This is a genomic window from Caballeronia telluris (assembly GCF_001544495.1).
GTDB lineage: Bacteria > Pseudomonadota > Gammaproteobacteria > Burkholderiales > Burkholderiaceae > Caballeronia > Caballeronia telluris.
On record NZ_FCNZ02000032.1, the window covers coordinates 1 to 47,840 of the forward strand.

A 47,840-nucleotide genomic window follows, 5' to 3' on the forward strand; every position below is an offset into this window, starting at 1 on the left:
CGTTCGCGAACCATTACGCTAAGCGAGATTCGTGGACGCATTGTGCGTGCTGTCGGCGTAGTCGAGCGACTGAACTTAGCTGACATGACCGCACCAGGCGTGATGGCGCGGGAGTTCGGCCTCAATCTCGGTCAACTGGCAAGCCGACGTTACATCCACACGCAGCGTATCTCTCGGCAGATTTACGAGGCGCTATAACGGCGGCTTCCCAGCCTTCGACGGTCTGCTCTATCCCTCGCGGAATAATTTTCCCGCGACATGCATCGCTCTTTTTTATCGGGCACGAGCGAAAGTCGTGGTGGTCGACGATCTCCCGCTCGTGCAACATGTCGACTGGCCCGCTTTCGTAAATCAGTATCGCATTGGGGTGGCCAAAGCTTGAGGCCGTTGACGGCCCACGGGGTCCGAAGAGCTTCCCCTTACGCTTGAATCAATCCTTCCAAGTGAGGATAGCCGTTCTATACGCCGTGCAGGTCGAACCGCCTCTGAACGGCCGCACGTTGACGGTCAACGGCGTATCGAAGGTGTATTCGATGAGGGGCTGGCGCATCGGCTATGCGGGCGGTCCCGCGTGGGGGCGATGCAGACGCTGCAATCGCAGAGCCAGTCGAATCCAACACGATCTCGCAAGCGGCGACGCTCGCGGCGTTGGAAGGCGGCACGGATTTCCCGCTCGAATGGTTCGATGAGTTGCGCACCTGCGGCGATCTCGTGGTCGATACCATGGCACGCTGCCCCGGCCTGCGTTGCGATGCACTCGATGGCGCGTTCTACGCCTTCGTGGACTGCTCGGGCGCGATAGGTGCTACTACGCCTTCGGGCGATGTCGTCGCTACCGATCTCGACTTCGCCAACTATTTGCTGGAGGCGGCGCATGTCGGCGTGGTGCACGGTAGCGCGTTGGGCGTGGAGAACCATGTGCGCATCGCGTATGCTGTTCCGATGCCCACGCTGCGACGCGTGCCGGCGCATCGAGACCGCGTGTGCGGCGTTGACACCCGCTGTCGCCGCGGTCCGAAGCGCCTAAGCACCAGACGCCATGCCCGCGACACGTGTGCCGTGCGCGGGTTTTTCTTTTTATCGGATGGCCTTCCATGCTCTATCTCATCGAAGACGCTACCCCCGAGCCGGCGCAATTCGGCGCCCTTCCCGCGCTGTTCGCCCGGACTTTGAATGCCGAACTCCGATGCGTAGGCGTGCATTTCGACGAACAGCGGTTTCCCAATGCGCATCACCAGGGCGAGCGCACCCGCGATATAGAACGCGTTGTTGTAGGTGTGCGTGATCGCGACGGTGACGCCCCGTATCCAGCAACCACGAGTGCATGCTGAGCATGCATGCGGCCCGTCGCGGGATCGTAATGACCGGGCGCGATCCACGAGAGATTGTCCTGAACGTCTTCGGGCGTCGCGAGCGGAAAGAACCTGAGAAACTCGAAGGACCTGGTCGACGGTCTCCTGAACGAGCGTCGCCGTGACGTTACCAATCCTGAATCGAATCACGATGCCTGTTCTCCCGACAAACCTGTTGCGATGGGCTGACGTCCGCGTGCGTCGCGCGCTCCGTGCCGTGCTCCAGCGCGGACAGTTCGAGCCCGGCGGCTTCGCGCAACGGCATGATGCCGAGCACGGAGATCACAGCGGCGAGCACGATACGCGGCCAGCAGCCAGTACCCGCCCGCCCACATCACGAACAGCGCGGCGAGGATCGGCGTGGGGCCGCTCCAGATCACGGTTGCGAGCTGATAGGCCACCGACACACCGCTATAGCGTATCGCAGCCGGATACTGCTCGCTGATGAGCGCGGGCTGCGCCGAGAGCGTGCTGCCGAGACCGAAGACCATCGCGAGCGAGATCGCCGTGACGATCACCGGGTAGGTGCCCGTATCGAGCATCTCGAAGAACGGTAAGATGAACGCGCCGAGAAAGATCATGCCGCCCATATAGACCTTCTTGCGGCCGATGCGATCCGACAGCGCGCCGAAGAACGGCTGAGAGAGCAGCGTGAAGAACGAGCCGATCATCAGTGCGCGAATCGCGAGCGGTTTCTCGATGTGCAGGTTCTGCGTCAGATAGACGAGCGCATAGACCGAGATCACGAAGAAGCTCGTGTTTTCGGCGGCCTGCGCCGCGACTACTTGCAGTCGTGCGCTTCCTCTGCGTGGCGATGACCGTCGCGATCGGCATCTTCTCGGCGGTGTGCGAGCGCTGCAGCTTCTGGAAACTCGGCGACTCGGACACGCGCCGGCGGATGATGAAGCCCACCACGACGAGCAAGCCGGAGAGCAGGAACGGCACGCGCCAGCCCCACGCCGCGAACTGTTCGGGCGTCGTGATCGCCGTGGTCATGGCCATCACGCCGGTCGAGAGGATCAGCGCGGGGGAGATGCCCATTTGCGGCCACGCGCCGTAGAAACCGCGTTTCTTCGCGGGGGAGTGCTCGATCACCATCAGCGTCGCGCCGCCCCATTCGCCGCCGACCGCGAAGCCTTGCAGGAAGCGCAGCGTCGTGAGAAGGATCGGCGCGCCGAGGCCGATGCTTTCATACGTCGGCAGAAGGCCGATCAGGAAGGTCCCGCCGCCCATCATCAGCAGGCTCAGCACGAGCATCGCCTTGCGGCCGATCTTGTCGCCGTAGTATCCGAACACGATGCCGCCCACCGGCCGCGCGATGAAGCCGATCGCAAAGGTCGCGAGCGACGCGATCGTGCCCGCGACCGGATCGATCGCGGGAAAGAACAACTTGTTGAAGACCAGCGCGGCCGCCGATCCGAAGATGAAAAAGTCGTACCGCTCGAGGGTCGCGCCTATCGCGCTGGCGAACGAACCCGCCGGATGTCCGAATCGTTGAACATCTTGTCTCCTGAATTGATTTCTTGTCTCGTGAAATTATCGGGAGCGGGCCAGCGGAACGCTATTCGCTTTAGATATGGATTTATAAGATGCGACGATAAATAGGGGAACGGAGGAGTGAGCGGCATGTCCCGTGATGACCATTCCGTATCGGGCAATGGCATCGACGCGATCAGCCTGCCTTTCGATCTGGTCGAGCTCGAAACCTTTCTCGCGGTGGCGGAGCTGGGCAGCTTCAGCGCGGCGGCCAAAAAGATGCACGTCTCCCAGCCTTCCGTGACCAATCGCGTCCAGCGGCTCGAAGCGATGCCGAAGACGACCTCGTCGAGCGCACGACGCGCCGCGTGTCGGTCACGCCCGACGGCGCGGAGCTCGCGAATCGCGCGAGGCTCGCGCTTCAGGATTTGCGCGAACTGCTGCTGGATTTTCAGTCGCGGGCGGCATCGTCGAGACTGCGCGCCGTGATCGCGACCACGCCGATGCTCGCCGCCGTCGTCCTGCCGCAACTCATCCAGTCGTTTCGTCAGGCGTATCCCGCGATGCAAATCCAGGTCCGCGACCTTCAATATGAGGACGTGCTCGCGGCGGTCGAATCGGGTCAGGCCGATCTCACCGTCAGCGCGTTCGACGACGATTCGGACAAGCTCCGCTTCGAGCCGCTCGCGCGCGAGCCGATGCTGGTCGTGCTGCCGAAGGCGCATCCGCTCGCGGGACAGAAGCACATTTCACTCGAACAGCTCGCACGCCTGCCGCTGATGCTGCTCGAACGCTATACGCTCCTGCAGTCACGGCTGTCGAAGGCGCTCGCGAAGCGCGGCTTGTCGCTGAGCACGATCCAGCATTCGACCAATGTCGGCACGGTGCTCGGGCTGGTAGATGCGGGACTCGGCGCGACGTTTCTGCCGCGCTACATGGCGCAGCGCTATTCGCTCGAATCGCGCGCAACGCTCGACGTGCCCGAGATCGATCTCTCGCGCAACTTCGGCGTTCTGGTCCGCACGAAAGCGGATCTCAACCTGGCGTCGACATCGTCTCTGGATCATCTGCGCGCGAACGTCGCTTCGATGCTGCACGCGGAACAGGACTGACGATTTTCCGACGGCCTTCGCTTTGGGGCAAACGCGCTACGCTCGAAGCCGGCGAAGCGCCCCGCGAGTCGCTGAAAGCCTTGCTGCGCAAACCTATCGCGCTTTTTATCCGCACGCTCTTATGCAGCGCTTGCATAAAAGGTATTCGTGCGTCCGCTGTGCGCAATCAATACGCTTCTCGAACACCAGCCCGCCCAGACTAATGCAGACTGGAAGGACGACCCCTTCGCCGGAAGCCCGCTCGCTCGGTCGAGCCACCGCTAGGCCATAGTCATAGTCTGCGCTCTTCTGGTTCGCCCCAGAATCGTCGAGGATCACTAATCGAACGTTGCCGTCGAATGAGCGAACGGGTTCCCATCCGATTAACTGCGGCGCAATCGAAAACGCGCATTCAGAACGTTGTCAAGTCATGGACCACACTGCGGTCCCCTGCCTTCGCGTCCTCACATATACAAACCGGATAACGGACGGGAGATTGGCGAATCTGGAATGGTAAGGCTTGACGCCTTCCCCGCCGGACCTAACAGCGAATAGCCTATCGGGCATCGGGGCCGCGTAGTTTTTCGCCCCGTATGAGCGACGCAATCAGCGGACATGACACCCTTTGACCTGACCTACGTGCGCGGGGCGCGCCGCAGCAGCTACGCGCAACCAAGCGTAGCTGCGCGCGCGTCTGAACGGCACCAGCGGCGCATCACGGTACACAAAAAAATCTGCAGAATATCTCTTGAAAAATTTCTGCCGCTTTCCTATTTGCGATTTCGTAAAAGGCGCTGCGATATTCGCGCTGCGTGTTTCGAGTGGCTTGTCGGCGGGTTTGACAGACGACCGGAGCGCGTAGGGACATTGAAACAATATGAGCGCACGAGCGAGGCTCGGGGAAGTGATTTGCCGGATGGCTGTCGCTCGCGTCAGGTCGGTTCCGGCGCCTGGTCGACGAATTGGCGATCATCAGCCTAAACGTAATACATATTTCACGTTTCATCTATGGACAACGGCAACGCTATCGGGCAACTGGGCGCGCACGCTGTGCCAGTTCTCACCACATTCGCCGCGGTAATCCTCGCTCTCCTTGGCATTACGCGCTGGCGGCGCAGGCTCCGGGTCAATGCCGAATATGCTGCAGCACTGGCGTTGATACGCGCTCCCTATACGGTTCGCGAAGCGCTCTCCAGTTGCCGTTCACACCTCATCGAATCCGGCGAAACTCCGCCCGGCTGGTGTACTGCACCCCAAAAGTTGGACAACCGTCCAACGACTTGGGGTGTTTTTTATGAGCAAGCACAGCGCGCAATTTAAGCGAGCCGTCGTCGAAGACTATCTGTCAGGCAAATATGGTGGTAGTGGAGCAGTGGCGCATCGGCATGGTGTAGACCACGGTACAGTGCGTATTTGGGTGGCGGCATGGCGCGCGCACGGCGAGGCGGCGTTGCAGAAGAAGTACAGTCGCTACGACGGCCAATTTAAGCTGAAGGTGCTGCAGTTCATGCACACGAAGGCACTGTCGTGTCCAGAGACGGCTGCAATCTTCGATATCCGCAATCCGAGCGTGATCAGTGTCTGGAAGCGCCGGTATGATTCGGGAGGTATGCAGGCCCTTGAGCCGCGCCCCCGAGGACGCTCCGTGGAGCAACCCAAGTCATCTGCGCCGCCTGTGTCGTCGAAATCCGACGAGGCGCGCACGAAGGAAGAGCTCCTGAAGGAGCTGAACTATCTGCGCATGGAGAATGCGTACCTAAAAAAACTCGATGCCTTGATCCGCTCGGAAAGCCCCACAGCGCAGCGCAAAAAACGCAAATAGTGGCCGGGATAACGCATGAGTTTCCGCTCGACGGCTTGCTGAAAGTGGCGGGCCTTGCGCGCAGCACGTTCTATTACCAATGCAAGGTCTCGCAGAACGCGGACAAACACGCGCAGCTCAAGGCGCGTATCCGTTCTGTCTTCGAGCAGCACAAAGGGCGTTATGGCTATCGGCGCATCACCAGCGCGATCCGGCATCTGGGCACGCGCGTGAATCAGAAAACTGTCCAGCGGTTGATGCAGCTTATGAAACTGAAGTCGCTGGTGCGACCGAAGAAGTTTCGGGCATTCCGGGGGACGGTGGGACGTATGGCGCCGAACGTACTGCAAAGACAGTTCGATGCCGACGCGCCAAATCAGAAGCGGGTCACCCATATCACCGAATTCCGGGTGGGCGAGCGAAAGCTCTATTTGTCGCCGGTGCTAGATCTGTATAACGGTGAGATTGTCGCTTACGAAACGGCCACTCGTCCGGGCCTTCGCGATGTTCGCACGCATGATCAAAAAGGCGTTCAGGAGGCTGGGCGTTGACGAGAGTTAAGGTCGAAAGTGGTGTTCGGGGTGAGGCAGGGATTTGAAGGCGGTGGCGGTTTAGCTGAGAATGTTGCTTGTCTAGAGTAACAACCAGCCAAACCGGAATCCACCACCAATGAAGAAGGTTACAGAAGAAACGAGCGCGGGTAAATCGGAAGCACCGCCCAGCGGCCTTGACGATTTGATTCAGCGAGGCGCGCGGCAGATCATCCATCAAGCGATTGAGGCGGATTTGACGACATTGCTCGAACGCTACGATAACGTGAAGACACTCGACGGGAGGCGCGCCGTGATTCGCAATGGCTACCCTGCCGGAGCGCGAGGTCGTCACGGCAATCGGTCCGGTCACCGTACAGGTGCCGAAGGTTCGCGATCGCTCAGGCTCGGGCGTGAAGTTCAATTCGAACATCGTGCTGCCCTATATTCGGAAGTCCCCCCGCGTGTCAGCGGCGTTGCCTTGGCTGTATCTACGTGGCGTCTCGACCGGCGACATGAGCGAGGCGCTTAGCGTGCTGCTGGGTGAAGAAGCCAAGGGTCTTTCGCCGAACGTAGTCAGCCGTCTGAAGGCTCAGTGGGCCGAAGAACACGCCCTTTGGAATCAGCGCGATCTGTCGAACTCCCGCTGGGTCTACTGGTGGGCCGACGGCATCCACACGGGGCTGCGCAGTGACGATTCGGATGGCCAGTGCCTGTTAGTCATCATCGGGGTGAAGCCGGACGGAACGAAAGAGCGTGCGGCAATTGGCGACGGCTTTCGCGAGTCGAAGGACGCCTGGTGCGAGCTCTTGCTGGATTGAAAGCGCGGGGCCTACAAAGTGGTCCGCTGCTCGCGGCCGGCGACGGGGCGATGGGTCTGTGGGCCGCATCGGCCGAAGTGTTTCCGAAGACCCGGTACCAGCGCTGCTGGTTCCATTACGCCGATGTCCGGATTATGCCGAAGTCCGGCTGCGATACCAGACTGCTGGCGGCGAACGCACTTCAGGTATCGGCATAATCCCGCTCAGTTGAGCGATGCTTCCTTCTCCGCATCTGCGAGAAGGAGGCACATCATGTGACATCCATCCCGGGTCCGTATTACCGGACCGCTTGTCTCATTTAGAGACGGCTTCGCTGCCGAGCTGAGCAAACAAGGATACCGGCCCAACGCCGCAGCGAATCAACTTCAACTCTTTGGGCATCTGAGCCGCTGGCTTGCTTCCCGGCGACTAGATGCAACGATGCTCACCGACCCGGTTCTCGGGGAGTTCTTGGACGCACGAGGCACACAAGGCTACAGGTTGTAACTCTCAACCAAGGCACTGGTGCCGCTGATCAGCTACCTTAAAAGCATTGGGATTGAGGTCGTAAGTGCTCCAGCGGCCTTGAGTCTCAGCGAAGTGCTACTCTCGCGCTACCACCGATATCTGCTCGATGTACGCGGGCTTGTCGCTACTAGCGCTCGCGGGTATGTCGACATGGTGCGTCCGTTTGTCGAGGCGAGAGTCGTCGATAGCGAACTCGATTGGAAGACCCTGCAGCCGAAGCACGTGATCGACTTCGTGCTCGCTGCCCGCGACGGACGACCTATTGGTTCAGCGAAACTTTACGGTAACGGCGCTGCGCTCGTTATTGACCTACCTGCACATCGAAGGTTTCATCGCGCAGCCGCTTGAGATGGTAGTCCTCTCAGTTGCTGGCTGGCGTCGCGCAGGATTGCCACGCGCACTGGAGGCCGGCGATGTGCAACGTTTGCTGGCAGCCTGTGATCGGCGCACCCGCAGCGGCCGTCGCGACTTCGCGATGCTGATGTTGCTCGCGCGTCTGGGCTTGCGTGCCGGCGAGGTGGCCAGGCTTGATCTGGCCGACATTGACTGGCGCGCAGGCGAACTTGTGGTAAGAGGCAAAGGGCCGCGCATCGATCGCCTGCCTTTGCCGGCGGACGTCGGTGACGCATCGGCGGCATACTTGCAACGTGGCCGCGCCGATACCGCACAATGCCGCACCGTGTTCTTGCGCATACGAGCTCCGCACCGAGCGCTCTCATCCGCTGGTGTCACAGACGCGGTGACGGCAGCAGCTTCACGCGCGGGCCTTGATCATGTGCGCGCTCATCGTCTGCGCCACACACTTGCAAGTCAGATGGTGTGCTCCGGCGTTGCACTTCCTGCAGTCTCTTAAGTACTGCGCCATCGTCGCCTGATGACCACGGCAATCTACGCAAAGGTCGACAGTGAGGGATTGCGCCTGCTTGCCCGTGCGTGGCCGGGGAGCGCAACATGAGCGAATTACGTCATGCTTTGACTGAGTATCTAAGCCTGCGACGCTCGCTGGGCTACAAGTTGCGGCGGCAGGAGAAGCTGCTGCATCAATTCTTTGATTTTTTCGCGTCCACAGGAGCACCGACAATCACCGCGCAACACGCCTTGACCTGGGCATGCCAGCCGACGAACGGCGGCGACAATTGGTGGTCCTATCGTCTGTCTGCGGTTCGGGGTTTCACCAACTATCTGCACGCCATCGATCACACCGTCGAGGTGCCACCGTCGGATTTGCTGCCATGGCGACCACATCGGGCAAGTCCATATCTGTATAGCGACGAAGAGATCATCGCGCTGATTAAGGCAGCCGACACGCTCAGTTCTCCGCTGCGAGTGACGACTTACCAGACCTTGATTGGTTTGCTCGCTGTCACCGGAATGCGAGTCGGCGAGGCAATCAATCTGAATCGGCAGGACTTCGATGCGCGTAACGGAACCTTGATTATCCGGATGCGAAGTTTAAGAAAACGGGAGAACTTCCATTGGATCCGACGACGGCGACGGCATTAAAACGATATCTCGCCCGCCGCAACCGAGAGCCCTACGCCGGACGAACCGCAGCGCTATTCATCTCCCCCACTGGCAGCCGGCTCCTGTACTGCAATATTCACTGGACCTTCCACCGATTGGTCCGTCAAGCAGGCATCGTACCGCATACCAGCCATTGTCGCCCCCGAATCCATGACCTTCGACATGCCTTCGCCGTGAGGACGCTGCTTGATGCCTATCGAGACGGTTCCGACACGCAGCAGCGTCTCACGCTGCTTTCAACCTATCTTGGCCATGTCAATCCGGCGACGAGTTACTGGTATCTGTCAGCAGCTCCAGAACTGCTCATTAAGGCGGCCGAGCGTCTGGAGCGTCCGCCGGGAGAACAAGCATGAGCGCACTGGCTATCACCCTGCAAGCATTCTTCTCAGACCGACTCCTGCGGGAGCGTCACGCGAGCCCGTGTACGATTTCGGCATATCGCGATACATGGCGATTGTTGCTTCGCTTCGCCGCGACGCGAACCAGCAAATCGCCATCAGCACTCGACTTTGCTGACTTTGACGTCCCGCTGGTCTGTGCCTTCCTGGACCATCTAGAACAGGATCGGAATAACAGCGTGCGTACTCGTAACGCCCGGCTCGCCGCCATCCATTCGCTGTTCCGCTACGCGGCATTACGACACCCTGAATCCGCAGCCACCATTGCTCGCGTGCTGGCGATACTACCGAAGCGTTTCGAGCGCACGATCGTTACCTTCCTCACCGAGCCAGAAGTGCAAGCGCTCCTTGCTGCGCCAGATCGAACGTCGTGGTCAGGGCGACGCGACTATGCGTTGCTACTGGTCGCGGTGCAAACCGGATTGCGGATCTCCGAGTTGATCGGTCTGCGGCAAAGTGACGTTCACCTCGGCGCTGGTGCGCATCTCGCCTGTCACGGCAAGGGTCGAAAGGATCGCATCACGCCATTGACAGTCCCTGTCGTCAACGTGCTGCGCACGTGGCTCGCCGAGTGTAACGTCAACCCGCCCGCGCAGTTGTTTCCAACACGCACCGGCAAACTACTCAGCCGAGACGCGATCGAGCGCCGCATTGCACTCCATGCATCTACAGCATCTGTCGCCTGTCCGACTTTGACAACGAAGAAAGTAACTGCGCATGTGTTGAGGCATACCTCTGCAATGAGGCTTCTGGAAGCGGGCGTCGATCCCACAGTGATCGCTCTATGGCTCGGCCATGAGCATGTCGGCACCACCACGATCTATCTACACGCGCATCTGGGAATCAAGGAGCAAGCTCTCGCCCGGGTTCGCATGCCTAACACCCAGTCCGGCCGGTATCGCCCCTCCGATACGCTTCTCGCCTTTCTGGAGTCGCTTTGATTATGCCGATACCTGAAGTGCGTTCGCCGCCAGCAGTCTGGTATCGCAGCCGGACTTCGGCATAATCCGGACATCGGCGTAATGGAACTTATCCCGATGTCGGAATAAGTTCCACAAGACTGGAAACGTTCTAAACGCCTTGCCCAAATCACACCGCGGTCGGGCCAAAGCCGGCCTGCAGGAGATTTGGCAAGCCGCCACACGCGAAGAAGCGCTCGCGGCTTTCGACCGCTTCGTTGGCGCCTATTCGGCCAAGTATCCGAAGGCGGCCGAAAAGCTCACGAAAGACCGCGATGAACTGCTTGCCTTCTATGACTTTCCTGCCGAACACTGGCAGCACTTGCGAACAACCAATCCGATTGAGTCAACCTTTGCCACCGTTCGGCATCGAACAACCCGCACGCGCAATTGCGTATCGCGTCCGACCTTTCTTGGCCTTGCATTCAAGCTAATCGAGTCGGCGGAACAATCATGGCGGCGCATTCGTGCGCCAGAAAAAATCGCCTCGCTGCTCGAAGGCGTCCCATTCAAAAGATGGACTACCGGTGACCGACAGCACACCGGCTCAGCAACCGCTTGCCGCCTGATCGGGCCGCGCCTTGCAAACACCACAATTGACATTAATTCCTGCGACTGTGTCGGCGATATCGCAAGTTCGCAGCGCGCGGCAAGAATGTGAACATCGGTGTGGTTGCCGTGGCGCGAGAGCTCGCGGGGTTCATCTGGGACATCAGCAGACTGGCGATGTCCCTCGCCATACCGAAGGATGCCAGACCTTGACACCACGATACCTTATCGAGAACACGGAGAGTTTCCTGAAGGCGGGGTAGCCCGGGCACCCGAGTAACCCGCGATTGGACTATGCAACACATCTCATGCGACTTGCGACTTTAGGTAGCGGCAGGCTCAAAGGGCGGATCACAGTAATGCGGTAACCAACCCGTGGATATCAGTGTGACCAACCGTCGAGACATACTGCTACGTCGCTTTCAGGAAATTCAGATGAACCAAAAACCGAGAGCCGATCGCGATTGACAGGGAAAGTCATATCAGTACAACGTCCGTTATGCGGCGGCTCCAGGCTCCTTTCCTGTCCTTCGGGAGACGCTGCGCGCCGGCCTGCGACGGACTTCACACCTCCATCACTATGTGATCCGTCGAGACCTTCCGATACTGTCTCGCCGCCGGCGAATAATCGGCGGCACGTATTGGGCTTCTGATTTCGTCGGCCGCCAGCCGGCTTCGCCGGTTGCGCTGCCCCGGATCGGCGACCGGCACCGCGGCGAGCAGACGCTTGGTGTAAGGATGCTGCGGATCGCCGAACACGGCCTCACGAGGCCCGATCTCGACGATCTCGCCGAGGTACATCACGGCGACGCGATGACTGATGCGTTCGACCACCGCCATGTCGTGCGAAATGAACAGATACGCGAGCCCCATGCGCGCCTGAAGATCGAGCATCAGATTGACCACCTGCGCCTTCACGGACACGTCCAGCGCCGACACCGCTTCGTCCGCGATGATCAACTTCGGCTCTAGTGCGAGTGCGCGCGCGATGCAGATGCGTTGCCGCTGACCGCCAGAAAACTCGTGCGGATAGCGATCGGCCATATCGGGCGACAAACCGACCTGACGTAGCAGCTGCAGGGCGAGCGCGTGCGCGTCCTGCCGGTTCGCCAGTCCGTTCGCCAGCAACGGTTCGGCGATGATCGCGCCGACCGTGGCGCGCGGATTGAGCGACGCAAACGGATCCTGAAAGATCATCTGGACTCCGCGCCGCTTCTCGCGCCGGCGCTCGCCCTTCAGCTTGAGCAGATCGATGCCGTCGAGCTCGACGGAACCTGCGAGCGGCTCATTCAGACACATCAGCGAGCGGCCCGTCGTCGATTTGCCGCATCCCGACTCGCCCACCAGCGCGAGCGTCTCGCCCGGCTGCACGGCGAACGAAACGTTCTCCACCGCGTGCACGCGCCCCTTGACCTTGCCGAGCAGTCCGGAGCGGATATCGAAACGCGTCGTCAGACCGCTCACCTTGAGCACCGGCTGCGTGCCCGCGCGCACCGTATCGGGCGATTCGGCCGGCACGTCCGAGCAGCCCGTCTCGCGATTGACTACCGGAAAGCGCAGCGGAGCCTTGCGTCCCGCCATCGAGCCGAGCCGCGGCACGGCGGATAGCAGCGCGCGCGTGTACGGCTTGGACGGCTCGCGAAAAATCATCTCGGTCGTGTTCGATTCGACCTGGCTGCCGTCGTACATCACCACCACCCGATCGGCGATCTCCGCAACCACGCCCATGTCGTGCGTGATGAACAGCACCGACATGCCGTCGTCCACCTGGAGGCTCTTGATCAGATCGAGCACCTGCGCCTGTATCGTCACGTCGAGCGCGGTCGTCGGTTCATCGGCGATCAGCAGTTTCGGCTTGCATGCGAGCGCCAGCGCGATCATCACGCGCTGGCGCATGCCACCCGAGAATGCGTGCGGATAATCGCGCGCGCGTGAGGCGGCGGCCGGAATACGCACCTTGTCGAGCAGGCGGACGGCCTCTGCGTTGGCGGCGCTCTTCGACAGACCGCAATGCAGCATCAGAGATTCGGCGATTTGGAACCCGACCGGTAGCACCGGATTGAGCGACGTCATCGGCTCCTGGAAGATCATGCCGATCTGGTTTCCCCGGATCTCGCGCATCGTTTCGAACCCGAGCAGTTCGCGTTCGTTAAGCCTGACGCTGCCCTGGATGCGGCTAGTTGTGCGGCTCGTCAGCTGCATGATCGAGAGCGCCGTGACGCTCTTGCCAGAGCCGGATTCGCCGACGATCGCGAGCGTTTCGCCCGGCGCGATGTCGAACGAAATGCCTCGCACGACGGAGCGCCAAACGCCGCCCACACGAAATGAAGTTGACAGATCCGAGACCGACAAAACCGGTACAGTCATGAGCGTTCGTTCCTGTGTGCAGCGATCAGACGCTGCTTTTCGTGTTGCATGGGCATCGCCGCGCCAACGTCAACGTGTGCCGATTCGCAGCCCGAACGTCTTTGGGATCGCCGCGGCAACGCGCGGAAAAAAGCCCGCGCTTTTGCCGAACTCCTCGGCTTCCTCGCAACCCAGAATGCCCCAGCGCACGAAGCGACCGCCGACATAGCGAAACGGCTCGGGCGGCAGCGACTTCAGCTCGCGCGTGCAAAGCGGCAGGCTGCTCCACTCGTCTTTCGTACCGAGCACGAGCGACGCCAGGCACTGGCCGCCGATGTACGTCGGATTGACGCCGTGTCCCGAATAACCGCAGCCGTAGTGAACCCGCGTACCCGGCACCGTGCGGAAGAAAGGCAGACGATCGAACGACACGTCGATTCCGCCGCCCCACACGCGATCGATCGCGACATCGGCAAACGCGGGCAGCAGGCGCCGCAAGCCGCGCTCGGCGCGGGCGGCCGACGCGCCGTCGGTGGTCAACTGCGGATTTGCCGTATTGCCGCCGAAGCTGATTGGCCCGGAACCGGAGCCCATCAGAACGCGGCCGTCGATCGTCTTGCGGAAGTAATGCACGAACATCCGCAGATCTGCGATGCCTTCGTCGCGATTCCAGTTCATCGCAGCAAGCTTGTCGGGCGCGGGCTGCGTCATCAGCGCATACGACGAGAACACCGTCATCAGCGGCGCGATCTCCTTGCGCTTGACCAGTTCGATGTTGGTCGCGAGCACCACTTCCTTCGCGACGATCTCACCGTTCGGACACACTACGCGGTTCGGCGTGCCCGCGTCGATCCGCGTCATCGGCGTCTTCTCGAACACCTTCACGCCCGCCGCAATCGCCGCGCGGCGCAGTTCACGCGCGAGCCGCGCGGGCTGAACGTTCGCGCCTTCGGGAAAGAAGAGGCCACCGCGAAACACCGGCGAGCGGCAATGCTCGGCGACCTCCTCGGGAGTCAGCGGCTGCACGCTTTTCGGCACGCCGAGATGGCGCGCCGTCTCGACGTACATTCTGAGCTTCGCGTCCTGCGCCGCAGCGGCGGACACGCGCACATTGCCGCTCTCGCGCCACCACACGTCGCGCCCGGGCGCGGTGGCGAATGCTCTGATGCCGTCCTGCGCGCGCGTGCCTGCGCGGGCGACGGCCAGCGCGCCGTCCGGTCCGATGTTGGCGGCCATGCCGGCGAGCGACGCCCAGTAACCGTGAACCTTGCCGCCGTTCTTGCCGCTCGCGCCCGAGCCGCACAGCGAAGCCTCGATCAGCGCGACCGACAGATGCGGCGCGCGCTCACGCAGCGCGAGCGCGGTCCACAGGCCCGTGAACCCGCCGCCGACGATCGCGACATCGACCGTGAGCGGTCCGGAAAGCGGCGGCGCCTCGGGCTGGCCGCGCTCGTTGCGCAGCGCTTCGTCGAACCACCAGGAAGGATCGCGGGGCGTAGCACTCGATGGAAGCATGTTGTCCGCCAGGATACGTTGAGCGAGAGGAACGGAAAGCGACGCGGCTCAGACTACCGCCTGCACCTGGATTTCCACGAGGATCTTGTCGTGCGCGAGCCGCGATTCGACGGTGGCGCGAGCCGGCGGCTGATCGCGGTCGACCCACGCTTCCCACGCCTCGTTCATCTCGGCGAATTGCGCGATGTCTTTCAGCCAGATGTTGGCGACCGCGATGCGCGTCTTGTCGGTGCCGACTTCACGCAGATACTCGTCGATCTGCGCGAGGATGTCGGCGGTCTGCGCCTTGACGTCACCGTCGCGATTCTGGGCGGTGAGACCCGACAGAAATGCAAAACCATTCGCGACCAGTACCTTGCTGAGACGTCCAGTCACTTCGTGACGCTTGATCATCGGAGGGCCTTTCATGTTTGGTTGAGTCGTGGAGATCCGCAGCGCGCGCCGAATCGGGTCGAGTCGTGCGCCGAGGGCTTAGACGTGCGAATCGCGGATGTTGATGATCCAGAGTACCTTCGCTTCTTCCTGCCACGGATTGCTGATCTGATGCGCGATGCTGCTCTTGAACTGAAAGCTGTCGCCGTCGCGCACTTCGAGCGTTTCGTTGCCGATCGTCAGCGTCACCTTGCCCGACAGCACGTAGCCGCCCTTGTCGCCGGGACCGGTTAGTACGTCGTCGCTTTGCGCGCCGGACGGTAGCGTCAGGATCATGAATCGCAGCTCGTCGTTGTCGGTCGGCGACAGCAGCTCCTTGGTGAACTGGTTTGTGCCGGACACGATGCGCGGCCGGTTTTCGCGCCGGCGCACGTGCGGCGATTCGCCTGTAGCCGCCGCGCCATTGTCTTCAAGAAATGCCCACAGCGTTACGCCCAGCACCGTGCGCAGCTTCTGCAGAGTGTTGATGGACGGATTGGACTGTCCGCGCTCGATCTGGCTGATCCGGCCAGCGGACACGCCGGAGCGACCCGCCAGTTCTGTAATCGTGAGACCGCGCACCGATCGCAGATGCTTGAGGCGCCGGCCAATCTCGATCGATTGCGCGCGCTCGTCCTGATCTTCGGTGTCAGCGTCGCCGAGTCTTGCTGTCGTCATTTTCGGGCTAGAGTTTCATTTTATTGAATCCGGAAGTGGCGCAAAATCGCCTGCCGGATGATCATTACGCATCGCCCGGAGTGCTACGAGCCTTTGCTGATCGTACCTCAGCAAGAAACGTCCGCCATTCAGGGTTTTCCATATCGCAACGTCTCTTGACACTAATCTTTAATTTATTGAAACTGACTTTGGTCGCCTGAACCCAATCAGCGCGGGGCCGAGCGTCGATCGCCGCGTCAAACTGGAGAGACTTGATGGAAAGAGTGCCGAACACTTCAGCAACGATCGAAACGGATGCGATCTCGCTTGATCGACGTAAATTTCTCGGCCAAAGCGTGGGCGCGCTGGCCGGGCTGTCCGCCCTTTCGCTGCCGGCGTTCGCCACCGACGCGAACGCTCCGGCAGCGGCGCAGGGCAAGCGCTCGGGCGTCGTGGTGGTCGGCATGTCGCAGGAACCGACTGCGTTCAATCCGCTGATGCCGGGCGTCGAGTGCGATGAGGTAATCTGGACGAACGTGTTCAGCACGCTCTGGACGGCCGAGCCGGACGGCTCGCTGCGGCCCGATCTCGCTATCGAGATCCCGACCGAAGCAAACGGTGGTATCGCCGACAGCGGCAAGACATGGACCGTCAAGCTGCGCAGCGACGTGCTCTGGCACGACGGCACGAAATTCACCGCCGACGACGTCAAATACTCGATCGAACTGATCAGCGCGCCAGGCTTCCGGTCGCGCGCGCGCATCGGTCACAGCCTCGTCAAAGAAATCGTCGTCAAGGGCCCGTACGAGATTACATGGCACATGGAACGCGCCTACTCGCCGTATTTCGCGCTCCTCGCCAACACACAAATGGTGCCGAAGCACATCCTCGGCAAAGCCTCCGATCCGAACACTGCGCCCTTCAACAACGCGCCGGTCGGCACAGGTCCGTTCAAATGGGGCACGCGCACGCCCGGCGACAACATCACGCTGGTCGCGAACGAGCGCTATCACGGCAAGGGGCCGTTTCTCGAGAAGGTTGTGCTGAAGTACATCCCGGATCTGACCGCCCTCTATACGCAGTTCCGCACCGGCCAGGTGGACTTCGTGCCCGTGCCTGGCATTCCGGCGAACTACTATCAGGAAGCGTCGAAGCTGCCGGGCCGCAAGATCGCGCTGTCGACCAACGGCAATCTCGAAGTCGTGATGCCCAATCTCGACAACAAGGCGTTCGCCGACAGGGCTGTGCGTCAGGCGCTGTACACGGCGCTCGACAAGCAGGCGATCATCGACGCGATCTACTACGGCGTCATGAAGCCGACCGAGTCGTTCATGCCGATGGAATCGTGGTCCTACTTCTCCGGCCTTCCGAAGCAGACCAAAAACGTCGCGGCAGCCAACAAGATGCTCGATGCGGCCGGCTGGATGAAAGGCTCGAATGGTATGCGCAGCAAGAACGGCGTGCCGCTCGAATTCAACATGTCGACGACCACCGGCAATGTGCTGCGCGAGCAGTGCCAGCAACTGATCATGCAGGACTGGCAGGAGATCGGCGTGTCGATGAAGATCAAGAACATGCCGGCCGCGATCATCTGGGGCGAGTTCTACTCGCGCTCGCAGTTCCAGTCGCTGCTGGTCGGCACGTCGTTCCGCACCGGCGCCGATCCCGATCCTGCCAACCGCTTCAGTTCCGGCGCGATCCCACTGAAAGGCGGCAGCGGCGGCAACTACATGCAATGGTCGAACCCCGCCGCCGACAAGCTGATGGCCGAAGGCGAGGCAACCTTCGATCAAGCCAAGCGCAAGGAGATCTACCGCCAGTTGCAGATCATCGTGCGCGAGGAGTTGCCGATCCTGCCGCTCTTCCAGTACTCGGTCATCGAAGGCATGAAAGACAACCTGCTCGGCTATCGCCCGAATGTGAACCAGCGGCAGAACTGCTGGAACATGAACGAGTGGTCATGGAAAAAGAAAGTCTGAACATCGATTCCTGAAAGACCACAGAGAACCGCACTTATGCTGCCCTTCCTTGCACGCCGCGCGATCCACTCGGTGGTGCTGCTGCTGATCGTTTCGGTCATCGGGTTCGTCATCCTGCATCTCGCGCCGGGCGGCCCGCTTTCGCAGTTCGCGGCCTCCGGCGACATGAGTCAGGCCGATCTCGACCGTCTGTCGGCGCAGCTCGGCCTGGACCGGCCGCTGCCAATCCAGTATGTCGAGTGGCTGTTCCGCATGGTCAAGGGCGACTGGGGCGTGTCCTATCGCGATCAGCAAGCGGTCACGTCGATCATCGCGTCGCATATCGGCGCGACGCTCGAACTGATGTTCTGCTCCACCTTGCTGGCGATGTTGATCGGCGCCTGCATCGGCATTCTCGGCGCGGTGCGGCGTTATTCGCTGTTCGATTCGATCGCCACGGTCGGCACGATGATCGCGCTGTCGATTCCGACGTTCTGGTTCGGAATCGTCGTCATCTATGTGTTCGCCGTGCATCTGAACTGGCTTCCCGCCGGCAACCGGATGACCGAAGGAGATGGCTCGTTCTTCGATTACGTGCATCATCTGATCGGGCCGTGCGTGGTGCTCGCGCTGGTGACGACCGCGGTCTGGAGCCGCTACATGCGCTCTTCGATGCTCGAAGTGATCAACCAGGATTACATCCGTACCGCGCGCGCCAAGGGCGTGCCCGAATCACAGATCGTGCTGCGTCACGCGCTGCGCAACGCGCTGTTGCCGATGATCACCATCACCGGGCTGCACGTGCCGACGCTCTTGTCCGGCGCGCTCGTGACCGAGACGGTGTTCACATGGCCCGGCATCGGCCGCCTCTTCTTCGATTCCATCAGCTACCGCGACTATCCGACCGTGATGGGCATCCTGATGTTCAGCGCCGTGCTCGTGCTGCTTGGCAACCTGATCGCCGATCTGCTGTATGGTTTCGCGGATCCCCGCATCGCCGGCGACCGACGATGAGAAAGACATCCACCGTGGCCACCGAACCGTCCGTCGCAAACCCGAGTAAAGCCGTGGGCATGAGCCCGGCGCTGCGCCGCTTCTGCCGTCACAAACTGGCGATTTTCGGCGCGCTCTCTATCGTGCTGATGGTGCTAGCGTGCGTGGCCGGCCCGTCGCTGCTCGCCTATACCGACACCTACATCGACATCCGGCATCGGCTGATGCCGCCGCTGTCGGGCGCGCACATTCTCGGCACTGATCCGCTCGGCCGCGACGTGCTCGCGCGTCTGCTGATGGCCGGCCGCATTTCGCTATCGATCGGCTTCTTCGCGATGTCGATCAGCATGGTGATAGGCGTGGGCGTGGGGCTGATCGCCGGATACTTCGGCGGCTTCGTCGGCAATGCGCTGATGCGTCTGGTCGACGGCGTGCTGTGCTTTCCGTCGATCTTCCTGCTGCTGGCGATCTCCGCGATCATCTCCCCCTCCGTTCCGTCGATCGTCTTTCTCATCGCGATCACGACGTGGATGGAAGTCGCACGCGTCGTCGAAGCGCAGATCCGCTCGCTGAAAACGCGTGACTTCGCGCTCGCCGCGCTGTCGATGGGCTCGTCGCACTCGCGCATCATGTTCCGCGAGCTGTTGCCGAACGCGGCCGCGCCGATCGTCGTCGCCGCGACGCTGAACGTTGCCTACGCGATGCTCGCGGAAAGCTACATCTCGTTTCTCGGCTTCGGCATCCAGCCGCCCACGCCGAGCTGGGGAAACATGCTGGACAACGCGCAGACGTATCTGACGAGCGCGCCGTGGCTCGCCATCGTTCCCGGCCTCGCGATCACGCTGGCCGTGACGAGCTTCAACTTCGTCGGCGACGGCCTGAGAGACGCGCTTGATCCTCGAAATGAGACGTAGGGCCGCAAGGTTCGATCTGTGCGGAGCTGCGATCGACGCGCTTGCCATGCTCGACGGGATTATGTCCCGGTACCCGTCGCTGCAGACTTCTTGGTCGGCCAGCCTTGCCTGTTGAAGATTCTGCAGGCAGTGGAGCAAGGCCCGGTGGCCACACGTGGGTGCTGGACTGGATGCCCACCGCGTATCGCAGTCCGAGTTCACCAACGCAATCACGAAACGCCGTGTCGTTTCCGTAACCCGCATCGGCCAGCACCACTCCGTTCGGGGCACCGCTTTGCCTTGCCTCGCGCAGTTTGCGCGATAGCAATCTGCGGCTTGGTTGCAAACTCAATTTCCTCGGGCACCCCGGCCAACTGCCGTCTTTCCGGATCGTCCGCCCGTTCCTGCGGCAAGTAAAGCTGATGAGCGACGGGCAGGCTCGCCTCCGTGGTGGCTACCGACAGACATCGGTGACCGTGAACGAGAAACGCCAGGCCGAGCTCAGCACCAGGTCGCTCACCGGAATCAGCAGATCGCGTAGCAGGTCGCACCGGCTCACGCGCACGGCGAACGCGGGCAGATGGAACGCGCCGGGTTTACAGGAAAGTTGCGCCAGTTCCATGATTCGGGTCTCAAGCTTCAAATCGCTTGGAGTGATCAACGCCTGACTTCGCTAGAGTGTGATCTCCGCTCGCGCGCTTGGCTCGACGCTTTTCGGAAGGAAAGCGCGCGGCGGCTTCATCATCGACGGACCAGCCGATCACACGCATGACCGCGTGTGCGTCGGTGCATCGCTTCTCGCGCCGGCTGAGCGACCGTACGGTTCAAATATACCGAAGGAGCGGTTCGGACATGCATCGCGCAATCCTGACGTCTGCATAAATCCTATTCCGGACGGCCCCTGAATCCGCCGAAAGTCCGCTTCTATACTGGCACTCCATACCTTCACGAGGAGATACATCAATGTTGATGGACGCCAAGGACTCGATCTACAGCCCGACACAGGACGATCTGATCTTTCCGCAAGAACCGACGTTCTCGAGCTCGGCCGAGGAGCGCCGCTATCGCAAGGAGCATCTCGCGGCCGCATGCCGGATCTTCGCCCGACACGGCTTCAGCTTTGGCTTCGGAGGCCATCTGACCGTGCGCGATCCCGAGAATCCGGAGCTCTTCTGGACCAATCCGATGTGCGTGCCCTGGTCGCGCACGAAGACATCGCAATTGGTGCTCGTCGATCATTCCGGCACGGTGATCGAAGGCAAATACGCAGTGAATCGCGCGGGTTATGTGCTGCATTCGGCGATTCACGCGGAAAATCCCGACATCATCGGCTCGTGCCATGCTCATACCGTCAACGGGGACGCCTGGGCCGCGATGGGCAAGCCGCTCGATTACGTGACGCAGGACGCGTGCATGTTCTACGGCAGCCATACGGTCGTGCGCGATGGCGCGGGCAAGGTTCCGGTCGCGGATGAATCGGGCAATCCGATCGCGCGCGCCTTCAACGATCACAAGGCCATCATTCACCAGAATCACGGGCTGCTGACCGCGAGCCGTCATAGTATCGACGATGCCGTGTGGACGTTTATCGCGCTCGATCATTGCTGCAAGATGCAGTTGCTGATGGACGCGACCGAATCGCGCCCGATCGAGATCGATTCGGAGTTCGCGGAGTACTCGCATCGGCATCTGGGCAATTCGTTCATCAGTTGGCTGCACTTCCAGACCATGCTCTACGAAATCAACGAGCAGGAACCCGATTACCTGGACTGACACATCGGTGTTTCGAGGTACGGCGGCGGCATGCGCGATGTCGCAACTTTCCCGCGCATGCCGCACGAGAGCGCTCAAGAAAATCTATATTGGAGACACGCATGGACGCGCTATATGGCGAAGAAGCCGTCAGACAGACGGACATGAGCCGCACTTATTACCGGACCTACTGGCGGCTGTTGCCGCTTTTGCTGATCTGTTATCTCGTCGCCTATCTCGACCGCGTCAACGTAGGCTTCGCGAAACTGCAGATGCTCGACGCACTGCGTTTCGACGACGCGATCTACGGCCTCGGCTCCGGCATATTCTTCGCGGGCTATTTCTTCTTCGAGGTGCCCAGCAATCTCATCATGCGCCGGGTCGGCGCGCGTAAGTGGATTGCCCGCATCATGCTGACGTGGGGCGTCATCTCGGCGGCGATGATCTTCGTGCAGACGCCGATGCAGTTCTACGTCGCGCGCTTCCTCCTCGGCGCGGCCGAAGCCGGTTTCGCGCCCGCGATCATGTATCTGCTCACGCTCTGGTTTCCGGCCCGCTATCGCGGCAGGGCGATGTCCATCTACGTGATGGGCGCGCCGCTCGCGTTCGTCGTCGGCGGTCCGATCTCCGGCTACATCCTGCATGCGTTCTCCGGCAACGCGCATATGGCGGGGTGGCAATGGCTTTTTCTGATCGAAGCGATTCCGGCCGTCGTGCTCGCGTTCGTCGTGCTTGCCTTTCTCGATGACGATCCGGCGCACTCGCGATGGATCAGCGAAGACGAGCGCTCGAACGTGCTGGCGGAGATCCGCGCGGAGAACGCGGGCAAGATCGATCATCCGAGCGTGCGCGCGTTCCTCGCCAACCGGAAGCTGTGGTGGTTCTGCGCAATCTTCTTCTGCCTGATCATGGGGCTCTACGCGCTCGGTTTCTGGATGCCCTCGCTCATCAAGCGCAGCGGCGTGACCGATCCGTTGTCCATCGGCCTGTATTCGGCGGTGCCGAACGCCGTGGCGGCGATCGCGCTGTATGTGTCGAATCGCAGCGCCGACCGCACCGGAGGACGCCGCGCGCACTTCGCCCTCTTCATGCTGATCGGCGCGGCGGGACTTGCCACGAGCATGTGGCTTTCGGCAGGCCCGATCACGACGACGCTATGTCTCTCGATCGCGGCGGCGGGCGTCTATTCGTGCGTCGCGCTCTTCTGGGCGCTGCCGACGAGCCTCTTCGTCGGCGCATCGGTCGCGGCGGCGCTCGCGTTCATCAATTCCGTCGGGAACATCGCCGGCTTCATTTCGCCCTATCTCGTCGGCATGCTCAATGTGATGGTCGGTCACGCCGAAGTGGGCATGTACATGATCTCCGCGTTTCTTGTGCTCGGTGCGGCGATGACCATGCTTCTGCCGAAGACGCTGGACGATAGGTGAAGAGACTGCTCAGGCGGCCCACGGCGGCCGCCTGAGCTTTTCCGTCACGTGATCGATGAACGCCCGCACGCGCGGATGCAGCGACGAGTCGCGCGGATACAGCGCGTAGATTGCGGTTTCGTCCTTCGGCTGGAAGTCGGTGAGGAGCGGCACGAGCATGTTGCTGCGAATCGACGGGAGCACCATATGCTCGGCCATGCGCGTAATGCCGACGCCGGCCAGGCACATGTACACCGAACTCACGCCGCTGCTCGTCTGAAAGTTGCCGTTGATGAGCATGGACGTTCGCTCGCCATTGACCACGAAGGGCCAATGGTTCAGATGATCCATCGGCGGCTCCCACATCAGGCAATTGTGGTTGACGAGATCCGCCGGAATCGAGGGCACGCCGTGCCGCGCAATATATGAAGGCGACGCGGTCACGACGCGTTGCAGATGACACAGCTTGCGGCTGACCAGATTCGAGTCCTGCAGGCTTCCCATGCGGATCGCAACATCGAATCCTTCGCCGATCACGTCCGCGAGCGTGTCCGACAGCGACAGGCGCACACGCAGGCCGGGATAGCGCTCCAGAAAGCCCGGAATGAGCGGCACGATCTGATCCATGCCGAACGAAGTCGCCACAGTCACGCGGATACTGCCGGTCATGTGCTGACCCGCGCGCGCGAGCTGCGCTTCGCCGGTGTCGATGTCGTCGAGAATGCGCTTGCACAGCGCGAGATATTCATTGCCTTCCTGCGTGACCCGCAGACTGCGCGTCGAGCGCCTGAGCAGTGCGAGGCCGAGGCGCTTTTCGAGCGCCGAGACCGCGCGACTGACATACGGCTGCTGAAGGTTGAGCATGAGCGCCGCAGCCGTGAAACCGCCGGTTTCCGCGACGGCCTTGAAAATCCTCATTTCGACGAGGCGTTCGTCCTTCATGTATGCGGTGCTGTGTAAGCGATGATTAACCAGGCATGTTAGCCAGCGGCTGCGCGCTTTTATATCGGGAGTTCCACGGGTATGGGTTTCCGGTCATGGACGGGCTCGCGACGATGGGAACCGCACGAAGGCCTTGCTGTTTCAACTGGACATGACGTTCATTCACGCATAGCGTCACTCGAAGCCTTCCGCGGTCCGCGTGACGGTTGCCGCCGACGTCCCGGCGAAATGCGTGGCGAATACCGTCGCGCCCGCATCCGCGGCATGCGCGAGCAGACGCTCTCGCGATGCACGCGCCTGCTCGATGAGCTCGGCTCGCGTCGATCCTCGACGAACGCCTAAGCGACAAGCGATTCGGCCCGTGCGATGCGCAGTTGAAACGATGCGCACATGCCGGCAGCCGCACGCCTGCGGTCTGAAGTTCTCTCGGTTCTGGCATGGCCCCTCGTATAGCCAGAACTTTCAGCCGGCTCTCCGAGCCGGCTTTAATGAGATGATCAGCCTGACCAAAATGGCCCCGATCGGCTTACGCTAATCGGGCCATTTCCTTCTCTGGGAGCCGATCATGGCGAACGCTACGCTTATCGGCATCGACCGCACCGATGCAAGTTTCGTTCAGTCTGGTCGCCGCCATCGTCGCGGATGTCGCGCTCGGCGCGCCGATCAGGGAAGACTCGCTCGTGCCGACCGGCGAAGCGCGTCGCGGCGGCATCGGTCTGGAGCATTGGCTGCAACGCGGGCACGCGTGATGTGACGAAGGGCGCTCTCGCGCCCTTCTTGTCCGAAATAAAGCGAACAACCGCTTACTTCGCGCCCAGCAAATGCGGCAGAAACTGCGGGATATGTGGGAAAAAGATGATCAGCAGCAGATCGATCACGAGCGCGAAGATGAACGGAAGAATCGCGCGTGTCGCCTTCTCCACCGACACTCCGCCGATCGACGCCGCCGTGAAGAGACAAAAACCTATCGGCGGCAGATTGATACCGATGGCCGAGTTGATCAGCACGATCACGCCGAACACGACCGGATCGATGTGCATCTGCACGACGAGCGGCAGGAACACCGGAATCACCACCGCGATGCTCGAGATCGTTTCGAGCACGGTATGCGCCGCGATGAGGAACAGGTTGATCAGGATCAGCAGCACGATCGCGCTCGTGGTGATCGCGAGAAAACTGTTCGCTACATGCAGCGGAATCTGCGCTTCGATCAGATAGCGCCCGAGCACGAACGCGAGCCCGAGCAGGAACGAGACACGCGTGGTGTTCACCGAAGTTCTCACCAGAATGTCCTTGAAATGCGAGAGCTTGAGCGTGCGGAAGATGAACGCGCTCACCAGCGTCACATAGACCGCTGCGACCACGCCCGCCTCGACCGGCGTGAAGATGCCGCCGAGGATGCCGCCCAGAATGATGACCGGCGTGAGCAGCGCCCAAAACGCCTCGCGGAAGGTCGTCCACAGCTTGCGCCCATCGAACGGCTCGACCGCGCTGTAACCCTTCTTGACCGCGGTCACGTAATTGACGATCATGAACGACACGACCACCAGCAGCATCGGAACGATGCCGGCGATGAACATCGTGCCGACCGATACGTTCGCCGTATACGCATAGACGAGCATGCTCATCGACACGGGAGAGAGCAGCCCGAGCGAACCCGCCGCCGATTGCAGCGCCACCGCGAACGCGCGGTTATAGCCCTTCTTCACCATGCCGGGAATCATCACCGAGCCGATCGCGGCAGTGTCGGCCGTCGCCGAGCCGGAAAGGTCCGCGAAGAACATGCTCGCGACGATCGTCACCTGGCCGATGCCACCGCGCATGAATCCCACTAGCGCCTGCGAAAATTCGATGATGCGCTTCGACACGCCGCCCGAATCCATGATCGCGCCCGTCAGCATGAAGAACGGAATGGCGAGCAGGCCGACGTTGTTGAGGTTCGAAAACAGTTGCTGCGGAATCACGAGCAGCGACGTGCCGTTGATCGACAGCGCGAGCGTCGCCGCAATGCCGATGCAGATGGCCACCGGCACGCCGAGCCCGAGCAGCCCCGCTCCAAAAGCGATTGCCCACATGATTTTCTTCCTAGAGATGTTCGGACACGCCCTCGACGAGCGTGGCGTCGGTCTGCGTCTGCGGCGCGAGATGCGAGACGGCGATCCGCACCAGCGAATGAAACGCGAGCAGCGCGCCACACACCGGAATCGAGAGATACGGATAGACCATCGAGATCGGAATCGACGCGGCGGTTTCGGTGCCCATCAGCGCGAGCATGTCGGTGCCGTACAGGACGAACACCGCGCCGAGCGCAAGGATCGCGCAGTCCGTGAAGTCCTTGAGCAGCAGCGCGAACGCAGCCGGCGCGCGATCGGCCACGACGCGCACTTCCGGATGCGCGCGCAGCTTCACGCCGGCCGCGGCGCCGAGGCACGTGAGCCACACGAACAGATACGCCGAAACCTCGTCGGACCACGATAGCGAATCGTGCAGCACGAAGCGGAAGATCACCCCGAGCCCCGCGACGATCACCGCCCCGAGCAAGAGGCAGCTACAGACGAACAGATTGATCTTCAGCACGATGCCGTCAACGAACATCAAGCCGCGCGCGAGCTTTTCCATGCGTGTCGCCTCCCGTGGTGCCTGGGTTGTGCGGTGGCCGTCGTTCGATTCCGTCATTTCGATGCGACCGCCGGCGCCTGCTTGGCCGAGTTGATCTCCTGATACAGCGCCGGGCCGTCCGGAATCTTGCCGATGAGTTCGTCGCGCGCGGTCTTGGTGGCTTGCGCCCACGGCGCGGTTTCGACCGTCGTGACCTGGATGCCCTTCGCTTTCATCGAAGCGATCGCAGCGTCGTATTCGCGCTTGTATTCCTTTAGATCGAAGTCCGCAGCGATCTTCGCCGAGTCCTGGAACGCTTTCTGATCGGCGGGCGAGAGCTTGTCCCACGAGCTCTTGCTCATCGCCAGCACGACCGGAAGATAGTTCACGCGCGTCACGTAGAAGTGCTTGGCGACGTCGGAGAACTTGTCCTGCACGAACTGCTCGGGCGAGGTATCGGCGCCATCGACGAGACCTTGCGACAGCGCGAGAAACAACTGGTTGTAGGCGAGCGGCGTCGGATTCGCGCCGAGCGCCTTGTAGCCCGCGATATAGCCCGGACTCTGCATCACGCGTACCTTGAGATCCTTCATGTCCGCGAGCGACGTGACCGGACGTTTGGTCGTGAACAGGTTGCGTTCACCGACCGCGAGCCACGTGAGGCCGATCATGTTCACCGGCTTCATCATGTCGAGATACTTGCGGCCGACCGGGCCTTGCAGCACGCCGTTCGCCTCGTCCATGCTGGAGAAGAGATACGGCATGTCGAAGATCTGCCATTGCTTGATCGTGTTGTCGATCGGCGCCTGCGCGGAGATCATCAGATCCTGCGTGCCCGTGCGCAACGCCTGCGTCATCTGCACTTCGCCGCCGAGCTGCGATTGCGGGAACAGTTGAATCTCGACGTCGCCGTGCGTGCGCGCGGCGACTTCCTTCGCGAACACCTGCGCGGTCAACTGATAGTGATTGTCGGGCGCCAGCGTGTGTCCGAGCTTCATCACGACCTTGTCCTGCGCGCTCGCGCCAGACGATGCCGCCACGCACATCGCGGCGAGCGCCGCGCTCATCGCTACGCGCAGCATGCTCTGCGCTCTGAAAAGCGAACTCATGTTGTCTCCTTGCTCGATAGGGATACCGCCCGGCGAGCGCGCCGCATCGTTCGGTGCGAGTGCCCGGTGCGAATGCGGAGCCGGCGGGTTGACGCAAGTATTTGTGATCGCGGCGATGGTGCGTTAGGACCAGTCGTCGAATTTCTTGGACTTTTTTACGCGGCCCTTTCGCATCGCCGGGTCCGATGCAAAAAAGTCCAAAAGATCGCGCGAACCGTCCTACCGGTTGAATGAGGCCCCTCTTTAAAGTGACTTCATGCCGACCGTACGACGTCAGAACGCATCGTTTAGCGATAACCCCAACTCATCACGAAGAAACATCGACATGGCCAAACGCCCTCATATGGATTGCTATGCGATCGGCGACACCGCCGATTTCGCCAAGACCGTCTCCGAATACGATATCTATGGCTTTGCCGGCATCGTCGGCGATTTCTACGCCGTGCATCTCAACGAGGAGTATGCGAAGGGCACGCGCTTCGAGAAACGCATCGCGCAGGGCTGCCTGTCGGTCGGATTTCTCTCCACGGTGATGGGCTACATGGCCGGGAAAGCGCCGAGCCCCGGCGCCGTGTCGTATCGCTATGACATCACCTTCAACGCGCCGGTGTTCATCGGCGACACGGTGAGCGCGCGTCTCACGCTCGAAGAAAAGGACGAAGAGCGCAACGTGTGCGTCTTCGCCGCCGACGTGACGCGCCAGGACGGCGTGGTCGTGGCATCGGGCAAGACCTATCTGAAAGTGCTGTAACGCCATGACGAACGACACGCTTCCCATTCTCGCCTCGCAGCACGGCGCGCTGCGCCTCCTGACGCTCAATCGCGCCGCCAAGCTCAATGCGTTCACGCCCGACATGCTCGCGGCGCTCGAAGCCGAAATCGCCGATGCGCTAGCCGACGACGCGACGCGCGTGATCGCGCTCACCGGCAGCGGCGCGAAGGCATTCGCCGCGGGCAACGACATCGAGCGGCTCGTGTCGCTCGACGGCGTCTCGGCTTATCGCGACATGGTGGCCGGCCAGCGCGCGCTGCTGCGCCTGCATGAAAGCGCGAAGCCGACCATCGCGATGGTCAACGGCTACGCGCTCGGCGGCGGCTTCGAACTGGCGCTCGCGTGCGACTTCATCGTGGCATCGAGCGATGCGAGCTTCGCGTTTCCCGAGATCACCTTGAACACCATGCCCGGCTGGGGCGGCACGCAACTGGCCGTCGCCAAGATGGGGCTCGCGTGCGCGAAACGCTTCGTGCTGAGCGGCAGGCGCTTTTCCGCGCGCGAGTGCGAGGTGTTCGGCTTCATCCACGAAATCGCCGCGCCCGAGAAGCTGTTCGATACCGTGCGCGCGTTCGCCGACACCCTCGCCTCCTACGATCCGTTCGCGGCCGAGATGGCCAAGCGCGCGCTGAATCGCGCGGGCGAATTGCCCTTGTCCGCCGGACTCGACTTCGAGGCCGCGCAATACGCCGTGAATTTTTCGAGCGAAGGCGCGCGCGCGGGCCTGCGGCACTTCGTGGAACGCAAACGTGCGCGCCGCGCCGCGCAAGCCGACACCGCACCGGTCACGCCATGATGACAAACTTCAATCAACCTCACTGGCTCGGCGAAGAACACACCATGATGCGCGAAGCAGTGCGCCGCTTCGCCGAGAAGGAAATCGCGCCGCAATCGGAGGCGCTCTGGGAGCATGAAGCGTTTCCCTACGCGATCTGGCGGCAGGCAGGCGAACTCGGCTTCACGGGCTTGCCGTATCCCGAGGAATACGGCGGCGGTGGCGGCGACTGGCTGTCGTTCGTGATCGTGCTCGAAGAACTCGCACGGGTGGACTGCGCCGTCGCCAATGCGCTGATGGCGAACTCGACCGTCGCGAGCCTGCTGAACAACTACGGCACGGCGCAACAGAAAGCGCGCTTCCTTCGCCCCATTCTCGACGGCACGCAGATCGGCGCGATCGGATTGTCCGAGCCAGACGCCGGTTCCGATGCGGCCAACATCGGCACGCGCGCGGTCTTCGACGGCGAACACTGGATAATCGACGGTGCGAAGACCTTCATCAGCAATTCGGGCACGGAGATCGGCGGGCCGACCGTGATCGCGGCGGTCACCGGCACTCGGCCCGATGGCCGCAAGGAGATCTCCAATTTCATCGTGCCGCAAGGGACGCCGGGCAATGGCAAGGGCAGAAAGCTGCGCAAGATCGGCTGGCGCGCATCGATCACGCACGAGCTGTTCTTCGAGCAATGCGCGGTTCCCGCGGATCAACTGCTGGGCGAACGCGGCGCGGGCCTGCGCCAGACGCTCGCGCAGATCAGCACGGGGCGCATCCTCATCGGCGCGCTCGCGCTCGGCATCCTGCAGGGCTCGCTGGATCGCTCGGTCACATACATGAAGGAGCGCCGCGCGTTCGGACGCGCGATCGCCGAGTTTCAGGCGCTGCAGTTCAAGATCGCCGACATGGCGACCGATGCGCACGCCGCGCGTCTGATGCTCTACGACGCCGCCGCGTCAAAGGACGCCGGCGCGGCCTTCGATGCGCAGGCGTCGCAAGCCAAACTGTTCGCGACCGAGCACGCGATGAAAGCCGCGCATCAGGCACTGCAGATTCACGGCGGTTACGGCGTGATGGCCGAATTTCCGGTCGCGCGCGCATTCGGCGATGCAAAGGTGCTGGAGATCGTCGAAGGCACGTCGGAAATACAACGCATGATCATCGCGCGCACGCTGCTCGCGTGATCGCGCGCTGAAACCGAGAGGAGAATGTTTATGCTGGAAGGCATCAAGGTGCTGAGTTTCACGCATTTTCTGCAAGGCCCCGCCGCCGTGCAGATGCTCGCCGATGTCGGCGCGGATGTGATCAAGATCGAACCGCCCGGCGGCGCGTTCGAACGTAGCTGGACCGGCGCGGATGCATTCCTCGAAGGCGTGAGCGTGTTCTTTCTGCTCGGCAACCGCAATCAGCGCAGCATCTCGCTCGATCTGCGCGACGAAGCCGCGCGCGAGATCGTGTGGCGTCTGATCCGCGAAGCCGACGTGCTCGTCGAGAACTATCGTCCCGGCGTGCTCGACAAGATGGGCTTCGGCTATGCGCCGGTGCATGAAGTCAATCCGCGTCTCGTGTATTGCTCGTGCACGGGCTACGGTTCGTCCGGGCCTTATCTAAAGCGTCCAGGCCAGGATCTGCTGCTGCAGGCGATGAGCGGACTGACCATGCTTTCCGGCGACGCGGAGTCGCCGCCCACGCCGGTCGGTTCCGCCATCGTCGATCAGCATGCCGCCGTGCTCGCCGCATTCGGCGTGGTCGCCGCGTTGCAGGCGCGCGAGCGCACGGGCGTGGGCACGCGCATCGAGAGCAACCTCCTCAACGCCGCGCTCGACCTGCAAATCGAGCCGTTCACGTACTACATGAACAAGGGGCCGTTGTGGGCACGCACGCATCCGCCGACCGGCAGCCGCTTTCATCCCGCGCCGTATGGCGTGTACCGGACGCGTGACGGCTATATCGCGATGTCGCTCACGCCGACGCAGAAGCTCGCGAACGCGCTGTCGTGTCCCGCGCTCGCCGCGTTCACGCATCCGAAGGACAACGTGCTGAGGCGCGACGAGATCAACCGTCTCGTCTATGACACGCTGAAAACGCGCCTGACCGAAGAGTGGATGCACACCTTCGAGGAGCACGATATCTGGTTCGCGCCCGTCAACGACTATGGGCAGGTCGAGCAGGATCCGCAGGTCGCGCACAATGAAATGATCATGTCGTTCGATCACGAGGAAGCGGGACCGGTGCGCCTGCTCGCGCATCCGGTGCGTTACGACGGCGCGGCGCCTCCGCTGCGGCGGCATCCGCCGAAACAGGGACAGCATACCCGCGAAGTGCTCGCGGAACTGGGTTATACGCCGCAGGAGATCGACGGTTATGTCGAACGCGGCATCGCATTGACATCGAGGAGAGAGGCATGAGCGCGCAACCGAACAACTGGCCAGCGCTCTTGCGCTTCGACGACGTCGAGATCGGCCGGACGCAGGTGAACGTTCACACGGTCACAGAGGCCGAAGTGAACGCGTTCGGACACCTGTCCGGCGACCTGAATCCGCTGCATATGGAAGATGCCTTCGCCGAATGCTCCCCTTTCGGACGGCGCGTCGTGCATGGCCTGTTGACGGCCGCGCTGGTCTCGGCGGCGCACACCGAATTGACCGGTCCGGGCTTCGCGTATGTTGGGCAGGAGCTGCGCTTTCTGGGGCCGGTGTATATCGGCGATACGGTGACGATCAACGTTTGCGTCGTCGAAAAGAAGCCCGCAAAGCACATCCTCGTGATGGATACGACGGTGCGCAATCAGCAAGGGCGCGTGGTGCTGAGCGGGCTTTCCGCGCTGAAGGAACTGCGCTTCGATCACGCGCTGATGGCGCGCAGCGCGGCGGCGTGACACCGTCGCGCGCGGGCCGCACGGTGTAAATGCCAATTAACCGGCAGCGCGGGCACGGCTACACTCGTGCAATCGCCCGCGCAGCGCGGGCATGCAGGCGGGCGCGAAGACGCTCCGCCGCCGACGGAGGAGACAGTTGGATACCGCATGTTGCTGTCACGTTCCGGTGATCCGGATCGAGGACTACGAATACGGCGCACACGTCAAGACGCCGGACTTTCATCTCGCGCCGATCGAGGCGCTCAAATCGACGCTGGTCTATCCGCACCGGCACGACTTCTATCACATGATGTGGGTGCTCGCGGGCAGCGGCTCGCATGTGATCGACTCGGTGCGCTACGACGTGCGCCCTAATACGCTCTACATCATGGCGCCGGGACAGATTCACGATCTCGATCTGTCCTCCGATACGCTCGGCTATTCGCTCAGTTTCTCGTCGGAGTTTTTCGCGTTCCGCGTGCAGAACCGCCATACAGAGACGGAAGTACCCGTCTATAACTTCGAGCAACTCGCCCCGTGCGTCAACCTGAGCGACGCGCAGGTGCGCGAACTGGCGCGCGTGATGGACGGCATCCGCCACGAGTATCAGGAGGAGCAGGTCGGCTACACCGACGCGATCTGGGCCTATCTGCACGTGTTTCTGATCAAGGTCGCGCGCATGTGCGATGCCGCCGCCATAGGCGATGCCGCCGCGACGCGCAGCGTGCTGCTGTCGCGCCGCTTCAAAAGCCTGCTGGAGAAGCATTTTCGCTCGGTCAACGAAGCGGCCGATTACGCGCGCCTGCTCAACGTCACGGAACGCGCGCTCAACGAAGCGACGCGTCAGGCGCTCGGCAGCACTGCGCCCAAGCTGATCCGCGAGCGCGTGATGCTGGAGGCCAAGCGTCTGTTGCTGCACTCCGAAGTGAATGTCGCGGAGATCGCCGCGATGCTCTCGTTCGACGATCCCGCCTACTTCAGCCGCTGCTTTCGCAAGCATACGGGCCGCTCGCCGATCGACTATCGGCGCAGCCTCGACAAGCTGCACATCTGAGCGTCTTCATGCGGCGCTTCGATGCGGAAATGTCCAACAGTTCATGCGTTTCATCCTAACGCGGTCGCGCAGGCGCTTCTTAGAATCGTCCTGCGAATGACGAACTCAAGGAGACGCCGTGTCGAACGTAATGAGCTCGCTGTCAGTCAGCGAGACCCGGGCAGAGCTGTTTCGCGAAACCCTCGATAAAACCGCGCAAAAGGTCGCTTCCGACGAGCTGACCTTCGGCGTCGAATTCCCGCAAGTCACCGGCCCCGATGGTCAATGGGTGCGTCTGCCCGCCTCGCTTTCGGCGGGCTACGACGGCGACGCATGGAGCCACGGCAACTGGTTCTGCGGCTTCTGGGTCGGCTTGCTGCTGAGCTCGTACCTGCACACCGGCGAGGCGCGCTTTCTAGAATGGGCGCGCGCTCGCATGTTGCTCGTCCGCCAGCGCGCGCAGGATCCGAACACGCATGACATCGGCTTCATCTTCGACAGCAGCGCGGTGCCGGGACATCACATCACCGGCGACTCGTGGTTCGCCGACATTGCGCTCGAAGCCGCCGACAAGCTGCGCGCTCGACTCGTGACAACGCGCAACGGCGCGTATCTCGCGTCCTGGGGACCGATCTCCGATCCGCGCGGCCGGAGCGCCTCCGCGATCGACACGATGGCCAATCTGTCGCTGCTCTACTGGGCCGCCGGTCACGCCGACGACGGCAGCTACCGGCAAGCCGCGGACGCGCACGCCGAGATGACCGCGCGCGCCTTCGTCCGCGCCGACGACTCGACCTATCACGCCGTCGAATACGACGTGCACAGCGGCGCCCGGAAACGGGGCTACACGTTTCAAGGCGCGTTCGACGAATCCGCGTGGAGTCGCGGCCAGGCTTGGGCGATTTACGGCTACGTCAACTCCGCGCGGGAAACCGGCAAGCGCGCGTATCTGGATCTGGCCGAGCGTCTCGCCGATTACTACCTGCGCCGCCTCGACGGGCGTAAGGTGCCTCCGTGGGACTTCGATGCGACCGGCCGCGACGCCGAGATCAAGGACACGGCCGCTGCTGCCGTGGTGGCGTCGGCCTTGCTGGAGATGGCACGCGTGCATCCCGAGGCGCAAGCCGCCGCGAAATGGCGAGGCCACGGCCTCGCGATGCTCGAAGCGCTATGCCGCGACGAATTCACCCGGGACGGCCAGCACGGGCTGTTGCATAACTCGTGCTACTCGAAGCCGCACAATATCGGCGTGGACGGCGCGACCATGTTCGGCGACTTTTACTTCGTCGAGGCGCTATGCCGCGCCGTGCATCCCGGCAAGCTACGCCCGCTGGACCACACGCGTATTCCACTCGCCTGAGCGTCACGACGAAGCCACGACGAACGGCGGAACGACGGCATCGCCGCCGAACCGCCCACGACTAGTCACTCATCACTGCTTGTTCACTTGCCATTGAAGGATCGGAAGCGATCGAATGCATGTTCCGCTCTCTAGCACGCCGACGGCTGAAGGCGGCACTCGCGACCCTTCGGCCTTTCTACCGATGCGACCTCTCCTTCACCGCGCGAAGTGTCAGGACACTGTCGCCCGCGATGCCTGTGACGCCCAACGCGATCAAGGCTCCCGTCGGTCCGAGTACTGTTGCAAGCAGGCCCGCTAACAGCGTTCCGAGCGGCCAACATCCGATACCGACAGTGACCAGACCGAACACACGATTACGCATGACGCCGGGCACGGACTCGATCACGATAGTCGTCTGGTGTATGTTGTAGGCGGCGCTACCAAAGCCGCCCACGAAGAGAATGACGAGCAACGAAGCCAGCGAGCATCGGAAAGAACTCGCGAACCCAGCGATCGCAATAGCCAGGAAAAACACGCTGGATCCGGCTATCAACCAGACAAAGGATCGCCTTCGTAGGCGAGCGCCTCCGATGATCGCGCCGGCGACAAAAGGGCCGCGGCGCAAAGCGACGCCGTTGCGGAGAGGAAATAGGATGTCGAGACGCCGAGTGCTCCGTAGATCAAGCCTCCAAGCAGAGGCCCGAGACATCGCGTCGCGAAGTTGGTCATGCTGTCGATAGCGACCGCGCGAGCGGCCATCGCCGTGCCCGCTGTCTCCGCAATCATGCGCCTACGCGCAGGCATCTCGGTGGCATAGACGACACCGCTCACGAGCGCGGCAGCGCAAGGGGTCTGGCGACACCGATCTCATGAGGTATGTGAACGTCGAAGCCGCGCTTGAACGCTTTTTGGAAAGAGCCGAGCGAGAAAGCGTGTGGCACTTTGAGCCGGACGACGCGACGCTGTTCGAGGCGATCCTGCGGCAAGCCGACCGCCAGCTTGATGATGCGCCCAGCTATGTGCACATGGACGCGAGCGCGCGCCTGGATCGGTTCACGCTCAGCGGACGACGGTCGCCGCTGCCGAGCGCGGCGCGCATGCAGTAACGCTCGCTTTCGCCGGAAAAACAATGTCATTCGGCTGACTTGTGCACAACGGTCAAGCGGTTGGCCGCCGCAGACGCTTAGTATAACCGAGTAAAATGTGTTAATGTTACTTATGTGAAATTGTAGTATTGACCCGCATTTATAAGCCGGCGACAAGTCGCGCGAACTCGTCTCTCACGGCGTCGCAGAAGGTCGCGGCCACGACCGGGATTGGCTGAGAAGCATTTGTCACGATGTAGAAGTGATCCGGAACGGCAGGCGCGAATGACTTCACCACCACTCGCTGATGCGCATGGGCTGCCGTGACGGGGTCGATCAGTGCGACTCCCGCACGATTCGCGACCAACGCCACGATCGCTTGCGATAGCTGCGCCTCGATCACGAGATTACGTGTCACGCCCGCTTCCACGAAGACGCGGTCGATCGCGGCGCGGGCGTCGAAGCTTTGAGGAAACGAAACGAAACGAAGCGCTCGCCGCTCAGATCGTCCGGACTCAACGATGCACGGCGCGCCAGGCGATGCCCGCGCGGCACGATACATCGCATCACCGCGTTCGGAAGCCGCTCGCTCTTCACGGCTGGATGCGGGATAGCCTCGGCGATCAGGCCCGCGTCGCACTGACCGGAAGCGACCTTGTCCACCACCGTCGTCGCACTGTGCGCGAACAGACTCACGTCGATGCCGGGATGCTGCTCGACGAAGCGCGCGATCACCGCCGGCAGCAGGTCGAGCGCGACGGCGGGCGACCCCGCCACGCGAAGCGAACCGCGCCGCATCGCGCGAATCTGGTGGGCCGCCTGCGCGATACGGTCGAGGTCGACGAACGCGCGCTCCACTTCCTCGAACAGCACGCGCGCTTCGGACGTGGGCGTAAGCCTCCCCTGCTGCCGTTCGAACAGCACGAAGCCGACGCGGCTTTCAAGATCGGCGATAAGGCGGCTCACCGCGGGCTGCGAAATATGCAGCGACTCGGCGGCGCGCGTGACGGTGTGTCGAAGCATGACCGCGCGAAACGCTTCGATCTGCCGGATTTTGAGTTCGGACATTTCCATAACACTGGATTATAGATGACCGATCAATCGGCATTTGACGGGCTTTTTTGCTCCGCCCAAAGTTGCGTCTCGATACATAAACGCAGGCGGAAAGTGCAATCTATGCACGTCGATCGGGCCCATAACACACCTCGCCGCTTCGATATCGTGGTCGCGGGCGGCGGACTCGTCGGCATGGTCATCGCCTACGGGCTCGCGCGCGCGGGCCAGCGCGTAGCCGTGTGCGACGGAGCCGACTCCGCGCATCGCGCGGCGCGCGGCAATTTCGGCCTCGTCTGGGTGCAGGGCAAAGGCGGAAGTTGCCTGCCTTATGCGCAGTGGTCGCGCGAGTCGTCGGAGCGCTGGAGCGCTTTCGCTACGCAGTTGAAGTGCGAAACGGGCATCGACGCCGGATTCGAACGGCCCGGCGGCATCGAGTTGTGTGAGACGGCCGAACAGCTCGAAGCCGGCCGGCAGCTGCTCCAATCGATTCATGCGCAGGACGCATCGCTCGATTACGAGGTGCTCGACATTGACGCGCTGAAGGCGCATGTGCCCTCCGCATCGGATGAACTTGCGGGCGCGCTCTATTCGCCGCACGATGGTCACGCGAACCCGCTCTACACGCTGCGGGCCATGCAGCAGGCCTTTGCGTCGCACGGCGGCACGTATCTTCCGCACAACGAGGTGCGCGAGATTCGCCCTCGCGCGGGCCGCTTCGAGATCGACACGACGCGCGGCACGCTGGAAGCCGGACGCGTCGTCCTCGCCGCGGATCTCGACAACAAGCGTCTTGCACCGATGGTCGGCATGAACGCGCCGATCACGCCTCTGCGCGGTCAGATCATGGTGACCGAGCGACTCGCGCCGTTTCTCGACTATCCGACGCTGGTCGTGCGGCAGACGCGCGAAGGCTCCGTGCTCCTCGGCGACTCCGCCGAGCAGGTCGGCTTCGACGACGGTCAGACACGCGCCGTCATGGCCGATATCGCCCGGCGCGCACGCACCGCGTTTCCGGCACTCGCGCATGCGCGCATCGTGCGGGCATGGGGTGCGTTGCGCATCATGACGCCGGACGGACTGCCGGTCTACGAGGAATCGGCGGCGCATCCCGGCGCGTTCCTCGCCATTTGTCATAGCGGCGTGACGCTCGCTGCCGCACATGCGGACATCATCGCGCCGTGGATCGCGGGCGGCGCACAGCCCGTGATTCTTCATCCTTTCGTCGCCACGCGCTTCTCGAATTAGACATGCCCACGCACTTCGAATCCCTCGCCACCCTGTCGACGCCGCTGGTACGCATCGATATCGACGGCGCGCATCGGCACCTACCGTCGCATTACACGGTCGCGGCGGTGCTGCTCGAAAGCGGCACGCTGGCGTGCCGGAGCATGCCGGTCAGCGGCGCACCGCGCGGACCGTTCTGCATGATGGGCGTGTGCTTCGACTGTCTGGTCGAAATCGACGGCGTGCCGAACGTGCAGGCGTGCATGACGCGCGTGTGCGAAGGCATGCGTGTGCGTCCGATGTCCGGCAAGGCGAGACTCGCATGACACGGCATCCTGCACAGTCGAAGTGCGATCTGCTGATTATCGGCGCCGGGCCTGCGGGCATGTCGGCGGCGATCGTGGCGCGCCGCGCGGGCCTCGAGGTGATCGTCGCGGACGAAGGCGAAGCGCCGGAGGACAGATCTATCGCAACGCATCGCGGTCTCCGCTCGCGGATGCATCCGTGCTCGGCGACGAATATCGCGCGGGACGCGCGCTGATCGACGCTTTCGACGCCAGCGGCGTGACACATCTCGCGAACTGCGTCGTATGGCAGATCGAGTCCGGAAACGGCCGTGCGGTCGCGATGCTCACGCGCCGCGCGCACGCCGGCGAGCCCGGCGGCACGCTCGACGTATCGGCGCGCGCGGTGCTCGTCGCGACGGGCGCGCAGGAGCGTCCGTGGCCCGTGCGCGGCTGGACGTTGCCGGGCGTGATGGGCGTCGGCGCGGCGCAGACGCTGCTGAAGTCGTCCGGATTGGCGCCCTCGCAAGATGCCGTGCTCGCCGGCTGCGGACCGCTCTTGTGGCTGTTCGCACGCAATTGCTGAATGCGGGACGCCGTGTGCGGGCCATCCTCGACACGACGCCGCGCGATGCCTGGCGCGCGGCGCTGCCTCATGCCCTCCCCGCGCTCGCCGGCGCCGACTATCTGCTCAAGGGTCTGCGCATGATGCGAGCGGTGAATCGCGCGGGCATCCCGGTTCATCGCGGTGCGAGCGCGTTTTCGATCGAAGGCGAAGGACGCGCCGAACGCGTGCATTTCGTCGATGAACAAGGCGCGTCCCGATCGATCGACACCTCGCTCGTGCTGCTGCATCAGGGCGTGATTCCGCCGACGCAACTGTCGCGCGCGCTCGGTTGCGAGCACGAATGGGATGCGTCGTCGGCGTGCTGGCGGCCTCGCACCGATGCGCGCGGGCGCAGCAGCGTGGAGAACGTGTGGATCGCCGGCGATGGCGCGGGTATCGGCGGGGCGAAGGCCGCCGCGCACGCGGGGACGCTTGCGGCGCTCGATATCGCGCGCGAACTCGGCTCGCTCGATGCGCCAGCGCGCGATGCACGCAGCCGTCCTGCGCGGCTTGCGATGAAACGCCATCTCGCCGTGCGCCCGCTGCTCGATGCGCTCTACGCGCCGCCCGCGGCGCTGCGCCGTCCCCCCGACGACGTGATCGTGTGCCGGTGCGAGGAAGTCACCGCGGGCGAGATTCGCGCGATCGCGGCGCTGGGCTGCCAGGGACCCAATCAGATGAAGGCATTCTCACGCTGCGGCATGGGTCCGTGTCAGGGCCGATGGTGCGGCACGACGGTCGGCGAACTGATCGCGCAGGTGCAGGAGCGCGCGGTCGGCAATGTCGGTTACTACCGCATCCGCGCGATCAAGCCAGTCACGGTCGATGAAATCGCCGAGTCCATCGCGCTCGACCACGACTTTGCACGCGGCGAATTTCCCAGTTGATTCCATCCACGACAGACGAAACGACACCCCACACACGGAGACTCAATGAAGACCATACGCGCAAAGACGATGTTGACCGCCGCCGCGCTCGCCCTGATGGCCGCCGCGTTATCGCTTCCCCCGCCCGGAAGGCAGCCCGGCGGACGGATCACATGGTCGAGCGCTTTCCGGATGTGCTTCGCATTTGAGGAAATAGCGCGCCGGGAGACACGTCGCCGATGAGCAACGACAGGCGATTACGTCTGCAATAAACCTTTACGCGTAGATTATTGTTTCCGACAATACATACCTGCAGTCAGTGGCAATATACCGCTGAGAGTTAGCTGAGAGAAGATCATGTCCCCCTCACTGAGCTCACATACAAGGGCTTCGCACTGATTCCGGTCATCGCGCAGGACGACAATATGTATGCGGCGATGCTGATAATCGGCGCGCCCGACGGCGTCAGGCGCGCTACCGGAGTGCTCGGCGACTTTCCTTGCCCGCTCGAGGCCCAGCGCTTCGCCCTTTCGTACGGAATGGCAGAGATCGACCATCGGACCTCACCTCAACCAGAGTGGATCCCGAATTCGGCGCACCACATTCATTTTGAGATAGCGACCTTTCGCTAACCCTGGGACTCGAAGAAAGCCGCGTCGTCGGATCTCGATGCTGCTTCCGAGATGACGCGGAATTCAACGTCGTCGAGTCCGAATTCTTTTGATAGCGCCCAGCAAAAAGCCTTGCTTATGCAAAACTAAAGCCCGTCGGGCCACTTGGCGCTCCCGCTCGCGCTACGCTTCGTTCCACGTCTGCCTGTTGCTCCAACCGGCGACCAAGCAGTCATCCGCACGGCAATTCCTGAGCCCTGCCATGGTCGCAGGCGGATCGCATCGGCATCTGGAATTGCATGACGTCCGCGCGTCGCGCTGCGCCGCAGTCCCAAAGCTTTAGGTTCAAGACGACGTGCGTTCACTCGTCGCAGTTGGACCAGGCGATCCCTTCATCGAATGCGCGCGCCCGTGTTTTGGCCGGCCTGTTGCCATACCGCCATCAACACTTCAGCCCAACGCCGTTGCGATCATCCTGCAAACACGTGTCAGGCCTCACAACTCACGCCTTATGGTCCCTGAGGAACCTGAAGAACTCCGCGCCCTCTTGCAGGCGCCGTTTCATCATCTCCCAACTGACCAGCATCTCGCGAACGATTTCCCAGATCTTCGTCGGTCTGAAATAAAAGCGCTTGTAGAACTCCTCGACGCCAAGAAAAATCTCTTCGCGCGACAAATGCGGATAGCCGATAGTCGATGCCTGGGTGCCCGCCGAATTGACAAGCGTGATGACCTTGCTTTCTTCCAGCCATCCGTTTTCCACAGCTTGCTTGTGAAGGACCGTCCCCGGATACGGTGCGGCGAGCGATACCTGGATCGTGTGCGGATTGATCTCCTTCGCGTACTGGATCGTTTTCTGTATCGTCGCGTGCGTTTCCCCGGGGAGCCCGAGAATGAACGTGCCGTGAATCTTGATGCCGAGCTTGCGGCAATCGTCACTGAAGCGCCGTGCCATATCGGTCCGCAGCCCCTTTTTGACATTCACGAGAATCTGGTCGTCGCCGGACTCGTAGCCTACGAGCAGGAGCCGCAATCCGTTTTCCTTCATCACTTTGAGGGTTGAATACGGAACGTTCGCTTTGGCGTTGCATGACCATGTCACGCCGAGCTTGCCCAGGCCGCGAGCGATCTCCTCGGCCCTCGGTCTGAGATCGGTGAAAGTATCGTCGTCGAACATGATCTCCTTCACTTCCGGCATGTTGTCCCTGATCCATTTCACTTCTTCAAGGACGTGCTCGACCGAGCGGGTGCGATAGCGATGTCCCCCGACCGTATGAGGCCAGAGGCAGAACGTGCAACGCGACTTGCAGCCTCGACCCGTGTAGATCGAGACATACGGATGCTTGAGGTAACCGCTGAAGTAGTTCTCGCTCTTGAGGTCACGCTTGTAGACGGGCGCAACGAACGGCAACTGGTCCATGTCTTCGAGAATCGGCCGGGCGTCGTTGTGCGTGATTCCGCCGTCGGGCAAGCGATAGCTGAGACCCAGAATCGATTCGAATGGAAGTCCCTGTGCGATGTCACGACAGGTGAAGTCGAATTCTTCACGGCACACGAAATCGATCGCATCGCTTGCGACAAGCGAGCCGTGAGGATCGACGGCCACCCTTGCCCCGACCATTCCGATCAGGATACTGGACTTGCGCCGCTTCAAATGCTCCGCGAACTGCGCATCGCTCGAAAACGATGGGGAGCTCGTATGAATGATGACCAGGTCGTATTCCTGAGCAATGTCGAGCGTCGTATCCAGAGATAGGCCATCCGCGGGCGCATCCACGACGCGGCTGCCCTCGACCAGCGCGGCAGGCTGCGCAAGCCACGTTGGATACCAGAAGGATCGAATCTCGCGCCTAGTCTGGAACCGTGAGCCCGCTCCGCCGTCGAAGCCGTCGAACGAAGGTGCTTGTAGAAATAGTGTTTTCATAAATGCCCTCAAAGATTACGGTCCGCTTGCGGGATCATTGGCCCACAGGGATTCGCCGGGCGTCGGCGATGTTCGCGAATTGATTCAGGCTATCAAAAAACTATGCTAGTCACTCTGGACAGCTGGTACGGGCGCCCCCTCTCAGGTGGGAACTCTGAACTACAGGAGGTCCGCTTAAGAATACTACGACCCCCGACCTTTGAATTGCAAAACCTCAGTCCCTTCTCCCCTTCGGTCGATTTTTACGTCGAGGTTACTGCTTTGGCCGCCTGTCGTATCGGTGACCGGTGTCGCGAGACGCAGTGCGCCGGGACCTCTGTTGTACGAACGGTGACGCCTATATTGAGCTTCCGCTCGATCGATTGCCTCCCGCTATTGAGCACTGGGTGGTGCGAACACGCGCATCCGCGTCGATACAGCCACAGTCCGTTACTGACGGGTCGCTGCGCGCGTTATTTCCCGCCCAACGCGGGCAGAATTCTCGACGGCCGGTCGGGCCGCATCGCTACTTGCTCTTCCCGGCACTCATGAAACGCAGCGCAAAACCGACGAGCTTCGGCATGGTTTCGGGGCGCAGAAGGCGCCTGTCATACCCCGAGAAGCGTCGCTCATTCTCGGCAGACATAGCGTCATGAGTTCGCACACCAATCTGCACCGACGACAGAGACTGCGTGCCGTTGACGGTGAAGTTGTTATCCTGCTTGCGCTCGTTGCCTTCGGCATCGAGCGAACAGGCCGAAAGCAAAAAAACTGTCGATACACTCGCTGCAACCTGTGACCAGGTAAGCCCATTCCGTATCCCGGGGATAGACATACGGTGCTTCGCTGGCAAGCGGAATGCCGTATGCGGCGACCATCCGCGAAAGCACCTCCTTATGGCGGTCCTCCTCCACGCATTTAGCGCCAGCGCGTCACGCACGTCAGGCTCGCTGAGGGTGGCTGCATACGCAGCCATGCGCAGGCGGGCGCGCGTCCCTCCGTCTGCGCGGCGATGTCCCAGATCGGCAGGTAAGCGATCCTCGCAAGCGCGTCGGGTGCAAGCTGCCGCCAGTCGAGGACGGACGGGCGGTACGGACTGAAGGTCTCTTGGAACATTCAGCACATCTCGCGCCGATGCTCCTCCGGAGCCCGCTTCGAGGATACCCGCGACCTGGCTTGTCCACTCCCTGACGTTCCGGTCTGCGGCTTCGACGGTCGCCTGATCGGGCATGCGCTGCGGCAGCACCGGCGCACGGAAGCCCTGAATCAACTGCTCGACAGCGAACCCGTCAAAGAGAGGTTCATCCATTGTGGGAGCGCCCAGGTGGATTCAACATTACAAACTGGAGATCACTCGAACAGCTTGCGTCGAAACTGCGGGCCGCCGCTGTTCTGGCAGGATCGTCTTCAACGCCGCATCGATGATGTGGGATCGCGCCGCCGTTCGCTTCTGGCTAAACAAATTCGATTGAAGTCACCAAGACTGTCACTTCGACTCAACGAAGATTTCACTTCGCATTCGCCCGCCCCGGCTTCACCGCCGCCCGGCGCGGCCGGCCAAACGAACGTTCAGCCACGTGCCAGTAGACGAGCCCTGGCAGAAAGAACAGCAGATCCCGCACGCGCCGCGCGCCTGCCAGTGCGAGGCAGGTGGGTGCATCGAGGCCGAGCATGCCGCCGATCAGAAGGAAGCCGCCTTCCTGCACGCCGATGCTACCTGGCACGACAAAGGCCACACTGCTCACGAGCTGGATCAGTGCCTCGAGCACGAACGCGGTCGCGAAGTTCGCGTCGGACCCGAGCACGCGCAATGCAACCCAGATCTCGAGCGCCAGACCGAGGCACTGAAGCGCCTGCCAGATGAACAGATATCGAACCACGACGCCGGCCTGCCGCCAGATGAGCTTGATCGACTGATCGATGCGCGCCGACTTGCCAACGAGCGCATACACCTTACCACTCGTGACTCGATTGAGTGTTCGGGCGGCGCGTTCGAACGGCCGCGCATGTTGCACGAGCGCGAACAGCAAGAGCACCGGCATGAGCGCCGCCAGACCCCACGCCAGCCTTCCCGCAAGGCGCACGGAGTCCGACGAGGCCAGCTCCGCCACATATCCGAGGGCGATGAGTGCAAAGACGACCTGGCTGATCAACGTGAGCTGCATGTCCACGACGAGACTCGCCACGGCCGTCGCCGGGCGCACGCCGACCCGGCCGAGCAACCGGAATGAAACGATCTCCCCGCCGATGCGCGCCACGGGCAGCAGTCCGTTGATCGACTCGCGAATCCAGACGAGCTTGAGCATGGTCGCAAGCGAGGGGCGCTCCGCATCGCGTATCAGCATGCGCCAGTCCCAGGCGTTCGGCAGCATCGCCGGGATATGGACGAGGGCGGCCAGCACCAGGCCCACTCCAGCGGACTCGAGCAGATGCAGAATCGCTACAGGATCATCGCGCCAGATGAGCCATGCTGCGATCGCCGAGCCAAGCAAGGCGGCGCCAGATCCGAGATATTTCATCCGGGTACGGCCTGTCCAGAAAGAGCAGTCATCGTCGACTCGTTGGTCATTTCAGGCTCCGATCATGTTGGACGCACGGCGACAACATACCGTCCTCGTCGACATCGAAGCGTTGTCCACGCCATAACACGCGGGACGAGAAGAAGCTCGCGACGTAGATTACGAACTGAAGGACATCCCAGAGCGGAAGCCAAGGAAATCCGCTGCAACGCTCACCCGTTGCGCAATCCGTCTGCCAAACCAATATCGCGCGGACGATGACCGTCAACACGACCAGCCCACAGGCCAGCACATTGCCCCATGAAATCAGCACGGCAAGCAAGGCGAGCGGAAACGGATGCATCAGGATAGCCCCGCGATGACCCGTCGGATCGGCAGCGCGAATCGTGCGGCTCCAGCGCAGTTCGTGTGCGAATAACTGGGAAAGCGTTGTCTCGACACAACCGTGCCGTACGACGAACGGCGGAATGGCTACCAAAAAGCCGCTGCGGCGCACCGCTTCGCCAATTGCGTAGTCCTCTGCGAGATGATGCCCAAACTGCGCGAGACCGCCTATGCGCATCAGTGTCGTCCTTGTCATGGCAATCGTCTGGCCGAAACAGGGTCGCGCCCGTCCAATCGACAATCCGGTGACGATGCCAGGCAGAAAATGATAGTCGGTCATCGCGGAACTGACCCCGGGCCAGAACCCAGGCGCGCACAATCCGCGATAAGCGCTGGTGACCAACCCGACGCCAGGTTGCTGAAGCGCGCCTACGATGTCGCGGAGGAAGCTTGGGCCGACGCGTACGTCGCTGTCGGCAAAGCAAAGCACATCGTGCTCCGCGCGCTCCAAAATGTTCGTAAGATTGGCAATTTTTCGGTTGGGCCAATTCTTCCTGCCGTCCGCCACGACGGTTATGCTTTTCTCGGGAAATCGCGCGCGTAGTGAGTCGACAGCGCTGAGCGCCGCATCAGATTGGTCATGGACGCCGAAGACATATTGAACCGGTCCGGGATAGTCCTGCTCCACGAAACTCGTCAAGTTCTCCAACAGTTCCCATTCCTCGCCGTGCAACGGCTTGCCAACGGTAACTGCAGGGAAGCAAACGGCCGCGAAGATCGGACGCGAAAAGAACCGGCGCATAAGGAAACTCGCCGATACGGTGTACACGATACCGAGTCCGGCACCCAGCGCGGATAACCCGGCGGCGAAGGCGAAGAATAGATGGACAACATGCGGCTGAGCCATACGCCTCCGAACCTTAGCGCCCCTGGGATATCGGAGACTGCCTGACCAATGCTTAAGATAGCCTTAGCGTCGAGGCCCCCAGCCCTCGCTTTTCGATTGTTGGCGGTTCGCGATCGGTCGGACCAATGCGATCGAGATGCATACGTCGTTCTTCATTGCAGACGATGCGTGACTCCCCGTCTGGGATTGCGCCAGAATACAGGGCACGCGAATACCGTTAAGTTACTGTCACAGCGGCTCGCCGAAAACGCGAGGCGAGCGGTACTTCAAGGCCCTGTGCGGATGGCGCCAATTGTATTGCTCGAAGGCAGCAGCCAGATGCGAGAGTGCCGTCGCACACCAGGCTTGCCCACTATCACGATGTAATCGAGCTTCATTGTCTTCACAAACGGCTCGACCATACCGTGCGCTGGGGTCGAATGGTAGATCATGGCGCCGGCTTTGATCTATCCGACAATGTTTACCTGACGCTGGTGAAGACGCGAACGCAGCAGGATAGCCATCGGAAAAGTGCTCATAGCTACGCCTTGCAAGGCTTGACTTGCGCGCGCCGTGCCCGAAACCGGCGCGCAAAAGCGAAGCGTCGGGTACAGCGGGCGCATTAAATCACGAGCTGGCGACGCTGATAAGCCGGATCATAGTAAATCTCATTCACTTCGCGGTCGGGCATGTAGATAACAACGTCGACCGTCGTGATGACCGTTTTCAAGATCACGTCGTAGTCCATTGTGCGGCCGATTTCCGAAGCTTTAACGAGGGTCGCGTTCCGGGCGAAAGTCATTGCCGCGTTATTCGCATGGGTGGAAAAGATGCCGCCCAGATGCCCCGTGTTCGCGCCTGTTAGGTAGTCCGATGCCGCATCGTCACGGAGCTCAGTGAGGAAAATACGGTCGGGCGACAATCTCATTGCCGCCGTCAGGCATTCTTTCGCTGATACCGATAAGAACCTCAATCTAACGGACTTAGGCGGCTTTCCCGACCATGCTGGCAGACAGTAGTCTGCTAACCTCCTTTCTTGTTAGCGCGTAGCACTCGCAGGAGCGAGCTTCCATTGCTCGGCGATCGATCACCTTGATTCTTCCCCTCGTCGGATAAATGAGCCCCGCATTCTGCAATCGTCCGACGCACTCGGTGATGCCCTCGCGTCGAACACAGAGCAGATCGGCAATCCGCTGCTGCGTGGTCTCGATAGTGCTATCAAGTGTCGCATCTACAGCGTCGAGAATCCAGCGACATAGCTGCTGTTCCAGGGAATGATGCCGATGGCATGCAGCGAGCTGAGCCGCGCGAGTGTAAAGCACCTGGACATACAGCATTAATAAGCGGCGAAGTGATTCGCTGCGCCTGAATTGTTCTTTCAGTGCACGCGTCCGAATGCGGTAGCCGCGCCAGCGCACTGAACTTCGATACTCCACGCGAGCACATCAATACCAGCCCACAACGCTGCGCCGGTCGTTCCCTCGCCCCCGATCGCAGCAACCTCGGTCGATCTACCGTCCTCCATATTCTGCACGAGTGAAACGGTGGAAGAGATTGGGAAGTAAGCGTACTGCATAGGCTGCCCCGGTCTGCTTAAAACATTTGAAGTCTCTAATTCTACGACTTCCAAGTCCGGAGCAAGCGCATGCCAAGCATCAGAGGGCAAGCTTCGAAGCAGCTGATTCCCATGTAGGTCGTATTGTAGTGTGAGCATGTCGGTGGTAGCTGTGCTATGCCAAAGGTCTCACCGGACAAGCAAGACTCAGTCCGTCTACGCGATCAGGAACGATTCCGACGAAGTCCTCCTGAGTATTGACAACGCTATCTGATGCAAACGTTTTGGCGACGAGTGAATGTTCTAATTTCCTACCAGCGCAAACCTCGCTTTCATACAAGAAACACCGACTCTCTCGTCTTATTTCCAGAAATCGCGTAAAAAGCGCATGGCAGCCCGGCGTTCGGCAGTTCACAGTAACCTGGGCGGGGAAGCCGGAAAAAAACAGTTCGACATGGCGTTCTAGCGTTCCTCGGAACTCTAGCAGGCCGTTGAAATATCCGTCGTTGATGCACTCAGATGCATTACGACGGATGCTGGTTTCATATTTTTTTGA

The 47,840-nt window shown here is 61.7% G+C and carries 44 protein-coding genes and 10 pseudogenes; 31 read left to right on the top strand and 23 right to left on the bottom strand.

The window, feature by feature from the left end; genetic code table 11:
• The 3 genes and pseudogenes from AWB66_RS35300 to AWB66_RS27630 all read left to right on the top strand — a co-directional run.
• Positions 1-198 (top strand): annotated as a pseudogene (locus tag AWB66_RS35300) (hypothetical protein); the annotation flags it as partial.
• Positions 125-382, top strand: a complete 258-nt coding sequence (locus tag AWB66_RS27625) for an RES domain-containing protein (protein ID WP_456151192.1) — start codon at positions 125-127, stop codon at positions 380-382. The pseudogene AWB66_RS35300 and the gene AWB66_RS27625, both read left to right, overlap by 74 nt.
• A 173-nt stretch (positions 383-555) precedes the next feature.
• Positions 556-1,173: an aminotransferase class I/II-fold pyridoxal phosphate-dependent enzyme gene (locus tag AWB66_RS27630; RefSeq protein WP_087633265.1), complete on the top strand. Its 618-nt coding sequence runs from the start codon at positions 556-558 to the stop codon at positions 1,171-1,173.
• A gap of 325 nt (positions 1,174-1,498) precedes the next feature.
• Here AWB66_RS27630 and AWB66_RS34540 read toward each other — a convergent pair whose 3' ends face one another.
• Complete coding sequence (locus AWB66_RS34540) at positions 1,499-2,098, bottom strand: MFS transporter (RefSeq protein WP_235021259.1); 600 nt, start codon at positions 2,096-2,098, stop codon at positions 1,499-1,501.
• 145 nt (positions 2,099-2,243) lie between these two features.
• Positions 2,244-2,810, bottom strand: a pseudogene (locus AWB66_RS35140) (MFS transporter); the annotation flags it as partial.
• A 168-nt stretch (positions 2,811-2,978) separates the two neighbouring features.
• Between AWB66_RS35140 and AWB66_RS34555 the strand changes: the two are divergent.
• From AWB66_RS34555 to AWB66_RS33160, 11 genes and pseudogenes are all read left to right on the top strand, one after another.
• Positions 2,979-3,107: pseudogene (locus AWB66_RS34555) on the top strand (LysR family transcriptional regulator); the annotation flags it as partial.
• 89 nt (positions 3,108-3,196) lie between these two features.
• Positions 3,197-3,940, top strand: coding sequence for a LysR substrate-binding domain-containing protein (locus AWB66_RS27640; protein ID WP_235021262.1), 744 nt, complete (start codon positions 3,197-3,199; stop codon positions 3,938-3,940).
• 1,273 nt (positions 3,941-5,213) lie between these two features.
• A complete protein-coding gene (locus AWB66_RS27645; protein WP_125469798.1) occupies positions 5,214-5,741 on the top strand; it encodes a helix-turn-helix domain-containing protein in 528 nt (175 codons plus the stop codon).
• Positions 5,741-6,271, top strand: a complete 531-nt coding sequence (locus tag AWB66_RS27650) for an IS3 family transposase (protein ID WP_159462958.1) — start codon at positions 5,741-5,743, stop codon at positions 6,269-6,271. Before AWB66_RS27645 ends, AWB66_RS27650 begins: the two co-directional genes overlap by 1 nt.
• Positions 6,272-6,389: 118 nt before the next feature.
• Positions 6,390-7,187 (top strand): annotated as a pseudogene (locus AWB66_RS27655) (IS256 family transposase); the annotation flags it as partial.
• A gap of 653 nt (positions 7,188-7,840) precedes the next feature.
• A complete protein-coding gene (locus tag AWB66_RS34105) occupies positions 7,841-8,431 on the top strand; it encodes a tyrosine-type recombinase/integrase (protein ID WP_235021263.1) in 591 nt (196 codons plus the stop codon).
• Positions 8,432-8,529: 98 nt separating this feature from the next.
• Positions 8,530-9,081, top strand: coding sequence for a tyrosine-type recombinase/integrase (locus AWB66_RS34925; protein WP_200819080.1), 552 nt, complete (start codon positions 8,530-8,532; stop codon positions 9,079-9,081).
• A complete protein-coding gene (locus AWB66_RS34930; RefSeq protein ID WP_200819081.1) occupies positions 9,054-9,455 on the top strand; it encodes a tyrosine-type recombinase/integrase in 402 nt (133 codons plus the stop codon). The genes AWB66_RS34925 and AWB66_RS34930 overlap by 28 nt, the downstream gene beginning before the upstream one ends.
• Positions 9,452-10,441, top strand: a complete 990-nt coding sequence (locus tag AWB66_RS27670) for a tyrosine-type recombinase/integrase (protein WP_087633269.1) — start codon at positions 9,452-9,454, stop codon at positions 10,439-10,441. Before AWB66_RS34930 ends, AWB66_RS27670 begins: the two co-directional genes overlap by 4 nt.
• 112 nt (positions 10,442-10,553) lie before the next feature.
• Positions 10,554-11,028, top strand: a pseudogene (locus AWB66_RS27675) (transposase); the annotation flags it as partial.
• A 40-nt stretch (positions 11,029-11,068) separates the two neighbouring features.
• Positions 11,069-11,221, top strand: a pseudogene (locus AWB66_RS33160) (IS110 family transposase); the annotation flags it as partial.
• Between the two features lie 351 nt (positions 11,222-11,572).
• Here the strand turns inward: AWB66_RS33160 and AWB66_RS27680 are convergent.
• The 4 genes from AWB66_RS27680 to AWB66_RS27695 form a co-directional block, all read right to left on the bottom strand.
• Positions 11,573-13,375 carry an ABC transporter ATP-binding protein gene (locus AWB66_RS27680; protein WP_087633270.1) on the bottom strand — a complete coding sequence of 601 codons (1,803 nt, stop codon included), beginning with the start codon at positions 13,373-13,375 and terminating at the stop codon, positions 11,573-11,575.
• Positions 13,376-13,444: 69 nt separating this feature from the next.
• Positions 13,445-14,869 carry an NAD(P)/FAD-dependent oxidoreductase gene (locus AWB66_RS27685; RefSeq protein WP_087633271.1) on the bottom strand — a complete coding sequence of 475 codons (1,425 nt, stop codon included), beginning with the start codon at positions 14,867-14,869 and terminating at the stop codon, positions 13,445-13,447.
• Positions 14,870-14,917: 48 nt separating this feature from the next.
• On the bottom strand, positions 14,918-15,262 hold the full coding sequence (locus tag AWB66_RS27690) for a RidA family protein (RefSeq protein ID WP_086966347.1): 345 nt from the start codon (positions 15,260-15,262) through the stop codon (positions 14,918-14,920).
• Positions 15,263-15,340: 78 nt separating this feature from the next.
• The gene (locus AWB66_RS27695; RefSeq protein WP_087633272.1) at positions 15,341-15,958 is read right to left on the bottom strand and encodes a helix-turn-helix domain-containing protein; all 618 of its coding nucleotides are present in this window, start codon (positions 15,956-15,958) and stop codon (positions 15,341-15,343) included.
• Positions 15,959-16,212: 254 nt separating this feature from the next.
• Between AWB66_RS27695 and AWB66_RS27700 the strand changes: the two genes are divergently transcribed.
• Genes AWB66_RS27700 through AWB66_RS27710 form a run of 3 tightly spaced genes read left to right on the top strand, consistent with a single transcriptional unit; the run spans position 16,213 to position 19,802 of the window.
• The gene (locus tag AWB66_RS27700) at positions 16,213-17,916 is read left to right on the top strand and encodes a peptide ABC transporter substrate-binding protein (RefSeq protein ID WP_087633273.1); all 1,704 of its coding nucleotides are present in this window, start codon (positions 16,213-16,215) and stop codon (positions 17,914-17,916) included.
• A gap of 36 nt (positions 17,917-17,952) precedes the next feature.
• Positions 17,953-18,909, top strand: a complete 957-nt coding sequence (locus tag AWB66_RS27705) for an ABC transporter permease (RefSeq protein WP_087633274.1) — start codon at positions 17,953-17,955, stop codon at positions 18,907-18,909.
• Positions 18,906-19,802 (top strand): ABC transporter permease, encoded by an 897-nt coding sequence (locus AWB66_RS27710; RefSeq protein ID WP_087633275.1) that lies wholly within the window; start codon positions 18,906-18,908, stop codon positions 19,800-19,802. Before AWB66_RS27705 ends, AWB66_RS27710 begins: the two co-directional genes overlap by 4 nt.
• A gap of 51 nt (positions 19,803-19,853) precedes the next feature.
• Here the strand turns inward: AWB66_RS27710 and AWB66_RS27715 are convergent.
• Together AWB66_RS27715 and AWB66_RS34120 are read right to left on the bottom strand one after the other, a co-directional pair.
• Positions 19,854-20,245: pseudogene (locus AWB66_RS27715) on the bottom strand (transposase); the annotation flags it as partial.
• Positions 20,236-20,403: a hypothetical protein gene (locus tag AWB66_RS34120; RefSeq protein WP_200819083.1), complete on the bottom strand. Its 168-nt coding sequence runs from the start codon at positions 20,401-20,403 to the stop codon at positions 20,236-20,238. The gene AWB66_RS34120 and the pseudogene AWB66_RS27715, both read right to left, overlap by 10 nt.
• Before the next feature lie 341 nt (positions 20,404-20,744).
• Between AWB66_RS34120 and AWB66_RS27720 the strand changes: the two genes are divergently transcribed.
• Together AWB66_RS27720 and AWB66_RS27725 are read left to right on the top strand one after the other, a co-directional pair.
• Entirely contained in the window at positions 20,745-21,554 is an 810-nt protein-coding gene (locus AWB66_RS27720) for a class II aldolase/adducin family protein (protein ID WP_087633276.1), read from the top strand.
• Positions 21,555-21,655: 101 nt separating this feature from the next.
• Positions 21,656-22,960, top strand: a complete 1,305-nt coding sequence (locus AWB66_RS27725) for an MFS transporter (RefSeq protein ID WP_087633277.1) — start codon at positions 21,656-21,658, stop codon at positions 22,958-22,960.
• Between the two features lie 9 nt (positions 22,961-22,969).
• Here AWB66_RS27725 and AWB66_RS27730 read toward each other — a convergent pair whose 3' ends face one another.
• Positions 22,970-23,881, bottom strand: coding sequence for a LysR family transcriptional regulator (locus AWB66_RS27730; RefSeq protein ID WP_087633278.1), 912 nt, complete (start codon positions 23,879-23,881; stop codon positions 22,970-22,972).
• Between the two features lie 602 nt (positions 23,882-24,483).
• Here AWB66_RS27730 and AWB66_RS34125 point away from each other — a divergent pair.
• A complete protein-coding gene (locus AWB66_RS34125) occupies positions 24,484-24,630 on the top strand; it encodes a hypothetical protein (protein ID WP_200819082.1) in 147 nt (48 codons plus the stop codon).
• 54 nt (positions 24,631-24,684) lie between these two features.
• Here AWB66_RS34125 and AWB66_RS27740 read toward each other — a convergent pair whose 3' ends face one another.
• From AWB66_RS27740 to AWB66_RS27750, 3 genes are read right to left on the bottom strand one after another with little or no spacing between them, the layout of a single operon-like run.
• Positions 24,685-25,956, bottom strand: coding sequence for a TRAP transporter large permease (locus tag AWB66_RS27740; RefSeq protein ID WP_061151866.1), 1,272 nt, complete (start codon positions 25,954-25,956; stop codon positions 24,685-24,687).
• Between the two features lie 10 nt (positions 25,957-25,966).
• The gene (locus AWB66_RS27745) at positions 25,967-26,500 is read right to left on the bottom strand and encodes a TRAP transporter small permease (protein ID WP_087633280.1); all 534 of its coding nucleotides are present in this window, start codon (positions 26,498-26,500) and stop codon (positions 25,967-25,969) included.
• A 53-nt stretch (positions 26,501-26,553) separates the two neighbouring features.
• Positions 26,554-27,588: a TRAP transporter substrate-binding protein gene (locus AWB66_RS27750; RefSeq protein ID WP_087633281.1), complete on the bottom strand. Its 1,035-nt coding sequence runs from the start codon at positions 27,586-27,588 to the stop codon at positions 26,554-26,556.
• Between the two features lie 325 nt (positions 27,589-27,913).
• Between AWB66_RS27750 and AWB66_RS27755 the strand changes: the two genes are divergently transcribed.
• The 7 genes from AWB66_RS27755 to AWB66_RS27785 all read left to right on the top strand — a co-directional run bounded on the left by AWB66_RS27755 (position 27,914) and on the right by AWB66_RS27785 (position 34,382).
• Entirely contained in the window at positions 27,914-28,339 is a 426-nt protein-coding gene (locus tag AWB66_RS27755; protein ID WP_235021264.1) for a MaoC family dehydratase, read from the top strand.
• 4 nt (positions 28,340-28,343) lie between these two features.
• Positions 28,344-29,156, top strand: coding sequence for an enoyl-CoA hydratase/isomerase family protein (locus AWB66_RS27760; protein ID WP_087633282.1), 813 nt, complete (start codon positions 28,344-28,346; stop codon positions 29,154-29,156).
• A gap of 44 nt (positions 29,157-29,200) precedes the next feature.
• Positions 29,201-30,316, top strand: a complete 1,116-nt coding sequence (locus AWB66_RS27765; protein ID WP_235021265.1) for an acyl-CoA dehydrogenase family protein — start codon at positions 29,201-29,203, stop codon at positions 30,314-30,316.
• A gap of 30 nt (positions 30,317-30,346) precedes the next feature.
• Entirely contained in the window at positions 30,347-31,540 is a 1,194-nt protein-coding gene (locus tag AWB66_RS27770; protein WP_087633296.1) for a CaiB/BaiF CoA transferase family protein, read from the top strand.
• The gene (locus AWB66_RS27775; protein ID WP_086966357.1) at positions 31,537-32,010 is read left to right on the top strand and encodes a MaoC family dehydratase; all 474 of its coding nucleotides are present in this window, start codon (positions 31,537-31,539) and stop codon (positions 32,008-32,010) included. The genes AWB66_RS27770 and AWB66_RS27775 overlap by 4 nt, the downstream gene beginning before the upstream one ends.
• 136 nt (positions 32,011-32,146) lie before the next feature.
• The gene (locus tag AWB66_RS27780) at positions 32,147-33,043 is read left to right on the top strand and encodes a helix-turn-helix domain-containing protein (RefSeq protein WP_087633284.1); all 897 of its coding nucleotides are present in this window, start codon (positions 32,147-32,149) and stop codon (positions 33,041-33,043) included.
• Between the two features lie 118 nt (positions 33,044-33,161).
• A complete protein-coding gene (locus tag AWB66_RS27785) occupies positions 33,162-34,382 on the top strand; it encodes a glycosyl hydrolase (protein ID WP_235021266.1) in 1,221 nt (406 codons plus the stop codon).
• 178 nt (positions 34,383-34,560) lie between these two features.
• On the opposite strand, the gene AWB66_RS27790 is transcribed toward AWB66_RS27785, so the two are convergent.
• The gene (locus tag AWB66_RS27790; protein ID WP_125469799.1) at positions 34,561-34,899 is read right to left on the bottom strand and encodes an MFS transporter; all 339 of its coding nucleotides are present in this window, start codon (positions 34,897-34,899) and stop codon (positions 34,561-34,563) included.
• Between the two features lie 343 nt (positions 34,900-35,242).
• Here AWB66_RS27790 and AWB66_RS27800 point away from each other — a divergent pair, with 343 nt between their 5' ends.
• Entirely contained in the window at positions 35,243-35,470 is a 228-nt protein-coding gene (locus tag AWB66_RS27800) for a hypothetical protein (protein ID WP_143328361.1), read from the top strand.
• 139 nt (positions 35,471-35,609) lie between these two features.
• On the opposite strand, the pseudogene AWB66_RS27805 reads toward AWB66_RS27800, so the two are convergent.
• Positions 35,610-36,523, bottom strand: a pseudogene (locus tag AWB66_RS27805) (LysR substrate-binding domain-containing protein).
• Positions 36,524-36,625: 102 nt separating this feature from the next.
• Here AWB66_RS27805 and AWB66_RS27810 point away from each other — a divergent pair.
• The 3 genes and pseudogenes from AWB66_RS27810 to AWB66_RS27820 all read left to right on the top strand — a co-directional run bounded on the left by AWB66_RS27810 (position 36,626) and on the right by AWB66_RS27820 (position 39,507).
• Positions 36,626-37,750 (top strand): NAD(P)/FAD-dependent oxidoreductase, encoded by a 1,125-nt coding sequence (locus AWB66_RS27810; protein WP_087633289.1) that lies wholly within the window; start codon positions 36,626-36,628, stop codon positions 37,748-37,750.
• Between the two features lie 2 nt (positions 37,751-37,752).
• Positions 37,753-38,055, top strand: a complete 303-nt coding sequence (locus AWB66_RS27815) for a (2Fe-2S)-binding protein (RefSeq protein WP_087633290.1) — start codon at positions 37,753-37,755, stop codon at positions 38,053-38,055.
• Positions 38,052-39,507 (top strand): annotated as a pseudogene (locus AWB66_RS27820) (FAD-dependent oxidoreductase). Before AWB66_RS27815 ends, AWB66_RS27820 begins: the two are co-directional and overlap by 4 nt.
• Before the next feature lie 1,092 nt (positions 39,508-40,599).
• On the opposite strand, the gene hpnJ reads toward AWB66_RS27820, so the two are convergent.
• From hpnJ to AWB66_RS34580, 9 genes and pseudogenes are all read right to left on the bottom strand, one after another.
• Positions 40,600-42,021, bottom strand: a complete 1,422-nt coding sequence (gene hpnJ, locus AWB66_RS27830; RefSeq protein ID WP_087633292.1) for a hopanoid biosynthesis associated radical SAM protein HpnJ — start codon at positions 42,019-42,021, stop codon at positions 40,600-40,602.
• A gap of 505 nt (positions 42,022-42,526) precedes the next feature.
• Positions 42,527-42,835, bottom strand: coding sequence for a hypothetical protein (locus tag AWB66_RS34565; RefSeq protein ID WP_235021267.1), 309 nt, complete (start codon positions 42,833-42,835; stop codon positions 42,527-42,529).
• Between the two features lie 83 nt (positions 42,836-42,918).
• Positions 42,919-43,116 carry a hypothetical protein gene (locus tag AWB66_RS34570; protein ID WP_235021268.1) on the bottom strand — a complete coding sequence of 66 codons (198 nt, stop codon included), beginning with the start codon at positions 43,114-43,116 and terminating at the stop codon, positions 42,919-42,921.
• Positions 43,117-43,508: 392 nt separating this feature from the next.
• The gene (locus tag AWB66_RS27840) at positions 43,509-44,519 is read right to left on the bottom strand and encodes a lysylphosphatidylglycerol synthase domain-containing protein (RefSeq protein ID WP_087633293.1); all 1,011 of its coding nucleotides are present in this window, start codon (positions 44,517-44,519) and stop codon (positions 43,509-43,511) included.
• Between the two features lie 46 nt (positions 44,520-44,565).
• Complete coding sequence (hpnI, locus tag AWB66_RS27845) at positions 44,566-45,750, bottom strand: bacteriohopanetetrol glucosamine biosynthesis glycosyltransferase HpnI (protein WP_087633294.1); 1,185 nt, start codon at positions 45,748-45,750, stop codon at positions 44,566-44,568.
• A 228-nt stretch (positions 45,751-45,978) separates the two neighbouring features.
• A pseudogene (locus AWB66_RS34575) lies at positions 45,979-46,169 on the bottom strand (integrase core domain-containing protein); the annotation flags it as partial.
• A 182-nt stretch (positions 46,170-46,351) separates the two neighbouring features.
• Entirely contained in the window at positions 46,352-46,702 is a 351-nt protein-coding gene (locus tag AWB66_RS27850) for an ATPase, T2SS/T4P/T4SS family (protein ID WP_268811164.1), read from the bottom strand.
• Between the two features lie 10 nt (positions 46,703-46,712).
• A complete protein-coding gene (locus tag AWB66_RS35000; protein ID WP_327355572.1) occupies positions 46,713-47,066 on the bottom strand; it encodes a Crp/Fnr family transcriptional regulator in 354 nt (117 codons plus the stop codon).
• Positions 47,067-47,459: 393 nt separating this feature from the next.
• On the bottom strand, positions 47,460-47,840 hold a 381-nt coding region (locus AWB66_RS34580; protein ID WP_235021269.1), incomplete at its 5' end, for a hypothetical protein.

Coding starts and splice junctions, on each gene's coding strand:
- AWB66_RS27645 (WP_125469798.1), top strand. CDS start 5,214: ATGAGCAAGCACAGCGCGCAATTTAAGCGAGCCGTCGTCGAAGACTAT.
- AWB66_RS27685 (WP_087633271.1), bottom strand. CDS start 14,869: ATGCTTCCATCGAGTGCTACGCCCCGCGATCCTTCCTGGTGGTTCGAC.
- AWB66_RS27700 (WP_087633273.1), top strand. CDS start 16,213: ATGGAAAGAGTGCCGAACACTTCAGCAACGATCGAAACGGATGCGATC.
- AWB66_RS27690 (WP_086966347.1), bottom strand. CDS start 15,262: ATGATCAAGCGTCACGAAGTGACTGGACGTCTCAGCAAGGTACTGGTC.
- hpnJ (WP_087633292.1), bottom strand. CDS start 42,021: ATGAAAACACTATTTCTACAAGCACCTTCGTTCGACGGCTTCGACGGC.
- AWB66_RS27810 (WP_087633289.1), top strand. CDS start 36,626: ATGCACGTCGATCGGGCCCATAACACACCTCGCCGCTTCGATATCGTG.
- AWB66_RS27750 (WP_087633281.1), bottom strand. CDS start 27,588: ATGAGTTCGCTTTTCAGAGCGCAGAGCATGCTGCGCGTAGCGATGAGC.
- AWB66_RS34925 (WP_200819080.1), top strand. CDS start 8,530: ATGAGCGAATTACGTCATGCTTTGACTGAGTATCTAAGCCTGCGACGC.
- AWB66_RS34120 (WP_200819083.1), bottom strand. CDS start 20,403: ATGGAACTGGCGCAACTTTCCTGTAAACCCGGCGCGTTCCATCTGCCC.
- AWB66_RS27755 (WP_235021264.1), top strand. CDS start 27,914: ATGGCCAAACGCCCTCATATGGATTGCTATGCGATCGGCGACACCGCC.
- AWB66_RS27630 (WP_087633265.1), top strand. CDS start 556: ATGCGGGCGGTCCCGCGTGGGGGCGATGCAGACGCTGCAATCGCAGAG.
- AWB66_RS27725 (WP_087633277.1), top strand. CDS start 21,656: ATGGACGCGCTATATGGCGAAGAAGCCGTCAGACAGACGGACATGAGC.
- AWB66_RS27745 (WP_087633280.1), bottom strand. CDS start 26,500: ATGGAAAAGCTCGCGCGCGGCTTGATGTTCGTTGACGGCATCGTGCTG.
- AWB66_RS27840 (WP_087633293.1), bottom strand. CDS start 44,519: ATGAAATATCTCGGATCTGGCGCCGCCTTGCTTGGCTCGGCGATCGCA.
- AWB66_RS27670 (WP_087633269.1), top strand. CDS start 9,452: ATGAGCGCACTGGCTATCACCCTGCAAGCATTCTTCTCAGACCGACTC.
- AWB66_RS27710 (WP_087633275.1), top strand. CDS start 18,906: ATGAGAAAGACATCCACCGTGGCCACCGAACCGTCCGTCGCAAACCCG.
- hpnI (WP_087633294.1), bottom strand. CDS start 45,750: ATGGCTCAGCCGCATGTTGTCCATCTATTCTTCGCCTTCGCCGCCGGG.
- AWB66_RS27730 (WP_087633278.1), bottom strand. CDS start 23,881: ATGAAGGACGAACGCCTCGTCGAAATGAGGATTTTCAAGGCCGTCGCG.
- AWB66_RS27705 (WP_087633274.1), top strand. CDS start 17,953: ATGCTGCCCTTCCTTGCACGCCGCGCGATCCACTCGGTGGTGCTGCTG.
- AWB66_RS34125 (WP_200819082.1), top strand. CDS start 24,484: ATGCAAGTTTCGTTCAGTCTGGTCGCCGCCATCGTCGCGGATGTCGCG.
- AWB66_RS27695 (WP_087633272.1), bottom strand. CDS start 15,958: ATGACGACAGCAAGACTCGGCGACGCTGACACCGAAGATCAGGACGAG.
- AWB66_RS34570 (WP_235021268.1), bottom strand. CDS start 43,116: ATGTTCCAAGAGACCTTCAGTCCGTACCGCCCGTCCGTCCTCGACTGG.
- AWB66_RS27775 (WP_086966357.1), top strand. CDS start 31,537: ATGAGCGCGCAACCGAACAACTGGCCAGCGCTCTTGCGCTTCGACGAC.
- AWB66_RS35000 (WP_327355572.1), bottom strand. CDS start 47,066: ATGCTGTATGTCCAGGTGCTTTACACTCGCGCGGCTCAGCTCGCTGCA.
- AWB66_RS27770 (WP_087633296.1), top strand. CDS start 30,347: ATGCTGGAAGGCATCAAGGTGCTGAGTTTCACGCATTTTCTGCAAGGC.
- AWB66_RS27740 (WP_061151866.1), bottom strand. CDS start 25,956: ATGTGGGCAATCGCTTTTGGAGCGGGGCTGCTCGGGCTCGGCGTGCCG.
- AWB66_RS27680 (WP_087633270.1), bottom strand. CDS start 13,375: ATGACTGTACCGGTTTTGTCGGTCTCGGATCTGTCAACTTCATTTCGT.
- AWB66_RS27765 (WP_235021265.1), top strand. CDS start 29,201: ATGATGCGCGAAGCAGTGCGCCGCTTCGCCGAGAAGGAAATCGCGCCG.
- AWB66_RS34565 (WP_235021267.1), bottom strand. CDS start 42,835: ATGTCTATCCCCGGGATACGGAATGGGCTTACCTGGTCACAGGTTGCA.
- AWB66_RS27720 (WP_087633276.1), top strand. CDS start 20,745: ATGTTGATGGACGCCAAGGACTCGATCTACAGCCCGACACAGGACGAT.
- AWB66_RS27760 (WP_087633282.1), top strand. CDS start 28,344: ATGACGAACGACACGCTTCCCATTCTCGCCTCGCAGCACGGCGCGCTG.
- AWB66_RS27815 (WP_087633290.1), top strand. CDS start 37,753: ATGCCCACGCACTTCGAATCCCTCGCCACCCTGTCGACGCCGCTGGTA.